The organism is Streptomyces sp. GDS52 (genome assembly GCF_052246875.1).
Lineage (GTDB): Bacteria > Actinomycetota > Actinomycetes > Streptomycetales > Streptomycetaceae > Streptomyces > Streptomyces cathayae.
On the sequence record NZ_CM125966.1, the window covers coordinates 4,312,275 to 4,369,385 of the forward strand.

General features: G+C 72.3%; 46 protein-coding genes (1 of these 46 cut by a window edge). 24 read left to right on the forward strand and 22 right to left on the reverse strand.

Translation table 11 applies throughout. The annotated features are described in order from the left end of the window. Together ACTWJ9_RS19790 and ACTWJ9_RS19795 are read right to left on the reverse strand one after the other, a co-directional pair. Positions 1-653, reverse strand: partial view of an acyltransferase family protein gene (locus tag ACTWJ9_RS19790; protein WP_279335571.1) — the 5' portion only. Its footprint begins 487 nt before the window's first position; 653 of the gene's 1,140 nt are visible here — the first part of the coding sequence; its start codon is at positions 651-653; its stop codon lies beyond the left edge, outside the window. Positions 654-815: 162 nt separating this feature from the next. Then, on the reverse strand, positions 816-1,844 hold the full coding sequence (locus ACTWJ9_RS19795; protein ID WP_279335572.1) for an SGNH/GDSL hydrolase family protein: 1,029 nt from the start codon (positions 1,842-1,844) through the stop codon (positions 816-818). 176 nt (positions 1,845-2,020) lie between these two features. On the opposite strand from ACTWJ9_RS19795, the gene ACTWJ9_RS19800 reads away from it, so the two are divergent. Then, positions 2,021-3,409, forward strand: coding sequence for a cystathionine beta-synthase (locus ACTWJ9_RS19800; RefSeq protein ID WP_384211979.1), 1,389 nt, complete (start codon positions 2,021-2,023; stop codon positions 3,407-3,409). Between the two features lie 434 nt (positions 3,410-3,843). Here ACTWJ9_RS19800 and ACTWJ9_RS19805 read toward each other — a convergent pair whose 3' ends face one another. Then, positions 3,844-4,272, reverse strand: coding sequence for a hypothetical protein (locus ACTWJ9_RS19805; protein ID WP_279338028.1), 429 nt, complete (start codon positions 4,270-4,272; stop codon positions 3,844-3,846). Between the two features lie 249 nt (positions 4,273-4,521). Here ACTWJ9_RS19805 and ACTWJ9_RS19810 point away from each other — a divergent pair, with 249 nt between their 5' ends. Beyond that, complete coding sequence (locus ACTWJ9_RS19810; protein ID WP_279335574.1) at positions 4,522-5,364, forward strand: MurR/RpiR family transcriptional regulator; 843 nt, start codon at positions 4,522-4,524, stop codon at positions 5,362-5,364. A gap of 142 nt (positions 5,365-5,506) precedes the next feature. Beyond that, the gene (locus tag ACTWJ9_RS19815) at positions 5,507-6,088 is read left to right on the forward strand and encodes a hypothetical protein (RefSeq protein ID WP_279335575.1); all 582 of its coding nucleotides are present in this window, start codon (positions 5,507-5,509) and stop codon (positions 6,086-6,088) included. Positions 6,089-6,125: 37 nt separating this feature from the next. Here ACTWJ9_RS19815 and ACTWJ9_RS19820 read toward each other — a convergent pair whose 3' ends face one another. After that, positions 6,126-7,616, reverse strand: coding sequence for a diaminopimelate decarboxylase (locus ACTWJ9_RS19820; RefSeq protein WP_443294516.1), 1,491 nt, complete (start codon positions 7,614-7,616; stop codon positions 6,126-6,128). Positions 7,617-7,741: 125 nt separating this feature from the next. Between ACTWJ9_RS19820 and hutU the strand changes: the two genes are divergently transcribed. From hutU to hutI, 4 genes are all read left to right on the forward strand, one after another. Then, positions 7,742-9,484 (forward strand): urocanate hydratase, encoded by a 1,743-nt coding sequence (hutU, locus tag ACTWJ9_RS19825; RefSeq protein ID WP_279335577.1) that lies wholly within the window; start codon positions 7,742-7,744, stop codon positions 9,482-9,484. 119 nt (positions 9,485-9,603) lie between these two features. Further along, positions 9,604-10,806 (forward strand): allantoate amidohydrolase, encoded by a 1,203-nt coding sequence (locus ACTWJ9_RS19830; RefSeq protein WP_443294517.1) that lies wholly within the window; start codon positions 9,604-9,606, stop codon positions 10,804-10,806. Next, positions 10,803-12,161, forward strand: a complete 1,359-nt coding sequence (locus ACTWJ9_RS19835) for a formimidoylglutamate deiminase (protein WP_443294518.1) — start codon at positions 10,803-10,805, stop codon at positions 12,159-12,161. Before ACTWJ9_RS19830 ends, ACTWJ9_RS19835 begins: the two co-directional genes overlap by 4 nt. Before the next feature lie 104 nt (positions 12,162-12,265). Continuing rightward, a complete protein-coding gene (hutI, locus tag ACTWJ9_RS19840; protein WP_279335580.1) occupies positions 12,266-13,435 on the forward strand; it encodes an imidazolonepropionase in 1,170 nt (389 codons plus the stop codon). 25 nt (positions 13,436-13,460) lie between these two features. Here the strand turns inward: hutI and ACTWJ9_RS19845 are convergent, their stop codons facing one another. Beyond that, entirely contained in the window at positions 13,461-15,047 is a 1,587-nt protein-coding gene (locus ACTWJ9_RS19845) for a ricin-type beta-trefoil lectin domain protein (RefSeq protein WP_443294519.1), read from the reverse strand. 207 nt (positions 15,048-15,254) lie between these two features. Beyond that, the gene (locus ACTWJ9_RS19850; protein ID WP_279335583.1) at positions 15,255-16,184 is read right to left on the reverse strand and encodes an RNA polymerase sigma factor SigF; all 930 of its coding nucleotides are present in this window, start codon (positions 16,182-16,184) and stop codon (positions 15,255-15,257) included. Positions 16,185-16,423: 239 nt separating this feature from the next. On the opposite strand from ACTWJ9_RS19850, the gene ACTWJ9_RS19855 reads away from it, so the two are divergent. Then, positions 16,424-16,801 (forward strand): STAS domain-containing protein, encoded by a 378-nt coding sequence (locus tag ACTWJ9_RS19855; RefSeq protein ID WP_279335584.1) that lies wholly within the window; start codon positions 16,424-16,426, stop codon positions 16,799-16,801. Between the two features lie 308 nt (positions 16,802-17,109). Beyond that, a complete protein-coding gene (locus ACTWJ9_RS19860; protein WP_279335585.1) occupies positions 17,110-17,685 on the forward strand; it encodes an ATP-binding protein in 576 nt (191 codons plus the stop codon). Positions 17,686-17,809: 124 nt separating this feature from the next. Here ACTWJ9_RS19860 and ACTWJ9_RS19865 read toward each other — a convergent pair whose 3' ends face one another. Next, entirely contained in the window at positions 17,810-19,306 is a 1,497-nt protein-coding gene (locus ACTWJ9_RS19865; RefSeq protein WP_279335586.1) for an oligopeptide:H+ symporter, read from the reverse strand. 512 nt (positions 19,307-19,818) lie between these two features. Between ACTWJ9_RS19865 and ACTWJ9_RS19870 the strand changes: the two genes are divergently transcribed. Together ACTWJ9_RS19870 and ACTWJ9_RS19875 are read left to right on the forward strand one after the other, a co-directional pair. After that, positions 19,819-20,496: a response regulator transcription factor gene (locus ACTWJ9_RS19870; protein ID WP_279335587.1), complete on the forward strand. Its 678-nt coding sequence runs from the start codon at positions 19,819-19,821 to the stop codon at positions 20,494-20,496. A gap of 38 nt (positions 20,497-20,534) precedes the next feature. Next, the gene (locus ACTWJ9_RS19875) at positions 20,535-21,806 is read left to right on the forward strand and encodes an ATP-binding protein (RefSeq protein ID WP_279335588.1); all 1,272 of its coding nucleotides are present in this window, start codon (positions 20,535-20,537) and stop codon (positions 21,804-21,806) included. A 59-nt stretch (positions 21,807-21,865) separates the two neighbouring features. On the opposite strand, the gene ACTWJ9_RS19880 is transcribed toward ACTWJ9_RS19875, so the two are convergent. Further along, positions 21,866-22,426: a GtrA family protein gene (locus tag ACTWJ9_RS19880; RefSeq protein WP_279335589.1), complete on the reverse strand. Its 561-nt coding sequence runs from the start codon at positions 22,424-22,426 to the stop codon at positions 21,866-21,868. Positions 22,427-22,641: 215 nt separating this feature from the next. Here ACTWJ9_RS19880 and ACTWJ9_RS19885 point away from each other — a divergent pair, with 215 nt between their 5' ends. From ACTWJ9_RS19885 to ACTWJ9_RS19895, 3 genes are read left to right on the forward strand one after another with little or no spacing between them, the layout of a single operon-like run. Beyond that, on the forward strand, positions 22,642-23,781 hold the full coding sequence (locus ACTWJ9_RS19885) for a 5-(carboxyamino)imidazole ribonucleotide synthase (RefSeq protein ID WP_279335590.1): 1,140 nt from the start codon (positions 22,642-22,644) through the stop codon (positions 23,779-23,781). Continuing rightward, positions 23,778-24,308 (forward strand): 5-(carboxyamino)imidazole ribonucleotide mutase, encoded by a 531-nt coding sequence (purE, locus tag ACTWJ9_RS19890; protein WP_279335591.1) that lies wholly within the window; start codon positions 23,778-23,780, stop codon positions 24,306-24,308. Before ACTWJ9_RS19885 ends, purE begins: the two co-directional genes overlap by 4 nt. A 5-nt stretch (positions 24,309-24,313) precedes the next feature. Next, the gene (locus ACTWJ9_RS19895; RefSeq protein WP_443294520.1) at positions 24,314-25,507 is read left to right on the forward strand and encodes a dipeptidase; all 1,194 of its coding nucleotides are present in this window, start codon (positions 24,314-24,316) and stop codon (positions 25,505-25,507) included. An 86-nt stretch (positions 25,508-25,593) separates the two neighbouring features. On the opposite strand, the gene ACTWJ9_RS19900 is transcribed toward ACTWJ9_RS19895, so the two are convergent. Then, positions 25,594-25,953, reverse strand: a complete 360-nt coding sequence (locus ACTWJ9_RS19900) for a VOC family protein (RefSeq protein WP_202280613.1) — start codon at positions 25,951-25,953, stop codon at positions 25,594-25,596. Between the two features lie 127 nt (positions 25,954-26,080). Here ACTWJ9_RS19900 and ACTWJ9_RS19905 point away from each other — a divergent pair, with 127 nt between their 5' ends. Then, a complete protein-coding gene (locus ACTWJ9_RS19905) occupies positions 26,081-26,596 on the forward strand; it encodes a CGNR zinc finger domain-containing protein (protein ID WP_387037148.1) in 516 nt (171 codons plus the stop codon). Between the two features lie 120 nt (positions 26,597-26,716). On the opposite strand, the gene ACTWJ9_RS19910 is transcribed toward ACTWJ9_RS19905, so the two are convergent. After that, a complete protein-coding gene (locus tag ACTWJ9_RS19910) occupies positions 26,717-28,060 on the reverse strand; it encodes a UDP-glucose dehydrogenase family protein (protein WP_279335595.1) in 1,344 nt (447 codons plus the stop codon). A 206-nt stretch (positions 28,061-28,266) separates the two neighbouring features. On the opposite strand from ACTWJ9_RS19910, the gene ACTWJ9_RS19915 reads away from it, so the two are divergent. Together ACTWJ9_RS19915 and ACTWJ9_RS19920 are read left to right on the forward strand one after the other, a co-directional pair. Beyond that, a complete protein-coding gene (locus ACTWJ9_RS19915) occupies positions 28,267-29,424 on the forward strand; it encodes an acyl-CoA dehydrogenase (RefSeq protein WP_279335596.1) in 1,158 nt (385 codons plus the stop codon). Positions 29,425-29,521: 97 nt separating this feature from the next. Then, positions 29,522-29,887, forward strand: a complete 366-nt coding sequence (locus ACTWJ9_RS19920) for a four-helix bundle copper-binding protein (protein WP_279335597.1) — start codon at positions 29,522-29,524, stop codon at positions 29,885-29,887. Between the two features lie 69 nt (positions 29,888-29,956). Here the strand turns inward: ACTWJ9_RS19920 and ACTWJ9_RS19925 are convergent, their stop codons facing one another. Next, complete coding sequence (locus ACTWJ9_RS19925; protein WP_443294521.1) at positions 29,957-31,240, reverse strand: LCP family protein; 1,284 nt, start codon at positions 31,238-31,240, stop codon at positions 29,957-29,959. Positions 31,241-31,357: 117 nt separating this feature from the next. On the opposite strand from ACTWJ9_RS19925, the gene ACTWJ9_RS19930 reads away from it, so the two are divergent. Further along, entirely contained in the window at positions 31,358-31,915 is a 558-nt protein-coding gene (locus ACTWJ9_RS19930) for an acyl-CoA thioesterase (RefSeq protein ID WP_279335599.1), read from the forward strand. Between the two features lie 234 nt (positions 31,916-32,149). Here ACTWJ9_RS19930 and ACTWJ9_RS19935 read toward each other — a convergent pair whose 3' ends face one another. After that, the gene (locus ACTWJ9_RS19935) at positions 32,150-33,652 is read right to left on the reverse strand and encodes an LCP family protein (protein ID WP_443295901.1); all 1,503 of its coding nucleotides are present in this window, start codon (positions 33,650-33,652) and stop codon (positions 32,150-32,152) included. A gap of 160 nt (positions 33,653-33,812) precedes the next feature. Between ACTWJ9_RS19935 and ACTWJ9_RS19940 the strand changes: the two genes are divergently transcribed. Beyond that, on the forward strand, positions 33,813-34,850 hold the full coding sequence (locus tag ACTWJ9_RS19940) for a glycosyltransferase family 2 protein (RefSeq protein WP_279335601.1): 1,038 nt from the start codon (positions 33,813-33,815) through the stop codon (positions 34,848-34,850). Between the two features lie 70 nt (positions 34,851-34,920). On the opposite strand, the gene ACTWJ9_RS19945 is transcribed toward ACTWJ9_RS19940, so the two are convergent. The 5 genes from ACTWJ9_RS19945 to ACTWJ9_RS19965 form a co-directional block, all read right to left on the reverse strand. After that, a complete protein-coding gene (locus tag ACTWJ9_RS19945; protein WP_387037159.1) occupies positions 34,921-36,552 on the reverse strand; it encodes an LCP family protein in 1,632 nt (543 codons plus the stop codon). Positions 36,553-36,705: 153 nt separating this feature from the next. Continuing rightward, complete coding sequence (locus ACTWJ9_RS19950; protein WP_443294522.1) at positions 36,706-38,430, reverse strand: LCP family protein; 1,725 nt, start codon at positions 38,428-38,430, stop codon at positions 36,706-36,708. Positions 38,431-38,696: 266 nt separating this feature from the next. Then, complete coding sequence (locus tag ACTWJ9_RS19955; protein WP_443294523.1) at positions 38,697-40,517, reverse strand: LCP family protein; 1,821 nt, start codon at positions 40,515-40,517, stop codon at positions 38,697-38,699. Positions 40,518-40,756: 239 nt separating this feature from the next. Further along, complete coding sequence (locus tag ACTWJ9_RS19960) at positions 40,757-42,022, reverse strand: LCP family protein (protein ID WP_443294524.1); 1,266 nt, start codon at positions 42,020-42,022, stop codon at positions 40,757-40,759. 225 nt (positions 42,023-42,247) lie between these two features. Next, positions 42,248-43,003 (reverse strand): TIGR03089 family protein, encoded by a 756-nt coding sequence (locus tag ACTWJ9_RS19965; protein WP_279335606.1) that lies wholly within the window; start codon positions 43,001-43,003, stop codon positions 42,248-42,250. 129 nt (positions 43,004-43,132) lie between these two features. On the opposite strand from ACTWJ9_RS19965, the gene ACTWJ9_RS19970 reads away from it, so the two are divergent. After that, positions 43,133-44,428 carry a peptidoglycan recognition protein family protein gene (locus ACTWJ9_RS19970; protein ID WP_443294525.1) on the forward strand — a complete coding sequence of 432 codons (1,296 nt, stop codon included), beginning with the start codon at positions 43,133-43,135 and terminating at the stop codon, positions 44,426-44,428. Positions 44,429-44,557: 129 nt separating this feature from the next. Next, positions 44,558-45,640: an NDP-sugar synthase gene (locus tag ACTWJ9_RS19975; RefSeq protein ID WP_279335608.1), complete on the forward strand. Its 1,083-nt coding sequence runs from the start codon at positions 44,558-44,560 to the stop codon at positions 45,638-45,640. A gap of 110 nt (positions 45,641-45,750) precedes the next feature. Here ACTWJ9_RS19975 and ACTWJ9_RS19980 read toward each other — a convergent pair whose 3' ends face one another. The 4 genes from ACTWJ9_RS19980 to ACTWJ9_RS19995 all read right to left on the reverse strand — a co-directional run bounded on the left by ACTWJ9_RS19980 (position 45,751) and on the right by ACTWJ9_RS19995 (position 49,919). Then, positions 45,751-46,752 carry a DNA-3-methyladenine glycosylase family protein gene (locus tag ACTWJ9_RS19980; RefSeq protein WP_443294526.1) on the reverse strand — a complete coding sequence of 334 codons (1,002 nt, stop codon included), beginning with the start codon at positions 46,750-46,752 and terminating at the stop codon, positions 45,751-45,753. A gap of 114 nt (positions 46,753-46,866) precedes the next feature. Then, the gene (locus ACTWJ9_RS19985) at positions 46,867-48,282 is read right to left on the reverse strand and encodes a coenzyme F420-0:L-glutamate ligase (protein WP_443294527.1); all 1,416 of its coding nucleotides are present in this window, start codon (positions 48,280-48,282) and stop codon (positions 46,867-46,869) included. Further along, entirely contained in the window at positions 48,279-49,292 is a 1,014-nt protein-coding gene (cofD, locus tag ACTWJ9_RS19990; RefSeq protein WP_443294528.1) for a 2-phospho-L-lactate transferase, read from the reverse strand. The genes ACTWJ9_RS19985 and cofD overlap by 4 nt, the downstream gene beginning before the upstream one ends. 42 nt (positions 49,293-49,334) lie before the next feature. Then, entirely contained in the window at positions 49,335-49,919 is a 585-nt protein-coding gene (locus tag ACTWJ9_RS19995) for a cysteine dioxygenase (protein ID WP_443294529.1), read from the reverse strand. Positions 49,920-50,664: 745 nt separating this feature from the next. Here ACTWJ9_RS19995 and ACTWJ9_RS20000 point away from each other — a divergent pair. From ACTWJ9_RS20000 to ACTWJ9_RS20010, 3 genes are all read left to right on the forward strand, one after another. Continuing rightward, the gene (locus ACTWJ9_RS20000; RefSeq protein WP_109380992.1) at positions 50,665-50,928 is read left to right on the forward strand and encodes a WhiB family transcriptional regulator; all 264 of its coding nucleotides are present in this window, start codon (positions 50,665-50,667) and stop codon (positions 50,926-50,928) included. A 270-nt stretch (positions 50,929-51,198) separates the two neighbouring features. Continuing rightward, complete coding sequence (locus ACTWJ9_RS20005) at positions 51,199-54,945, forward strand: glycosyltransferase (RefSeq protein ID WP_443294530.1); 3,747 nt, start codon at positions 51,199-51,201, stop codon at positions 54,943-54,945. Then, entirely contained in the window at positions 54,942-56,525 is a 1,584-nt protein-coding gene (locus tag ACTWJ9_RS20010; RefSeq protein WP_279335614.1) for a DUF5719 family protein, read from the forward strand. The genes ACTWJ9_RS20005 and ACTWJ9_RS20010 overlap by 4 nt, the downstream gene beginning before the upstream one ends. 35 nt (positions 56,526-56,560) lie before the next feature. Here ACTWJ9_RS20010 and ACTWJ9_RS20015 read toward each other — a convergent pair whose 3' ends face one another. Further along, positions 56,561-57,010, reverse strand: coding sequence for a metallopeptidase family protein (locus ACTWJ9_RS20015; protein WP_279335615.1), 450 nt, complete (start codon positions 57,008-57,010; stop codon positions 56,561-56,563). Positions 57,011-57,111: the final 101 nt, after the last annotated feature.

The window sequence follows — 57,111 nt, forward strand, 5'->3', positions numbered from 1 at the left end:
CCCGGGATGTCCCGGTGCCACAGCGCCGCCGCGGTGAGCGAGCCGAGGACTCCGGCCACGGCGACCGGCAGGCTCCACCGGCTCTCGAACCACTCCCGGAGCATGCCCTGGCCCAGCCGCCAGCCGAAGTAGAACAGCGGCAGGTACACCAGCGTCCGGCTGGCCGAGAACTGGAGCCCGAACTCCTCCACGTACCCGAGCCCGAGCGCCACGGCCGTGGTGACCAGCAGCGGATGGCGCAGCTGGACCACCAGCGGCAGCAGCAGCCGCCAGCAGAACAGCGACATCAGGAACCACAGCGTCCACGGCAGCTGGGCGATGTGCAGATCCAGGGGGCCGCCGAGCGCCTTCGTCTCCAGCGAGAACAGCAGGCTGAAGATCAGGGCGGGCAGCACGATGCTGCCCAGCAGGGTGCGCAGGTGGCGTGGGCCGAGCGGCCCCGCACTGCTGAAGACACCCGCCAGCACGACGAAGGCCGGGACCCGGAAGGCCCAGGCCGCGACATGGAAGGCGTGCAGCGAGTCGTGCCGGTCCATGATGCTGCCCACGGTGTGCAGGACCACGATCAGTGTGGCGGACACGAACCGGGCGTTGTCCCACCAGGGGGTACGGGTCCGGCTCTGGCCGGTGGATTCCGGAAGCGGCTTTTCCATCGCGGGGGCGTGCTCCTGACAGCAGTGTGGCAGTGGAGACACACCCTCGCGAAGGGTGAGGGTGATTCGGTTACGTACCGCCTCTCGAACAGTGAACTGTGCGTGTAGGAAAGGTGGCCCGTGTACAGGGAGGGCGGGGAGGACGGGGGCCGGGACTCCGCCTCACACGCCGGACGGGCTGGCGGGGGACGGTTCCGTCTCGCCGACCCGGCGCCTGCGCCTGCGCTTGAGCAGGGCCCAGGGGCCCCGGTAGCCGGCCGGCGTCACCGCCGCGACCTCCGTGCCCGCCTCGGACGCGGCCTCCGCCGCGGCTCGGGCGACCGGCAGGAAACCCTCGCGGCGGGAGGCGTCGGGGCGCTCCTGGTCCGCCGGCCACAGGCCGAGGGCCGCGCAGGCCGTCGGGAGGACCGCCATCGCCGCGGTGGCGTACCCCTCCGCGGAGGGGTGGTAGTTGTCGGGGCCGAAGAGCTCGCGGGGGTTCGCCGCGAACTCGGGACCCAGCAGATCGCCCAGTGACACCGTGCGCCCGCCCTGTTCGACCGTGCCGATCGTCTGGGCCGCCGCCAGCTGCCGGGAGGCCCGCCGGGCCAGCCAGCGCAGGGGCTGCCACACCGGCTCGATCGTGCCCAGGTCCGGACAGGTGCCGACGACGACCTCCGCTCCGGCCGTCCGCAGCCGGCGTACCGCCGAGGCCAGGTGGCGGACGGAGAGGGCGGGTGACAGACGGTGCGTGACGTCGTTCGCCCCGACCATGATCACGCAGATGTCGGGCGCCCGGGCCGGATCGGCCAGGGCCCGGCTCACCTGCCGGTCCAGGTCGTCGGAGCGGGCTCCGGGCACCGCCACCGTGCTCAGCCCCACGGGCCGTTCCGCGATCGCCGCGACACCCGACGCCAGCAGTGCGCCCGGGGTCTGCCCGGCCCGGTGCACCCCCTGGCCGGCGGCCGTGGAGTCGCCCAGCATCGTCAGCCGCAGCGCCGGTTCGCCGGGCACCGTGTAGGCGGCGCCGTACAGACCGTCCGCGTTCGGTACGTGAGGAGTCACGCCGTTGCCCACCCGCCACCGCGCCAGCCGGGCCTCGGCCAGCAGCAGCCCGACGGCGGCCGCACCGGCCAGCCCGACGCCCCCGCCGCCGTACGCCGCGCCCGCCGCGATCCGCCGGGCCGATCTCGCCCTCGACATGCGTGTCATGCCTCGCCGCCACCTCCTCGAAGCCGTACACCCAGTGCTTGCCCCGTACGGACCGTGTTCCAATCTCGACGGTGGGTGAACGACCCGGCCGGGTCGTGGCGGACAGTGATCCGGGAGCAGGCTCTAGGCTGGCAGCACCACGACAACCACACCTTTTGCAGTATCCGGAGACAACGGTGCGATTCCACGACTCGATGATCAGCCTCGTCGGCGACACCCCGCTCGTGAGGCTCAACAACGTCACCAAGGGCATCGGGGCGACCGTCCTGGCCAAGGTGGAGTACTTCAACCCCGGCGGATCGGTGAAGGACCGCATCGCCCTGCGCATGATCGAGGCGGCGGAGAAGAGCGGAGAGCTGCAGCCGGGCGGCACCATCGTCGAGCCGACCAGCGGCAACACCGGGGTCGGTCTTGCCATCGTGGCTCAGCAGAAGGGCTACAAGTGCATCTTCGTCTGCCCCGACAAGGTCTCCCTGGACAAGATCAACGTGCTGCGGGCGTACGGGGCGGAGGTGGTCGTCTGCCCGACCGCCGTCGACCCCGAGCACCCCGACTCCTACTACAACGTCTCCGACCGGCTGGTCCGTGAGACGCCGGGAGCCTGGAAGCCGGACCAGTACTCCAACCCCAACAACCCGCTCAGCCACTACGAGTCCACCGGACCGGAGCTGTGGGAGCAGACCGAGGGGAAGATCACCCACTTCGTGGCCGGAGTCGGCACCGGCGGCACCATCTCCGGGACCGGGCGCTACCTGAAGGAGGCCAGCGAGGGCCGCGTCAAGGTCATCGGCGCCGACCCCGAGGGCTCCGTCTACTCGGGCGGCTCCGGGCGGCCGTACCTGGTGGAGGGCGTGGGTGAGGACTTCTGGCCCACCGCCTACGACCGGACCGTCGCGGACGAGATCGTCCCCGTGTCCGACAAGGACTCCTTCCAGATGACCCGGCGCCTCGCCAAGGAGGAGGGCCTGCTCGTCGGCGGATCGTGCGGCATGGCCGTCGTGGCGGCGCTGCGGGTGGCCGAGCGGCTCAGCGAGGACGACGTCGTGGTGGTGCTGCTCCCGGACAGCGGGCGCGGTTACCTCAGCAAGATCTTCAACGACGAGTGGATGGCCGACTACGGCTTCCTCGAGGACGCCGGCCCGAGCGCCCGCGTCGGCGCCGTCCTCGACCACAAGGAGCACGGTCATATCCCGTCCCTCGTGCACATGCACCCCGACGAGACGGTCGGACAGGCCATCGAGGTGCTGCGCGAGTACGGCGTCTCGCAGATGCCGGTCGTCAAGCCGGGCGCCGGCCACCCGGACGTGATGGCCGCCGAGGTCGTCGGCTCGGTGGTGGAACGGGAGCTGCTGGACGCGCTGTTCAGCAAGCATGCCTCGCTCGAGGACCCGCTGGAGAAGCACATGTCCGCCCCGCTGCCGCAGGTCGGCTCCGGTGAGCCCGTCGCGGACCTGATGGCCGTGCTGGGCGAGGCGGACGCGGCGATCGTCCTGGTCGAGGGCAAGCCGACCGGTGTGATCAGCCGCCAGGACCTGCTGTCCTTCCTCGCCAAGGGCGGGAACTGACGGCCGGCCGGTGGCGGCCTTCGGCGAAGCGCCGGCGAAGCACCGGTGAACCGGCCGTGCACGCCGTGGAGCGCCGGTGAACCGGCCGTGCACGCCGTGGAGCGCCGGTGAACCGGCCGTGCACGCCGTGGAGCGCCGGGGAGCAGAGCCGTACGCGGTCTCCGCACGTGATCTTCGTGGACTTCGCGGAAGCGGTACGCGGGCGTCATGTGCGCGCAGCACGCGCTTAACACCGGTCCGGCAGAGTGAGGGGTGTCGGCGTCGAGGACCTCCGGAGCGGCTCCCGGACCTCCACGGACGCCAGGACGCGCGGCCTGGCCGGCCCGCGTCCCCGCGCGGGGACCACCGTCGTCCCGCCCCCCGGTGACGGGGGTGCGGTGGTCCCCGCGTCCAGTCCTTCCGCGGTCGTCCCCGGCGGCGGTCCGTCCGTCTGCTCAGTCCTCCCAGGCGTCGTCCGGCTCCTGCCGCCGGCGGTGGCCGCCGAACAGGCCGGGGTTGACGCGTGCGGCCTGGACGACGTTCACGCCGACGATGCCCAGCCAGGCGACCACCAGACCGGACAGGTGGCCCACGCCCCCGCCGATCGCGGACAGCGGCACCGCCAGGACCAGGGAGACGATCCCGAAGCCGAAGCGCTCGCCCCAGCTGTCCGTGGCCTTCGGTGCCCGGGAGTCCCGGGCCACCGTCATCTGCTGTTCGGCGAGCTGCCGGCGCACCCGGCGCTCCACCGCGCCGTCGATGCGCTGGTCGACCTTCTCCAGGAACGAGTCGACCAGCGCGGACTCGTACTCGTCGCCCAGTTCCCTGCGGGCCTGCAAGGTGGCGTTGAGTTCCTTCTTCAGCTCGGCGTCCCGCGCGTCCATTCCGCTCATGCGATCACGGTAGGCAGGCCGACGGCCCATGGCACTGGGGGTAGCCCCCGTTGCCGGCGGGGGGTCCGCAGGGGCCCGGCGCCCGCTTCGTGGCCCGTTCCCGGTCGTGTTCGCCCTCCGTTCGCCTGTATAACGGCATACAGGAATCGCGGTGTGTGAATAGGCGGAGGAACCGGCCGAGTAACAGACCGAGGGAAGACCGAGGGAAGACCGAGGGACAGGTCGAGGGGGAGCCACGTCATGAGCGTCACCGAGGGCCCGGGCGCGCGCCTGCAGGCGCTCTTCGAGGGGCACCGGCTGACGCCCACGCAGCGGCGCATCGCGCACAGCATGGTGCGGCGCGCCGCCGACGTCCCGTTCCTGTCCAGCGTGGAACTGGCCGAACTGGCCGGGGTCAGCCAGCCCTCCGTGACCCGGTTCGCCGTCGCCCTGGGCTTCGACGGCTACCCCGCGCTGCGGCGGCATCTGCGCGAGGTCGCGCCCACCGGGACCACGCCGGAGACCGGCCCGTACAACGAGTACCAGCAGGCCGTCGAGGCCGAGATCGAGAACCTGCGGCACCTCGCGGAGGTGCTGGCCGATCCGGAGCCCGTGCGGCGGGCGGGACGGATCCTCGCGGACAGCAGGCCGCTGCCCGTGCTCGGGCTGCGCGCGGCGGCGGCGCAGGCCCACGGCTTCGCCTACTTCGCCGCCAAGGTCCACCCCGACGTGCGGCTGCTCAACGAGGGCGGCAGCATGCTGCACGACCGCATCGACGCCGCTGCCGGGGCCGGTGCCGGAGCCCTGCTGTGCTTCGCGCTGCCCCGGCACCCCCGCGAGGTCGTCGACGCCCTCACACACGCCAGGGAGACGGGGCTGACCGTCGTCACCGTCGCCGACTCCGCCTTCGCGCCGGTCGCCAAGGTCTCCGACCTGCTGCTGCCCGCCGCCGTCGGCACCGGGCTCGCCTTCGACACGGCGTGCGCGCCGATGCTGCTGGGCCGGGTGCTGCTGGAGGCGATGTGCGACGACCTGCCCGACGCGCAGGCCCGGCTGGAGGAGTTCGACACGAAGGCGGCGGCCCGCGGCCTGTTCGTGGACTGACGGCGGGGGCGAGGCGGGCAGGGCGGGGGAGGAAGGGGGAGAGCAGGGGGCGGTGTCTCAGACTTCTCTCACGTCGGTTCACTACCCTGCGTCCCGGGACCCTACGGACGCTCCACTGACGTGGGACGGGAGGCTGGACGTGATGCGCGGAGGACAGGGGCTGGCCCGGGTGGCCGTCGTCGTACGGGCGGGGGCCGCCCCGCTGTGGTGGCTGGGCGTGTTCGCGGCGGGCATCGGGGTGCTGGTGCCGGGGCTGACCGGCCGCCGGATCGGTGTGCTGGCGGGGGCCGCGCTGTTCCTCGTGGCCATGGCCGTGGTGGCGTCCACGCGGCGGGGGCGGTACCGCGCGCTGGCCCGGCCGGCGGTCCGGGCGGGCAAGCACGACGCTCTCCAGGACCGTGCGGTCAGCGTGCGCAACTGGCGTCGCGGCCACCGCTGGTGGCTGCTGCTCGCCTTCCTCGCCGCTCTGGGCGGCTCGTTCGCGCTGCCCGCGGCGGGCGGTCTGCTGCTCGCCGGGTGCGGGGCCGGCCTGTGGTGGAAGGCGTCCTGGATCGGTCGCCTGGAGGAGGCCGACCAGAGTCTGCTGTGGGTCCGCGTCGACTGGCTGGGCGCGGGCGCGGGCAGCCCGGCCGGCAAGGCGGTCAAGGCGTACCGCACCACCGGTATCGCGGCGGGCGACGCGACCCCGGGCGGGGCCCGCCGCCGCGCCTCGGCCCTGTCCTGACCCGGGCCGGGGGCCGGGCGGTCGAGGGGCCGGACGGTCAGGAGATCAGGGCGTCCGCGTGGGCACCGCCCGATTCGGCCACGATCTCCTCGAGGCTCTGGGCCGGGCGCACGAGTGCGAACGTGACCCGGCCGGGACCGTCGGCGGTGAAGCCGTGGACGGCCGGGCGGGGGAGCGAGTTGTACGCGTAGTGGTGGGCGAAGAAGTACGCGCCCGTGTCCAGGGCCGCCGCGTAGTCGCCCTGCTCCAGCAGGGGCAGCGCCTGTCCCCGGGCGAGCAGGTCGCCCGCGAAGCAGGCCGGCCCCGCCACGTCCTGCACCACCGCGGGGCCCTCCTTCGGCGACCCCTCGGCGTCGTACGCGGCGATCCTGAGCGGCCACGCGGTCGGCGCGTACACCGTCCGGGTCGCCACCTGCACGCCCGCGTGCGTCACCGCGACCGGACGTCCGCCGGCGCTCTTGGCGTACTCCACCCGGGCGACGACCGTGCCGTGCTTGGCCAGCAGTGACCGCCCGAACTCGGTGACCAGCCCGTACCGCCCGTCGAACAGTCCGGGCACGGTCTCCTTCAGCAGCCGCGCGTACCGCGCGTACGTCGGGCTGGTCGCGTCGGAGGCGAAGTCCACCGGCAGGCCGCCGCCGATGTCGACGGTGTCGATCTGCCGCCGCCCCGCACGCCGGTTGATCTCCTCCGCCAGCGCGTACGCCTCCGCCACACCCCTCGCCATCAGGGGCAGCGCGATGCCCTGGGAGCCAGTGTGCGCGTGCAGCCGGGTCAGCCACGGCCGGTCCAGGCAGGCCCGCACGACCCACTCCCGCGCTCCCTCGTCGCGCAGCGCCACCCCGAACTTCGAGGTCGCCGTGGCGGTGGACAGCGCCTCGATGGCGCCACCCCCGACCTGCGGGTTCACCCGGAGGCCGAAGGAGGAGCGGGAGGGGGTGAGACCGGCCGGCCGCGCCGGGGTGTCGGCCAGCAGGGCGTCGATGCGCGCCAGCTCCTGCGGGTTGTCCGCGTTGACGGCGATGCCCAGCGACAGTGCCTCCCGCAGCTCGGCCGGTGTCTTGGCGGGCGAGTCCAGCACCGTCCGCTCCGGGGGCACCCCCGCCGCCCGCGCCAGTGCCAGCTCGCCGGGGCTCGCCACCTCCGCCCCGATGCCCTCCGTGTGCAGCAGCCGCAGCACCGGCACCAGCGGGGTCGCCTTCACGGCGAAGGCGTGCAGCACGGGTGTGCCGGGCGGTGTCACCGCCGCGAAGGCCGCCCGCAGCTCGGCCGCCGACTCCCGGATGCCGGTGACGTCGAGCAGGGCCACCAGGGGGCGGCCGGGGCCGAGCAGCCCCTGTTCCACCGCGGCCCGCACCGCCGCCTCCCGCCGGGCCGCCCGCCCGGCTCCCGCCCCGGTTCCGCCGTCCGGGCCGCCCTCGTCGCCCGGCCCGCCCTCGTCATGAGCCACCGCTTCCCTCGCCTCCTCGGCGTGCGCGGTCTTCTCGGTCTCCTCGGCGTGCTCGGCCTTCTCCATGCCAGTGCCCATATGCCCAGCCAAACACCGCCCGGCGGCCCGCGCCGACACCCCGGCCGTATTGACTAGCTCTATTCAGGCTGCGAATGTGTGAATATCTGCAGTAAGGGCGGGAGCACGTCACCAGGAGGCGGACCATGTCAGGACCCCGAGTCGTCCGAGCACCGCGCGGCACCGGACTGAGTACCCCGGGCTGGCCCCAGGAAGCCGCTCTGCGCATGCTGCAGAACAACCTCGACCCGGAGGTCGCCGAACACCCCGACCGGCTCGTCGTCTACGGCGGCACCGGGAAGGCGGCCCGCGACTGGCGCTCCTTCGACGCCATGGTCCGCACCCTCAGGACCCTGAAGCAGGACGAGACGATGCTCGTCCAGTCCGGCCGTCCCGTCGGCGTCATGCAGACCCACGAATGGGCCCCGCGCGTCCTCATCGCCAACTCGAACCTCGTCGGCGACTGGGCCAACTGGGAGGAGTTCCGCCGCCTGGAGGCCCTCGGTCTGACCATGTACGGGCAGATGACCGCCGGCTCCTGGATCTACATCGGCACCCAGGGCATCCTCCAGGGCACCTACGAGACGTTCGCCGCGGTCGCCGCCAAGAAGTTCGGCGGCACCCTCGCCGGGACCATCACCCTGACCGCCGGCCTCGGCGGCATGGGCGGCGCCCAGCCGCTCGCCGTCACCATGAACGACGGCGTCGCGATCTGCGTCGACTGCGACCCCCGGGCCATCGACCGCCGCATCGCGCACCGGTACCTGGACGTGCGGGCCGACTCCCTCGACCACGCCCTGCGGCTGGCCACCGAGGCCCGCGACGCCCGCCGGCCGCTCTCCATCGGCCTCCTCGGCAACGCCGCCGAGGTGCTCCCGCAGCTCCTCGCCCTGGGCGCCCCCGTCGACATCGTCACCGACCAGACCTCCGCCCACGACCCGCTGGCCTACCTGCCCGCCGGGATCGCCTTCGAGGACATGGCCGACGCCGCCGCCAAGGACCCGGCCGGCTTCACCGCCCGCGCCCGCCGGTCCATGGCCCGGCACGTCGAGGCGATGGTCGGCTTCATGGACGCCGGGGCCGAGGTCTTCGACTACGGCAACTCCATCCGGGGCGAGGCCGAACTCGCCGGATACGACCGGGCCTTCGCCTTTCCCGGCTTCGTCCCCGCCTACATCCGCCCGCTGTTCTGCGAGGGCAGGGGCCCCTTCCGCTGGGCCGCCCTGTCCGGCGACCCCGCCGACATCGCGAAGACCGACCGGGCCGTCCTCGAACTGTTCCCGGAGAACGAGTCCCTGGCCCGCTGGATCCGGCTGGCCGGTGAACGCGTCCACTTCCAGGGCCTGCCCGCGCGCATCTGCTGGCTCGGGTACGGCGAGCGGGACAAGGCCGGCGAGCGGTTCAACGAGATGGTCGCGAGCGGCGAGCTGTACGCCCCCGTGGTCATCGGCCGCGACCACCTCGACTGCGGCTCCGTCGCCTCCCCGTACCGCGAGACCGAGGCCATGCTCGACGGGTCCGACGCGATCGCCGACTGGCCCCTGCTCAACGCCATGGTGAACGTGGCGTCCGGGGCCTCCTGGGTCTCCGTCCACCACGGCGGCGGCGTCGGCATGGGCCGCTCCCTGCACGCCGGCCAGGTGACGGTCGCCGACGGCACCCGCCTGGCCGGCGAGAAGATCCGGCGCGTGCTGACCAACGACCCAGGGATGGGCGTCATCCGGCACGTGGACGCCGGGTACGACATCGCGGACTCGGTAGCGTCGGAACGAGGGGTGCGCGTGCCGATGCGCGAGGGTCACGAAGGCCGCGAGGGCCGCGAGAACCGCGAAGGCCGTGAGGGCCGTGAGGGCCGCGAAGGCTGTGAGAACGGGAGCGAGGGCGCGTGACCCACGACGAGAGCGGGACCCACGGCACCCCACCGACCTCACCGGCCCCAGCACCGAGCCCATCGGCCCCAGCGACGAGCCCGCCGACCTCACCGGCCCCACCCCCCACCTTCCAGGCGATGTGGCGCGATCTGCTCCCCCTCGGCCGTCACCCCGGCACCGGCGGCTACCGGCGGTACGCCTGGACCGGCGCCGACGCCGAATGCCGGGCCTGGTTCGCCACCCAGGCCGAACTGCGGGGGCTGCGCCACGAAGTGGACCGGAACGGGAACCAGTGGGCCTGGCTGGGCGACCCCGCCGACGGGGACGCCGTCGTCACCGGGTCCCACCTGGACTCCGTGCCGGACGGCGGTGCCTTCGACGGGCCCCTCGGAGTCGTCTCCGCCTTCGCCGCCCTCGACGAACTGCGCCGGAGAGGAACGTCGTTCAGCCGTCCCCTCGGCATCGTCAACTTCGGCGACGAGGAGGGCGCCCGCTTCGGGCTCGCCTGCGTCGGCTCGCGGCTCACCGCCGGCCGGCTCACCCGCGCGCAGGCGCACCGTCTCACCGACGGCGACGGGACCCCCCTGCCTCGGGCGATGGAGGCCGCCGGCCACGACCCCGACGCCATCGGCTTCGACCCCGAACGGCTCGCCCGCATCGGCGCCTTCGTCGAACTGCATGTCGAACAGGGCCGGGCCCTCGACCTGTCCGGCGACCGGGTCGGCATCGCCAGTGCCATCTGGCCGCACGGCCGCTGGCGGTTCGACTTCCGTGGCGAGGCCAACCACGCCGGCACCACCCGCCTCGCCGACCGCCGCGACCCCATGCTGCCGTACGCCGAGACCGTCCTCGCCGCCCGCCGCGAGGCCGAACTCGCCGGTGCCGTCGCCACCTTCGGCAAGATCGCCGTGGAACCGAACGGCGTCAACGCCATCCCCTCCCTGGTGCGCGGCTGGCTCGACTCCCGCGCCGTCGACCAGCCGGGCCTGGACGCCGTGGTCGCCGCGGTGGAGAAGGCGGCCCGCGAGCACGCCGCCGCCCACGGCGTGGAGCTGGACGTGGTCCGCGAGTCCCGCACACCCGTCGTCGAGTTCGACCACGCCCTGCGTGACGAACTCGCCCGCATCCTGGGCCGCGACCGCACGGCGCCCGTCCCCGTCCTCGGTACCGGTGCCGGACACGACGCCGGAATCCTCTCCGGAAGCATCCCGACCGCCATGCTGTTCGTGCGCAACCCCACAGGCGTCTCGCACTCCCCGGCCGAGCACGCCGACGAGGACGACTGCGTGGCCGGGGTGCTCGCCCTCGCCGACGTACTGGAAGGACTGACCGGCACGTGACCACCGCACGGACGTACTGGCTGGAGCACGCCTGGCTCGGCACCCCACGAGCCGGGGGGATCTCCATCGAGCCGGGTGTCGCCGTCGAGGTCGCGGACGGGCGCATCACCGCCGTCCGCCCGGGGACGCCCGCCCCGCCGCACGGCGCCGAGGCGCTGCGGGGCCTGACGCTCCCCGGCCTGGCCAACGCCCACAGCCATGCCTTCCACCGCGCGCTGCGCGGCACCGTCCAGGTGGGCTCGGGGACTTTCTGGACCTGGCGCGAGGTCATGTACTCGGTCGCCGACCGGCTCACCCCCGAGAACTACCACCGGCTCGCCCGCGCCGTGTACGCCGAGATGGCCCTCGCCGGCATCACCGCCGTCGGCGAGTTCCACTACGTCCACCACGCGCCCGGCGGCACCCGCTACGCCGACCCCAACGTCATGGGCGAGGCCCTCATCGCGGCCGCCGCCGAGGCCGGCATCCGCATCACCCTCCTCGACGCCGCCTATCTGTCCGCCGGCTTCGGCGAACCGCCGGGCACCCACCAGCTCCGCTTCTCCGACGGCACCGCGGAGGCCTGGGCCGCACGCTGTTCACTTCTCAAGGAACGGGATCACGCGCGGATCGGTGCCGCCGTCCACTCCGTACGGGCCGTGCCCGCCCGCCAGTTGGCGACCGTGGCACGCTGGGCCGAGGAGCGGCGGGCCCCGCTGCATGTGCACCTGTCGGAGCAGACCGCCGAGAACGAGGCCTGCCTGGAGGCGCACGGCCGCACCCCGGCCCGCCTCCTCGCCGACCACGGCGTGCTCGGACCGCGCACCACCGGCATCCACAACACACACCTCACCGACCAGGACATGACGCTGATCGGCGGCAGCGGCACCGGCACCTGCATGTGCCCCACCACCGAACGCGACCTCGCCGACGGCATCGGCCCCGCCGCCTCCCTCCAGCGCCGGGGCTCCCCGCTCTCCCTCGGCTCGGACAGCCACGCCGTCATCGACCTGCTGGAGGAGGCGCGCGCCCTGGAGCTCGACGAGCGCCTGCGCACCCGCACCCGCGGCCACTGGACGGCGAACGCCCTGCTGCGGGCGGCCACCGCCGACGGCCACGCCGCACTCGGCTGGGAGCGGGCGGGCACCATCGAGCCCGGAGCGCTCGCCGACCTGACCACCCTCACGCTGGAGTCGGTCAGAACCGCAGGGCCACCGCCCCGACTCGGCGCCGAGACGGCCGTATTCGCCGCGACGGCGGCCGACGTACGGCACACGATCGTGGCCGGACGGCACGTCGTACGCGACGGGGCGCACACCCTCGTCCCCGATGTGCCGCACGCCCTCGCGCAGGCGATCGCGGCACTGAGCGACTGACCAACGGGCGCCTGAACATCGGCCACCTGACCATCGAGAGCCCGGACAACGAGCGTCTGAGCACGCCTCCCGGCCCCGCCCCCGCCGCCACCCACGAGGACGTCATGAGCAGCACCGCCATCGTCAACATCGCCACGCTGGTCACCAACGATCCCTCCCTCGGTGACTCTCCCCTCGGCCTGGTCCGGGACGCGGCCGTCGTCATGGACGGCGACCGCATCGTGTGGACCGGTGGAACAAGCAAAGCACCCGCCACTGACAACCGGGTCGACGCCGAGGGCCGGGCGGTGATCCCGGGCTTCGTCGACTCGCACTCCCACCTGGTCTTCGCGGGCGACCGCACCGAGGAGTTCAACGCCCGGATGTCCGGCCGCCCCTACAGCGCGGGCGGTATCCGCACCACCGTCGCCGCCACCCGGGCCGCGAGCGAGGCGGAACTGGAGGCGAACCTGACCCGTCTGCTCACCGAGGCGCTCCGCCAGGGCACCACCACCCTCGAGACCAAGTCGGGCTACGGCCTCACCGCCGAGGACGAGGCCCGCGCCCTGCGGCTGGCCGCCCGCCACACCGACGAGGTCACCTACCTCGGCGCCCACATCGTCGCCCCCGAGTACGCCGACGACCCGGCCGGCTACGTCGCCCTGGTCACCGGCGCGATGCTGGACGCCTGCGCGCCGCACGCCCGCTGGATCGACGTCTTCTGCGAGAAGGGCGCCTTCGACGGCGACCAGGCGCGCGCGATCCTCACCGCGGGCCGGGCGAAGGGCCTGCACCCGCGCGTCCACGCCAACCAGCTCTCCCACGGTCCCGGCGTCCAGCTCGCCGTCGAACTCGACGCGGCCAGTGCCGACCACTGCACCCACCTCACCGATCCGGACGTCGACGCCCTGGCCGGCAGCCGCACGGTGGCGACCCTGCTGCCGGGCGCCGAGTTCTCCACCCGGGCCGAGTGGCCGGACGCCCGCCGGCTGATCGACGCGGGCGTCACCGTCGCGCTGTCCACGGACTGCAACCCGGGGTCGTCCTTCACGTCCTCGGTGCCGTTCTGTATCGCGCTCGCCGTGCGGGACATGGGGATGACACCCGACGAGGCCCTCTGGTCGGCCACCGCGGGCGGCGCCGCGGCCCTGCGGCGCACCGACATCGGCCGTCTCACCCCCGGGGCCCGCGCCGACCTCGTCCTCCTCGACGCCCCGAGCCATGTCCACCTGGCCTACCGCCCCGGCGTCCCGCTGGTCGGCGGGGTGTGGCGGCGCGGCGTCCGCGCGCTCTGATCCGGCCCGATCCGAACGAGAGGCTCTAAACCCCGGCCCGCCACCGCTGGTCCGCCCGCCCCGCCTCCCCGGCCAGGGACACCGAGCCGCCCCCGGCCGGTGTCACCGCGTGGTCCGGAGCGATGGCCGGGCGGATCACTCCCCGGGCGTCGACGGCGAAGCGCAGGTTCTGTCCGTTGCGCCCGTCCACCGAGTCGCACTCCCAGATGCCGACCCCCCGGCCCACCGCGCCCCGGCTGTCCAGGCAGTAGTCGGAGTCGGCGTAGGACTGCAGCACACCGCGCCCCGCGTCGACCCGCCACCGCTGGGAGCGGGAGGAGTCGCAGGGTGCGGTGACCACGTCCGTGCGGTTCTCCAGGTCACCGTCGATGTCCAGGCACAGGCCCGACGCCAGATTCACCACCTGCGCGTACCCGCCGCCCGGCGGAGGGTACGCGGGGGTGGCGGACGGCGTGGGAGGCGGTGTCGGGGACGGCGTGGGGTGCGGGGTGTCCGACGGGCGGGGCGTCCCGGTCTTCGAGGGGGACGGCGCGGGGGAGTGCGTCGCGGAGACGGTGGGGGGCGGTGAGGGGGTGGCGGTCACGGTCACCGGCGGCGGGACCGCCAGGGTGGGGCCCGGTCCTGAGGCGTGCTCGGCCGGTGTGCCGCCCGGTGACCACAGCAGGAGGAGCAGCGGCACCACGGCCACGCCGAGCGCCGCCGAGGCCAGCACCAGACGCCGGGACAGCGGCCCCGTCCCGCCCGCGGCACCGGGACCGCCCGCGGCACCCAGGCCGGCCGACGGCTCGGCGGGCCCCGGCCGGGGTGCGGTGTACGACGTGCCCGCCCACGGCAGCAGCCCCTCGGCCAGGGTGGTGCGCGGTGCTTCCCGCAGGGCGCGCTGTTCCTCGTACGCCGCGACGCAGTGCCCGCAGCGGGCCATGTGGGTGTTCAGGTCGGCGCTGTCGCGGGGGCCGTCGGGCCGTACCGCCTCCTCGATGAGCCGGCGGAAGTCGACGCACCGGGGATCGTCCGAGGCGGCCAGCCGGGACCGCAGACAGGCCCGGCCCAGTGACTGCAGCGCGGGCCGGGTGTCGTAGGCCACGTCCTGAGGGGCGAGGCCGAGAAACGTCGCCGTACGGTCCGCGGGTTCCTGTTCCACGATGCCGTACCAGATGAGGCCCTGCGCCCGGTACGGCAGTGTCCGGAAGGCGGCGAGCATGGACGGGACCGGGCCCTCGGGACCGGACGCACTCAGCACGAGGTGCAGTCCGGGGTCGAGCCCGCCGGCCCGCCCGTCGGTGGCCCAGGTCGCTGCCGTCCGGGCGGTCAGCAGCAGGAGCCGGTGGCGCAGGGGGCCGCCGGGATCGGTGCCCCGGGCGGTCTCGCGGGCGGCGTCCGTGAAGGCCTGCGCGGCGAGTTGACGCGCGCCGGAGTCGCCCGTGGTGCACCGGCGGGCGTAGGCGAGCACGGACGGGCCGTGCCGGGCGCGGAGTTCCTGAAGCGCCGCGTACGCGGCCGGGGTGTCGGCGCGCAGCGACTCGGTCAGCCGGATGTCGGACGCGCCCGCGTACGCACCCGGGTGTCCGTCACCGGCTCCGTCGCCGTGGACGGTTCTGTCCCCCCGATCCATGAGCTGCCTCCTGAAGGCATGTCCGGCGGACCCGTCGTCCTGACATACCGGCCGGTCTGGGCGTGCCCATAGTGGAGGAAGAAGGCCCGCGGGGAAAGGGGTGACCGCGGGTAACGCGTCGCGCCCCGCGCCCTGTCGGCGCCGGAGACCCCTCGCGGGTACCGGGCGCCGACAGGGCGCGGGGCGCGGGCTGTCGATCCCCGACCGTCACTCCTCCACGGTCAGCGCCTTGCGCAGCCGCGCCAGCGTGCGCGACAGCAGCCGGGAGACGTGCATCTGTGAAATACCCAGCTCCTCGCCGATCTCCGACTGGGTCATCCCGGCGACGAAGCGCAGCGAGAGGATCGTCCGGTCGCGCGGCGGCAGTTCGGCGATCAGCGGCTTCAACGACTCGACGTACTCGATGCCTTCGAGTCCGTGGTCCTCGTAACCGATCCGGTCCGCCAGCGCGCCCTCGATGTCGTTCTCCTCCGGCTGCGCGTCCAGCGAGGAGGCGGTGTAGGCGTTCGACGCCGCCATGCCCTCGACGACCTCGTCCTTGGAGATGCCCAGGCGCTCGGCCAGTTCGGCCACGGTCGGGGACCGGTCGAGCCGCTGGGCCAGCTCGTCGCCGGCCTTGGCCAGGTCGAGCCGGAGTTCCTGCAGCCGGCGCGGTACGCGCACGGACCACGAGGTGTCACGGAAGAAGCGCTTGATCTCGCCGATGATGGTCGGCATCGCGAAGGTGGGGAACTCCACACCGCGCGACAGCTCGAAGCGGTCGATGGCCTTGATCAGACCGATGGTGCCGACCTGGATGATGTCCTCCATCGGCTCGCTGCGCGAGCGGAACCGGGAGGCGGCGAACTTGACCAGGGCCAGGTTCAGTTCGACGAGCGTGTTGCGTACGTACGAATATTCGCGGGTGCCTTCCTCCAGCGACTCCAGCCGCTCGAAGAGGCTCTTGGACAACGCCCGCGCGTCGACCGGGTCCACCTCGTCATAAGGGGGGATCTCCGGGAGGCCGGCGAGGAGGCCGTCGTCCGGGGCGACACCCATGTCGTCCTGCTCGATGGGAGCCAGATGTTCCGGAGGGAGTGTCGACGTCGCTTTCTGGGTACGCGATGCGTCGAGCCGGGGTGACATGATGTCCTCCATCGTTCTCGGCATATGGCTGCCGATGCCGTTACGTGCACTGCGGTGTGCGGCGCCTCCAAAGCCGGCCGTGTCGGGTACGTGTCCTTACTAGCCCTACCCGTTTCCATGAACTCACCGCAAGTGAGTTCTGTTGCCATATGTCCGTTTGTGGCCGATTGTTCGGCTGTCGAAGTGCGGCGGCAGGGCGTAAAGTTCGACAACGTCAGCAGCAGTTACGACCGGTGGGAGAGAGAGTCGGCATGGACCGCGGGACGGTCGGCAGCGCACAGTCGGGCCGGCTTCTGGTGGAGGTTCGGGAAGAGGGCCTCAGTGCCGTCGTGACTCCGGCGGGTGAGTTGGATCACCACACCGCCGATCTGTTGCGTGAGCCGCTGGAGGAGTGCCTCGCCAAGGGGTTCAGTCGGCTTGTCGTCGACTGCTCCGGGCTGGATTTCTGCGACTCCACCGGGCTCAACGTGCTGCTCGGTGCCCGGTTGAAGGCGGACGCCGCGGGAGGCGGGGTGCACCTCGCGGGGATGCAGCCCGTGGTCGCACGCGTGTTCGAGATCACCGGGGCGGAAGCGGTGTTCACCCTTCACGACAGCCTCGAGGCGGCTCTCGCCGACGATTCCGGATGACCGCGCGGGCAGGCCGGCGCCACCCCGGGGCGGGTCCCGGGACCGGCGTTCTCCTCCCGGCGCGGTTTTCTCCGCGCCCCGCGACGGGTTCCTCCCCGCGTCACGCTCCGTGTCACCTGTCTGCCGTCGCGCCTTCCTCGTGCGAACACGGAAGTGTTCCCGGGGGCGCTCCGGGCAGGAGACAAGCTGAATGTGTCCGCCGTCATGGTCGCGGGGACACCGGGAACCGGACGATCCCGCACCGTACGACTGACTGAAGACGGATCATTTGAAACCATGAACTGGTGAATCGGTGAGGTGAAGCGCTGATGAGCACCACCCGGCCCCATCCGGCGGGCGACCGCGGTCCGGAGCCCAGCGGCGCTCCCGGGGGCGGCGTGCCGACGGCGAGCGGGTCCGAAGAGGTGGCCGTGCCGTCCGGATCGTCGTCCGGGCCGGCGGGACCGTCGTCCGGACCCACGGGTTCGCCGGGCGGGCGTCAGGTCCGTCGGCTGAGCTTCGACGACCAGAGCGGCGTCGTGCCCCTCGCCCGTGACTTCACCCGCCAGGCGCTGCACGCGTGGGGCTGGCTGCCCGCCGCCACCGCCGACCGGCGGGCCGCCGCCGAGGACGTCCTGCTCGTGGTGTCCGAACTGGTCACCAACGCCTGCCTGCACGCCGAGGGGCCCGACCAGCTGGGCATCGTCTGCGACAACAAGATGATCCGGCTCGAGGTCACCGACCGGGGCGCCGGCCAGCCGACCCCGCGCACCCCGCACCGGTCGGGCCGGCCCGGTGGCCACGGCATGTTCATCGTCCAGCGGCTCTGCCTCGACTGGGGGGTCGTACGCACCCCGGGCATCGCGGGCAAGACCGTGTGGGCGGAACTCGGGGCACCCGCCTGAGCGGACGGCGGCACTCCCGCCCCGCCCGCTGTACGAACGCCCGGAGGGCCCCGCGTCCACGGTATGTGGACGCGGGGCCCTCCGTCGCGAGACGGCGGCCGGTGAACCGGCCGGGCTCAGCAGGTCAGCGGACGTCGCCCATGAGCGACTTGACCTTGCTGCGGTACATCCACACCGCGACACCGGCGGCCACGGCGAGGGTGGCCTCCATCGCGACGACGCCCGACCCGTTCAGGTCGACGCCGGCGATGGAGAGCAGGCCGGTGGTGGCGTCACCGGCGGTGACGGCCAGGAACCACACGCCCATCATCTGCGAGGCGTACTTCACGGGCGCCATCTTCGTGGTGACCGACAGCCCGACCGGGGAGAGCAGCAGTTCACCGACGGTCTGGGTGAAGTAGATCGCCACCAGCCACATCGCCGCCGCCTTGTGACCGCCCTCGGCGATGGACAGCGGGGCGAGGAACAGGAAGAAGGACGCGCCGACCAGCACCAGACCGGAGCCGAACTTCACGATCGTGCTGGGCTCCTTGCCTCGCCGGTTCAGCGCCAGCCAGAACCAGGCGAAGACCGGGGCCATCGCCATGATCAGGACCGGGTTGACCGACTGGTACCAGGAGACCGGGAACTCCCAGCCGAAGACGCTGTTCTCGGCCGACGAGTCGGCGAAGATCGCCAGGGTCGAGCCGCCCTGGTCGTAGATCATCCAGAAGATGGCCGCGGCCACGAAGAACCAGATGTACGCGGACATCTTCGACTGCTCGGCCTGGTCCAGGTCCCGGTCACGCTTGATCCGGACCAGCACCAGCACCGGAATGATCACGCCGAGCAGCGTCAGCGGGACCAGGATCCAGTTCAGGGTGTAGTTGCCGGAGAAGCCGAGGACGGCGTAGGCGACGACGGCGACGCCGGCCCAGAGGGCGGCCTTGCGCAGCGTGGAGGACTTCTCCGCGGCGGACAGCGGCTTGGGCACGACGCTGGAGTGCGCGGCGAGGTGACGGCTGCCCAGCAGGAACTGGAGCACTCCGAGCCCCATGCCCACCGCGGCGAGCGCGAAGCCCAGGTGCCAGTTGACGCTCTCACCGACGGTGCCGATGATCAGCGGCGAGAAGAAGGCACCGAGGTTGATGCCCATGTAGAAGATGGTGAAGCCGCCGTCACGGCGCGGGTCGTCCGGACCGTCGTAGAGCTGGCCGACCATCGTGGAGATGTTGGCCTTCAGCAGACCGGAACCGAGGGCGACCAGTCCGAGGCCCGCGTAGAAGGTGCCGGCGGACGGCAGGGCCAGCGTCAGGTGGCCGAGCATGATGACCGCGCCGGCGACGGCGACGGTCTTGCGCGGGCCCAGGACCCGGTCGCCGAACCAGCCGCCCGGCATCGTGAGCAGGTACACCAGCGACAGGTACACCGAGTAGATGGCCGTCGCCGTGCCGGCGTTCAGGCCCATGCCGCCCGGGGCGACGAGGTACAGCGGGAGCAGAGCTCGCATGCCGTAGTAGGAGAACCGCTCCCACATCTCGGTCATGAAGAGAGTGGCCAGTCCGCGGGGGTGGCCGAAGAAGGTCTTCTCGGAACCGGGGGTGCCGGGTGAGACCGAGTCCTTCGTCAGGCTGGACGCCATGGTCGTTCCTTGCTGGTCGGGACGCGACGCGCGAGCGGGTACGCGCCCGGTGGGGGGCAGCCGGCACCGGCGGGCCGTGCCGTCCACCCCACGCCCCGGGGGAGTCCGCTCCGGATCACGCAGCGGGGGACGGCGACCACCGGGATCCACGCCTCTACGCGCGTCAATGTGCGTATCGGCCCGGCCATAGGTCATTGCTTACGAGGCCGGCGGGAAGCCGGCCGGCACGCAAAAGAGACCTTCAGCGGCAACTGCGCCAAAGGTCCCCGTGGTGCAACAGGCGTTGGTTCACCATACGGCAGGACAGTGCCCGATATGGAAGGACTTGAGACGGGGATCACAGGTTCGAGGGGAACCTTGATCACTCATTCGAAGGTTATTTTCCGGATCGCACCCCACAGTTCCAGGTCCCTTTCGCGGGTCCCCGAGGGGGGAGACGGGTGCGCGCGCGGTGCGGACCGGTCGTCGTGATCACGCCCCGGACCGTGTCGCGACGGGACTACCATCAGTGCATGACCCGTGTACTGCTCGCCGAGGACGACGCGTCCATCTCGGAGCCGCTGGCCCGCGCCCTGCGCCGGGAGGGCTACGAGGTGGAGGTGCGTGAGGACGGACCCAGCGCGCTCGACGCGGGCCTGCAGGGCGGCATCGACCTGGTGGTGCTGGACCTCGGGCTGCCCGGCATGGACGGCCTGGAGGTCGCCCGCCGGCTGCGTTCCGACGGCCACACGGTTCCCATCCTGATCCTGACCGCGCGCGCCGACGAGGTGGACACCGTCGTCGGTCTGGACGCCGGTGCCGACGACTACGTCACCAAGCCGTTCCGGCTCGCCGAACTGCTCGCCCGGGTACGGGCCCTGCTGCGGCGCGGTGCCACCGAGCCGCAGCCGCCGCCCGCGACCCACGGCGTGCGCATCGACGTCGAGTCGCACCGGGCGTGGATGGGCGAGGAGGAACTCCAGCTCACCGCGAAGGAGTTCGACCTGCTACGGGTCCTGGTCCGGGACGCGGGCCGGGTCGTCACCCGCGACCAGCTGATGCGCGAGGTCTGGGACACCACCTGGTGGTCGTCCACCAAGACCCTGGACATGCACATCTCCTGGCTGCGCAAGAAACTCGGTGACGACGCGGCCAACCCCCGCTACATCGCGACCGTCCGGGGCGTGGGTTTCCGCTTCGAGAAGAGCTGAACCCCGCCACCGCAGGGGGTTCTTTCAGGTAAGAGGTCATGCGCCGCCGACTGATCCAGTCCACGCTCGCCGTGGTGCTCGTGGTGATCGCCGTCTTCGGCGTGTCCCTGGTGATCGTGGAGACCCGCACCATCAGCGAGAGCGCCAGGGAGCGGGTCGAGTCCGAGGCCGTACGGCTGGCCAGCATCGTCGACAGCCGGCTGCTCGTCGAGGAGAAGGTCACCGCCGAGGTCCTGAGCGACCAGATCACCGAGGACCGCTACGCCGTCATCCGCATCCCCGGCAGGGCGCCCATCGAGGTGGGCGACAAGCCCGACGGCGACGTCATCAGCGCCACGGCCCCGGGCGAGGAGGGCGAGACGGTCACCGTCCAGGAGCCGCGCTCCTCGGTGACCCGGGAGGTCGGCCGTACGCTGCTGATCATCGGGCTGGTGGCGCTGCTGGCGGTGATCGCCGCGGTGCTGCTGGCGGTCCGCCAGGCCAACCGGCTCGCCTCCCCGCTGACCGACCTCGCGGAGACCGCCGAGCGCCTCGGCTCGGGCGACCCGCGCCCCCGCCACCGGCGGTACGGCGTCCCCGAGCTGGACCGGGTCGCGGACGTGCTGGACTCCTCCGCCGAGCGCATCGCCCGCATGCTGACCGCGGAACGGCGACTGGCCGCCGACGCCTCCCACCAGCTGCGCACCCCCCTCACCGCCCTGTCCATGCGCCTCGAGGAGATCACCCTCACCGACGACCCGGACACGGTGAAGGAGGAGGCGACCATCGCGCTGACGCAGGTGGAACGCCTCACGGACGTGGTGCAGCGGCTGCTGACCAACGCCCGCGACCCGCGCAACGGCTCCGCGGTCACCTTCGAACTCGACGAGGTGATCCAGCAGCAGCTCGCCGAGTGGCGTCCCGCCTACCGCGGTGTCGGCCGTGCCGTCGTCAGCTCCGGCAAGCGGAACCTGCGGGCGGTGGGCACACCGGGCGCGGTCGCCCAGGTGCTGGCCGCCCTGATCGAGAACTCGCTCATGCACGGCGGCGGCACGGTCGCCCTGCGCACCCGGGTCACCGGCAACCAGGTCGTCGTGGAGGTCACGGACGAGGGCCCCGGGGTGCCCGCGGAACTGGGTGCCCGCATCTTCGAACGGGCGATCAGCGGCCACAACTCCACCGGCATCGGCCTCGCGGTCGCCCGGGACCTCGCGGAGGCGGACGGCGGCCGGCTGGAGATGCTCCAGGCCAAGCCCCCGGTCTTCGGCCTGTTCCTGTCCCGTACCCCGCCGCGGAAGTCCCGGGACGAGGACCGCCGCACGGTCAGGTAGCGGACGGAACGGGCGGTCCGAGAAGGGGGGCGGGCGGACGAGGCCGGGGCCGTCGGCGCCTACGGCACGCGCTGCCGGGCGGGCGGCTTCGCCCCGCCCCTGGCGACGGGGCCCGCGCCCACTGCCGCCGCGCTCCCGGCGCCCGGCTCGCGGGCCGGCAGCGCGCGGAACACCCATGTGCGGTAGGACCAGAAGCGGAACAGGGTGGCGACACCGATGCCGAGGAACTTGAAGACGTTGCTCTGCAGCGGGCTGTCCCAGCCGAACCCGTACGTCGCCGTGTACAGCAGACCGTTCTCGATCACCAGACCGACCACGCTGAACAGCAGGAAGAGCGACATCTCCTTGGTGCGTCCGGACCTGTCGCGGTCCCGGTAGGTGAAGTAGCGGAAGCCCAGGTAGTTGAAGACGATCGCGACGACGGTCGCGATGATGCTCGCCCGTACCACCGGGAGGTCGGTCACCTGCCGGACCAGGTTGAACACGAGGAGATTGACCAGCAGCCCGGCCCCGCCGACCGCGCCGAACTTCACGACCTCACGGACGAGCCGATCGAGGCGGTGGCGCACGGTGCCGCGCGGGGCCGGGGCTGTCGAAGGCCCCGAGGAACCGCGTCCCATGGTCGTGCCGGCCCCCGTCCGTAGTGTGGCGTCAGAGTGGCGTCAACCACACCATGCTAACCACCCCTTCCCGTGATCTTCCTGCGGACGGCCCTCCCGGCCGCAGACCGTCCGGGAACGACCGGTGAAAGGCCGGGGAGCGCGGGCCGACCGACGGAGGGGGCCGGAAACCGTCGTGGAACCGGCCACCGTGGCTCGACCGATATCCTGGGGGTGTGACGTTCCCGGTAATCGGCATGGTCGGCGGGGGGCAGCTCGCTCGTATGACACACGAGGCGGGCATCCCGCTCGGCATCAGGTTCAAACTCCTCAGTGACACTCCGCAGGATTCCGCGGCGCAGGTCGTCGGCGATGTCGTCGTCGGCGACTACCGCGACCTGGACACGCTGCGCGCCTTCGCGCGCGGCTGCGACGTGATCACCTTCGACCACGAGCATGTGCCCACCGAGCACCTCAAGGCCCTGGAGGCCGACGGCATCCCCGTCCGCCCCGGCCCTGACGCGCTGGTGCACGCCCAGGACAAGGGCGTGATGCGCGCGAAGCTCGACGCGATGGGCGTGCCCTGCCCGCGGCACCGCATCGTCGCCGATGCCGAGGACGTCGCCGCGTTCGCGGCGGAGGGCGCGGGCTTCCCGGTCGTCCTCAAGACCGTCCGCGGCGGCTACGACGGCAAGGGCGTGTGGGTCGTCGACTCCGCCGAGGAGGCCGCCGAGCCCTTCAGGGCCGGCGTCCCGGTGCTGGCCGAGGAGAAGGTCGACTTCGTACGCGAGCTGGCCGCCAACGTGGTCCGCTCCCCGCACGGCCAGGCCGTCGCCTACCCGGTCGTCGAGTCCCGGCAGGTCGGCGGCGTCTGCGACACGGTGATCGCCCCCGCCCCCGGCCTCGACGAGGACCTCGCGCTGCGCGCCGAGGAGATGGCGCTGACGATAGCCAAGGAACTCGGCGTCGTCGGCCATCTCGCCGTGGAGCTGTTCCAGACCCGCGACGGGCGCGTCCTGGTCAACGAACTCGCGATGCGCCCGCACAACTCCGGCCACTGGTCCATGGACGGCGCGATCACCTCCCAGTTCGCCAACCACGTCCGCGCCGTCCTCGACCTCCCGCTCGGCGACCCGCGCCCGCGCGCCAGGTGGACGGTCATGGCCAACGTCCTCGGCGGCGACTACCCCGACATGTACTCCGCGTACCTGCACTGCATGGCCCGCGACCCCCAGCTGAAGATCCACATGTACGGCAAGGACGTGAAGCCCGGCCGCAAGGTCGGCCACGTCAACACCTACGGCGACGACCTGGACGACGTGCTGGAGCGCGCCCGTCACGCAGCCGACTACCTGAGAGGCACGATCACCGAATGAGCCCCAGCCCCGTGGTCGGCATCGTGATGGGTTCGGACTCGGACTGGCCGGTGATGGAGGCCGCGGCCAAGGCCCTCGCCGAGTTCGAGATCGACCACGAGGTCGACGTCGTCTCCGCGCACCGCATGCCCCGCGAGATGATCGCCTACGGCGAGCAGGCTGCGGACCGGGGACTGAAGGTGATCATCGCGGGTGCGGGCGGCGCGGCCCATCTGCCCGGCATGCTCGCCTCGGTCACCCCGCTGCCCGTGATCGGCGTCCCGGTGCCGCTGAAGCACCTCGACGGCATGGACAGCCTGCTCTCCATCGTGCAGATGCCGGCCGGCGTCCCGGTCGCCACCGTCTCGGTGGCCGGCGCCCGCAACGCGGGTCTGCTGGCGGTCCGCATGCTCGCCGCCCACGACGAGGAACTCCTCGGCCGGATGCGGGAGTTCCAGCAGGACCTCAACGACCAGGCCACGGAGAAGGGCAAGCGCCTGCGCGCCAAGGCCGAAGGCTCCGGCAACGGCTTCGGCTTCGGGAAGTGAGCCCCGTGACCACTCCCGACGGTGCCTCGCTCGACGCCGCCCGCGCCCTCCTCGCCGACTTCCCCGTCGTGGACGGGCACAACGACCTGCCCTGGGCACTGCGCGAACAGGTCCGCTACGACCTCGACGCCCGCGACATCGCCGACGACCAGTCCGCGCACCTGCACACCGACATCCCCCGGCTGCGCGCGGGCGGCGTGGGCGCCCAGTTCTGGTCGGTGTACGTCCGCGCGGACCTGCCCGACGCGGTGCCGGCCACCCTGGAACAGATCGACTGCGTACGGCAGTTGCTGGCCCGGTACCCGCAGGACCTGGCGCCCGCGCTGACCGCAGCCGACCTGGAGGCCGCGCGCGGACAGGGCCGTATCGCCTCGCTGATGGGAGCGGAGGGCGGCCACTCCATCGCCAACTCCCTCGGCACCCTGCGCGGGTTGTACGACCTCGGCGTGCGCTATCTGACCCTCACCCACAACGACAACGTGGACTGGGCGGACTCGGCGACGGACGAGCCCGGTGTGGGCGGCCTGTCGGCGTTCGGCCGTGAGGTGGTCCGCGAGATGAACCGGCTCGGCATGCTGGTCGACCTCTCGCACGTCGCCGCCACGACCATGAGGGACGCGCTGGACGCCACGTCCGCGCCGGTGATCTTCTCCCACTCCTCCGCCCGCGCGGTCTGCGACCACCCGCGCAACGTCCCGGACGACGTACTGGAGCGGCTGCCCGCCAACGGCGGTGTCGCGATGGTGACGTTCGTGCCGAAGTTCGTGCTCCAGGCGGCGGTCGACTGGACGGCCGAGGCCGACGAGAACATGCGCGCCCACGGTTTCCACCACCTGGAGACCACCGCGGAGGCGATGAAGGTGCACGCGGCCTTCGAGGAGCGCCGCCCGCGCCCGGTCGCCACCGTGGCCACGGTGGCCGACCACCTGGACCACATGCGTGAGGTGGCCGGCGTCGACCACCTCGGCATCGGCGGCGACTACGACGGCACCGCCTTCACCCCGGACGGCCTGAACGACGTCTCCGGCTACCCGAACCTGATCGCCGAACTGCACGACCGCGGCTGGTCCAGGTCCGACCTGGCCAAGCTGACCTGGCAGAACGCGGTACGGGTCCTGGGCGACGCCGAGGACACGGCCCGGGAGCTCCGGGCGACCCGTGGACCGTCCCACGCGACCATCGGGTCGCTCGACGGCTGAGCACGCCGGCGCACCGGCGCACCTGAACGGGGGCGGAGGGCGGGTACGTACCCGCCCTCCGCCCCCGTTTCCCGTCCCCGCCCGGTTCAGCAGGCGCACAGGCAGAACGGGTGCCCCGCCGGGTCCGCGTAGACCCGGAAGGTCCGCGAGCGGTCCTCCGTCTCCAGCGGCTTCGCGCCGAGCGCCAGTACCTCCTTCTCCGCGGCGTCCAGGTCCTCGACGGTCAGGTCCAGGTGGAACTGCTGCGAGTGGTCGGGCGCCGGCCAGCGGGGCGGTACGTGTCCGGGGGCCGCCTGGAACGCGAGGGTGGGTCCGCCGGGCACCCGGAGGTCCACCCAGTCGCCCTCGTCCACGATCGTGCCGCCCACCACCTCGGCGTAGAAACCGGCCAGCGCACGCGGATCGGGGCAGTCCAGGACGACGGCGCCCACCTTGGCAACGGACATGACTTCCTCCTCGAATCCCTCGGTTACCCGTACATGCGGGTAGCCGGTAACCGTTACTCCATGCTGGCGCACAAGGGGTAACGTCGCAAGGGGAAACGCACGGGAACGCGAAAGGTACCGTCCGGACATGAGTGAGAGATCGGCTGCGCCCGGTGGACTGGTCCTGGTCGAGGGCCTCGTCAACACGCTCGACCTGGAGACGGGCGCCGACGCGCTGGACACGGCGGACGGCCGCGCCCGCTTCGGGCTCGCGGAGGGCGACGCGGCGGGCGTCGAGGCGGCCCGCGGGCTGCGCGAGGCGCTGCGCGCGGTCCTGCTCGCCCACGCCGGCCATCCGCCGCACCGCGAGGTCGTCCCGCTCGGCGCGCTGCTCGCGCGCGCCCCGCTGGTGGTCACCGTCGACCCGGCGGACGGCTCCGCCGCCCTCGCCCCCGTCGACGAGGGGCCCCTGCTCTCCCGGGTCGCGGCGGCGGTGGCGGAAGCGGTCACGGCGGGCACCTGGACCAGGCTGAAGGCCTGCGAGGCCGCCGACTGCCACTGGGCGTACTACGACCGCAGTCCCGCCGGGCGCGGCCGCTGGTGCTCCATGCAGGTGTGCGGGGCCCGCGCCAAGATGCGCCGCTACCGCGCGAAGGGGGCCTGAAGGGGAGCCCGTGGGGCCGATGGGCCCCACGGGCCCCGCCCGGCCCACCCCGTGGTGCAGAATGCAGGGGACGCCGGTTCGGCCGACTGAGCCTCGGCCGAACCGGCGTCATCCGTTCCGTCAGGCGGTGGGGCGGCCCATCGCGCGGTAGCGCCAGCCGGCCCGGCGCCAGGCTTCGGCGTCCAGGGCGTTGCGCCCGTCGAGGACCAGCCGCTGGGCCGCGACCTCGCCCAGCACCGCCGGGTCCAGCTCGCGGAACTCCCGCCACTCCGTCAGGTGCAGCACCACGTCGGCACCGCGCACCGCCTCGAGCGCCGAGTCCGCGTATCCCAGGGTGGGGAAGAGGCGCCGGGCGTTGTCCATGCCCTTCGGGTCGTACACGGTGACCTGGCCGCCCTGGAGGTGTATCTGGCCGGCGACGTTCAGCGCCGGCGAGTCCCGTACGTCGTCCGAGTCCGGCTTGAAGGTGGCGCCCAGCACCGCGACCCGCTTGCCCAGGAACGCCCCGCCGCCCAGCTCCTGCAAAGCCAGCTCCACCATCCGGCCGCGCTGGCGCATGTTGATCGAGTCGATCTCCCGCAGGAAGGTCAGCGCCTGGTCCGCGCCCAGCTCACCGGCGCGCGCCATGAACGCCCGGATGTCCTTCGGCAGGCACCCACCGCCGAAACCGATGCCGGCCCGCAGGAACTTCGGGCCGATCCGGTCGTCGTACCCGATGGCCTCCGCCAGCCTGGCCACGTCGCCGCCGGTGGCCTCGCACAGCTCGGCCATGGCGTTGATGAACGAGATCTTGGTGGCCAGGAAGGAGTTCGCGGAGGTCTTCACCAGCTCCGCGGTCGGGAAGTCGGTCGCCACGAACGGGGTGCCCTCGCCGACCGGTGTGGCGTACACCTCCCGCAGCAGCTTCTCCGCCCGCTCGCTGCGCACGCCCGCCACGATCCGGTCCGGGTGCAGCGTGTCCTGGACGGCGAAGCCCTCGCGCAGGAACTCCGGGTTCCAGGCCAGCTCGGCGTCCGCGCCGGCCGGGGCGTGCTCGGCCAGGTAGGCGGCCAGCCGGTCGGCGGAGCCCACCGGCACGGTCGACTTGCCGACGACCAGCACCGGGCCGGTCAGGTGCGGGGCCAGCGAGGCGAACGCGGAGTCGACGTACGACATGTCACAGGCGTACTCGCCGTGCCGCTGCGGAGTGTTCACGCAGACGAAGTGGACGTCGCCGAACGCCCCGGCCTCGGCCCAGTCCATGGTGAACCGCAGCCTGCCGGTGGACCCCTCGATCCCCGCCACATGCCGGCGCAGCAGCTCCTCCAGCCCCGGCTCGTACATCGGGACCTCGCCCCGCCGGAGCATCTCGATCTTCTCCGGCACGACGTCGAGGCCCAGTACCTCGAACCCGAGCTCCGCCATGGCCGCGGCGTGTGTCGCACCGAGGTAACCGGTGCCGATCACGGTGATCCTGAGGGCCATGCGTGCTCCAAGGGGTATACGGCAGGTGGTGCGGGCCTGAGCATAACCGGGGGCGGTGAGCGCGCCGCAGCGGGCGATCCGGTCGTTGTCGGCAAACTCACGTACGTCCGTGCGGGCGGGAGTTCTACTATGGGAGTTACTTAACGGTAGTTAGCATCATCAGAGCGTCGCCTTCGTCGCCCTCGTCGTCTTTGGAGTGAGAGACCTTGGCCGGATCGGCTGATTTCGACCTGTACCGCCCGTCCGAGGAGCACGACATGCTCCGTGACGCCGTCCGCTCGCTGGCCGAGGCGAAGATCGCGCCGTACGCCGCCGCGGTGGACGAGGAGGCCCGTTTCCCGCAGGAGGCGCTCGACGCGCTCCGCGCCAACGACCTGCACGCCGTCCACGTGCCCGAGGAGTACGGCGGCGCGGGCGCCGACGCGCTCGCCACCGTCATCGTGATCGAGGAGGTGGCCCGCGTCTGCGCGTCCTCCTCGCTCATCCCCGCCGTGAACAAGCTCGGCTCCCTCCCGGTGATCCTCTCCGGTTCCGAGGCGCTGAAGAAGAAGTACCTGGCCCCGCTCGCCCAGGGCGACGGCATGTTCTCGTACTGCCTCTCCGAGCCGGACGCCGGCTCCGACGCGGCCGGAATGAAGACCAAGGCGGTCCGCGACGGCGACACCTACGTCCTGAGCGGCGTGAAGCGCTGGATCACCAACGCCGGTGAGTCCGAGTACTACACGGTCATGGCCGTCACCGACCCCACCCGGCGCTCCAAGGGCATCTCCGCCTTCGTCGTCGAGAAGTCCGACGAGGGCGTCTCCTTCGGCGCCCCGGAGAGGAAGCTCGGCATCAAGGGCTCGCCCACCCGCGAGGTCTACCTCGACAACGTCCGCATCCCCGCCGACCGGATGATCGGCGAGGAGGGCACCGGCTTCGCCACGGCGATGAAGACCCTCGACCACACCCGCATCACCATCGCCGCCCAGGCCCTCGGCATAGCCCAGGGCGCCCTCGACTACGCCAAGGGCTACGTCAAGGAGCGCAAGCAGTTCGGCAAGCCGATCGCCGACTTCCAGGGCGTGCAGTTCATGCTCGCCGACATGGCCATGAAGATCGAGGCCGCCCGCCAGCTCACCTACGCGGCGGCCGCCAAGTCCGAGCGCGGCGATGCGGACCTCACCTTCCAGGGCGCCGCCGCCAAGTGCTTCGCCTCCGACGTCGCCATGGAGGTCACCACGGACGCCGTCCAGCTCCTCGGCGGCTACGGCTACACCCGCGACTACCCGGTCGAGCGCATGATGCGCGACGCGAAGATCACGCAGATCTACGAGGGCACGAACCAGGTCCAGCGGATCGTGATGGCCCGCAACCTGCCGTGACGGCGGGGTGCGCCCCTCCTGTGGTGCTCATGGGGCGGCAGGCGTAGGACGGAAGGGCGGGGGTGCACTCCGGCCCTCGCCGCCCCCGGGAGGAATCATGACCCAGCAGTCTGCCGCCGCGACCCCGATGAGCAAGGAGATGCAGGACTGCGTCAACGCGTGCATGTCCTGCCACAGCATCTGCGAGGAGACCATGAGCTCCTGTCTGCAGATGACCGACCAGGCCCCCACGCGGATCATGCGGGCCCTCATGGACTGCTCCGAGATGACCCGCATGTGCGCCGACATGATGATGCGCCGCTCGCCGCTCGCCACCGAGATGTGCGCGATGTGCGCCAAGGCCTGTGACCTGAGCGCCGAGGCGTGCATGTCCATGCCGGACGACGAGCGGATGACGCGCTGCGCGGAGTCCTGCCGCCGTTGTGCCGAGTCCTGCCGCGCCATGGCGGGCGCCACGATGTGACACCGCCGTCCGACACGGCCGAGGGCACCGTTCGCCGGTGTCCTCGGCCGTGTCGGTCCGTCCTGAGGGTCAGTCGCCCTTGACGGTGACCTTCTCGTCGTTGTTCAGCTGGGTCACCAACTGCTTGACCTTCGCCTTGTCCCAGAGCAGGTTGCTGCCGGAGGAACCCGCGAGGGGCATGTTCATCGAGGTGCCGTCGCCGCCGCTGACGCCCTTCATCGCCCAGAACATGCCGGCCAGGTCGAACAGGCCCATCTCCTCGTCGACGATCAGGGAGTCCAGGCCCGCGCCCATGGTCGGGTACAGCCTGAACGGGTTCAGGACCGTGCTCGGCGTCGCCACCTGGCTCGAGAGGGCGGAGAGGAACTTCTGCTGGTTCTTCGTGCGGTCCAGGTCGGAGCCGGCCAGCGCGTACCGGGTGCGGACGAAGGCGAGGGCCTCCTCGCCGTTCAGGGTCTGCTTGCCCTTCTTGAAGTCGGCGCCGGACTTGGTGTCCTTGATGTCCTGCGGGATGTCCATCTCCACGCCGCCGACCGCGTCCACGATGTTCGCGAAGCCGGCGAAGCCGATCTCGACGTAGTGGTCGATGTGCAGACCCGTGTTGAACTCGACCGTGCGGACCAGGAGTTCGGGACCGTCCTCCGCGTACGCGGCGTTCAGCTTCACCTGCCGGCCCGTGCCCTGGAACGTCTTGCCGGACTCGGAGCCCTTGAAGGTGGGTATCTCCACGTTCGAGTCGCGGGGCAGCGAGATCAGGGTGGGACCGTTGCTGCCGGTGTGCAGGATCATCATCGAGTCCGTGCGCTTGCCCTCGGCGGACCCGGTGCGCAGCTTCTTCTTCTGCTCGTCGGTCAGCCCGGCCCGGCTGTCGGAGCCGACGATCAGGTAGTTGGTGCCCTCGCCCGCCTCCGGCCGGTCGATGACGATGGACAGGTCGACCTCGCGGTTCAGCTTGGAGTCGGCCCAGAAGTAGGTGCCGACGGTCGTCACGACCAGCAGCGTCGCGACCGTGATCGACGTCAGCTTGATGCGGCGGCGCCAGTCCGGCGCGGGACCGTGCGCGTAACGGCCGTCGTCGCCCGGTCCGCCGTAGCCGCCCCCGGCGGGGGACCCGTAGACCTGGCCGGTGTTGTAGTCGCTCGCATAGTCACTGTGACCGCCGTGCCCGCGGCCGTCCACGTACGACGGCTGCTGCGGCACTCCGCCGCCGTACGCCCCCTGGCCGGGCGGGACCGCCGGACCGCGACGGACCTGCCGCATGACGCGGGCGCTCTCGGGCCGCGCGTTCCCGCTTCCGCGTCCGTAGCGGGCGCCGCGGTCGTCCTGAGGCCATGCCTCGGGCCAGTTAGTCATGCGCAACAGTGTGCAGGTCCGGGCCGCGCGCCGTCATGGCCACCGGAAAATAGCAGCAGCACCGTTGCCAAGCTGACACAAACTTCCCGGATGCGGCCACGGCATAAGGTGGAGGTCATGACAGATCAGGCTCCAGCCGCACCCGTGGAGAGTCCCGACATCCCGGGCAAGCCCATCGCGGCGTCGCGGACGACCCTCAGCCACATCATGACCCACAACGACACCAACCTGCTGGGTACGGTGCACGGCGGCGTGATCATGAAACTGGTCGACGACGCGGCGGGCGCGGTCGCCGGCCGCCACTCCGGAGGGCCCGCCGTCACCGCCTCCATGGACGAGATGGCCTTCCTGGAGCCGGTCCGGGTCGGCGACCTGGTCCATGTGAAGGCACAGGTCAACTGGGCCGGCCGGACGTCCATGGAGATCGGCGTGCGGGTCCTGGCCGAGCGCTGGAACGAGTCCACCCCGGCCACTCAAGTCGGCTCCGCCTACCTCGTCTTCGCGGCCGTCGACGCCGACGGCAAGCCGCGCCGGGTGCCGCCGGTGATACCGGAGACCGAGCGGGACCGGCGCCGCGGCCAGGAGGCCCAGATCCGCCGCACCCACCGCCTGGCCCGCCGCCGCGCCATCATGGAACTGCGCGAGAAGCGGGCGGCGGACGGGATCGAGGACTGACCCGGCCGATCCGACTGATCCGGTTGACCCGGCCGATCCGGCCGAGCCCCCGTCCCGGCTGATCCGGCCGAGCTCCCCGTCCCGTGCGGAAGGGCCGTGCGCATCCCCGCCGCGCACCTGCGTCGCGGGCTTCCGTCACGCACCTGCGTCGCGGGCTTCCGTCACGCACCTGCGTCGCGGGCTTCCGTCACGCACCTGCGTCGCGGGCTTCCGTCACGCACCTGCGTCGCGGGCCTACGAGCACTCCACCTCGTCGCCCCGCACCACTCCGAACTCGTCCTTCCCGGGGTCCTCGGCCCGGACCTTGCGGACCTTCTCGAAGTCGCTGCCGGCGATCACCTTCAGGGTGGCGCCCTGGCCCTTCACCGCGCGCAGTTCACTGCCCGGCAGGGCGGCGGCGAGGGACTTCGCGGAGCGGTCCCAGCGGGGGTCGTGGGCGACGACGGTCCGCCGTACGGAGTGGTCCGCCGCGTTGGCGGGGGCGCGGGTGGTGTTGAAGCCGGTCGCCGCGAGGGCCGCGTCCACGCGGCGGCCGAGGCCCTGGATCCCGGTGCCGTTCTCGACCTGGACGCGGATCTGCCGGGGGTCCACCGGGACGCGCAGCGCCGCGTCGGGCGAGGAGTGCGTGGAGAGCGGCTTGTCCTCGCGCAGCGCCTCGAAGATGCGCTGCGACTTCTCGGGGTGCCACTTCAGGGCCGAGCCGAGGCCCTTGACCGTGATTCCCGTCCTCGCGAGCGGCACGGTGGTGAACTCGGAGGAGGAGGGCGAGAAGTTCCGCATCGCCCGCCCCAGGTCCAGCAGTTCGTCGGTGCCGAAGCCCTTGTCGGCGCGGACCGAACCGAGCACCGCGCGCGTCACGTCCCGGAACTTCATCGGGTTCAGCAGCATCCCGGAGGACGTGGCCCGGTCCACCAGCGCCGCCATGAAGCGCTGCTGGCGTTTCATCCGGCCGAGGTCGGAGGCGCCGTCGACATGCCGGGCGCGTACGTACCGCAGGGCCTCGCCGCCCCGCAGGGTGTGCCGGCCGGCGGGCAGGTCGAGGCCGGTGTGGCTGTCCTTCAGCGGTTCGGTGGTGCACAGTTCGACGCCGCCGACCACGTCGACGGTCTTCATGAAGCTGGTGAAATCGAGCTCCAGGTAGTGGTCGATCTTCACCCGGGTCATCTTCTCCACCGTGCGCACGGTCAGCTGCGGCCCGCCCTCCGCGTACGCCGCGTTCAGCTTGACGGGGTGCCCCTCGTGCTCCTCGCCGCTCACCCGGTCGGTGTGCGGGGGCGTCATGGCGTACGAGTCGCGCGGCAGGCTGACGACGCTGGCCCGCTCCCGGTCCTCCGAGATGTGCACGATCATGACGGTGTCGGTGCAGTTGCAGGGCGCCCCGCCGAGCCGGTACTTCCGCCGCTCCTCCGTGCCGATCTTCTCGCGGCCGTCCGTGCCGACGAGCAGGATGTTCATGCCGTGGCCGGCCTCGGGGCGGTTCTTCATGTCCCGGAACGGGTCGACCCGGTCGATTCCCGAGTCGAGGCTGGTGACCACCGCGTGCCCGATGCCGGCGGAGGCGAGCACCACGACCGACAGGGTGGTCACCGCCCGCATGCCCCAGCGAGGTCTCCGGCGTCCCGCCGGTCTCGGACCGCCCCGGCCGGGCGGTCGCGGGCGGCGCTGCGGCTCGGTGCGGGGACGGGGGCGCGGGCGCGGGCGGGGACGAGGGTGAGGAGACGGCGGCTGCGGGGGCAACAGGGAGACACCTCCGGACGGGGGCCGGACGAGGGCCGCGGCTCCGTACGGGGCCGTGCCCGGGATCTTGAGCACCGTAGGCCGATACGATCTGCGGCCCGGCGCAGCCGCACCCGGCGCGCGCACCGCTGTCCCCCGTTCGCGGTAACGTGAGGCCCCTATGAACGCCAATCCCGACGTGCGGCACCCCGCCGTTTCCGTGATCATGCCCGTCCTCAACGAGGAAAGGTATCTGCGTGGCGCCGTCCACGCGATCCTCGCCCAGGAGTACGCCGGCGAGATGGAGGTCGTGATCGCCCTCGGTCCGTCCACGGACCGCACGGACGAGATCGCCGCCGAACTCGTGGCCGAGGACCCGCGGGTGCGTACCGTGCCCAACCCGACCGGCCGCACCCCGGCCGCCCTCAACGCGGCGATCAAGGCCTCGCGCCATCCGATCGTGGTCCGCGTCGACGGGCACGGGATGCTCTCGCCGGGCTACATCACCACCGCGGTACGCCTCCTGGAGGAGACCGGCGCGCAGAACGTCGGCGGCATCATGCACGCCGAGGGGGAGAACGACTGGGAGCACGCGGTCGCCGCCGCGATGACCTCGCGGATAGGCGTCGGCAACGCGGCCTTCCACACCGGCGGCACGGCGGGTCCCGCCGAGACCGTCTACCTCGGGGTGTTCCGGCGCGAGGCGCTGGAGCGGCAGGGCGGCTACAACGTCGAGTTCATCCGCGCCCAGGACTGGGAGCTGAACTTCCGTATCCGCGAGGCCGGCGGGCTGATCTGGTTCTCGCCGGAGCTGAAGGTGTCGTACCGGCCGCGGCCGAGCGTGCGGGCGCTGGCCAAGCAGTACAAGGACTACGGCCGGTGGCGGCACGTCGTCGCCCGCTACCACTCCGGCTCCATCAACCTGCGGTATCTGGCCCCGCCGGCCGCGGTGTGCGCGATCGCGGCCGGAGCCGTGGTGGGCGCGGCGCTCACGCCGTGGGGCCTCGTGGTGCCCGGCGGGTACCTCGCGGCGATCGTGCTGGGTTCCGTACCCGCCGGCAAGGGGTTGCCGCTGAAGGCGCGGCTGCGGATACCGGTGGCGCTGGGCACCATGCACATGTCGTGGGGCTGGGGCTTCCTGACCAGCCCGCGCTCGCTCGCGAAGAAGGTCATCGCCTCCCGGCGGCCCGCGGTCCACGCGGACGCCCCGGCCGCCTGACCCGTCTGCCCCGCGGACACCACGGGCCCCCTTCCCGGACTCGGGAAGGAGGCCCGTGGTGTCCGCGGTGTCAGGACCAGGTGAAGGCCGGGTTGACCTTCATGCAGGCCGTGTCGTCCGCGCCGTTGAGGGCCTCGGCCGACTCGGGGGTGGTGTCGTCCTGTTCGGGGGCCTCGTACGTCGTCCCCTCACGCCAGTCGGCGCCCACGACGAGCGTGACTCCGGAGACGTCGGTGGACCGCTGCACCGAACTCGCCGGAATCCCCAGGGCCTCGGCGACGCGGTGCGCGTCGCCCTCCAGGTCGGCGCTCGGGTACCGCACCGTCGTCCGCTCCCTGCTGAGGGAGCCGGCGGTGCCGGCGAACGCACCGGTGAAGCCCGTCTCCCGCAGGATCCCGGTCACGGCGCTCGCGCGGCCGGACGCCGCGGCCAGGGCGTCGGTGCGGGTGCCGTTGACGACCTGGACCGCGATCTCGGCGTCGGGGGCGGCCGGTTCGGTGGACGTGGCCTCCTTCGCCGCTTCCGCGGCCCGCGCCGACTTCTGGTCCCTGCCGTCCAGCGCGATGTCCTCACGGACCAGCCGGAAGAGCTGCTCGGCGTCCTCGGTCGGCTCCACCCGGGCGCCCACGTACCGGTTCGGCATCGTGGTCATGGTGACGCGCTCCGGCTTCACCTTGCGCAGCTCGTCGCTGAGGTCGTAGAGCTTCTTGACGGTGTCGAGGCCGGGGTCGACGGTGAGCGCCCGGGTGGCCTCCTCGGCCAGCCTGCGCAGCTTGTTGGGGCTGCTCAGGGTGGCGTTCTCGCGCAGCTCGCGGACCAGTGAGTTCATGTACATGTGCTGGGCCTTGGCGCGGGCGAGGTCACTGCCGTCCTCGAAGCCGTAGCGCGTACGCAGCCACTGCAGGGCCTGCTCGCCCTTGACGGGGTGGGTGCCCTCGCTCAGCTTCAGCCCGGAGCCGTGGCCCTTGCTGTCGCGGGAGAGGATGTTGGCGTCCACGCACACCGGGACGCCGCCGACGGCGTCCGCCATGGAGACCACGCCGGCGAAGTCGACCATGACGAAGTGGTCGATGTGGATGCCGGTGAGCTCCTGCCAAGTGGCCACGGTGCAGCCCGGACCGCCGTGCCCGAGGCTCTGGTTGGTCATGACCCGCCCCTTGCTCGCCTCGTACACGGTCCCGTCCTCGGGGTCGGTGCACTTGGGGATCTGGACGAGGGTGTCGCGGGGCATGCTGATCACGGACATGTTGGTCCGGTCGGCGGACAGGTGCAGCAGCATCTGCACATCGGCCAGCGGTGTCGCGCCGAACGTCTCGCGGGCGCCGCCGAGTTTCTGGTTCTCCTCGCTGTCCCGGGCGTCGGAGCCGATCAGCAGGATGTTCAGCGGGGTCTGTCCGGCGGCGTTCGGCGTCGGCTGGGCGACCTTGTTGTCGCCCAGGTTCAGCGGGTTCTGCTTGATGTTGTCGTTCAGGTGCCGGTAGTAGACGTAGCCGGCCCCGGCCGAGCCGACGAGGAGCAACGCCAGGACCGCCGCGAACCACTTGAGCATCCGGCGCCGCGGGCGGTGGCCGCCGTCCGCACCGGACGCCGGTATGTCCCCGCCGTCGTTGTCGGACGCCTTGTCGGACGGGCCGTCGGCCGCGCCGCCGTCCGGTTCACGCCGGTCGTCGCGGAGTGTCCTCCGCGCGGCGCTCTGCGTCACTGCCGCCGTCCTCCCCACCCTGGAAACTCCTCGCGTCATGGAACAAGGCCCGTCCTGCGTTGTGTTAGACGCACGACGGGCCCTTCAGTTGCACGCGGAACGCAACCGATTCAACAACTTTTGGCCAGGGTTCCGCATGTGCTCGGCTGAATGTCAGCTCGCGCACTGCACCTTGTCGGCCGTGGACTTCTCCACGTCCAAAGCCCCTGCCGCGGAGCCGTCGAGCCGGGCCCCGGCGTCCGTGAAGTCCTCGCCGAGGGTCAGCGTCATCGCGGGCAGACCCTGGGAGTTGGTGGCGCTCTCGCCGGGTTTCATCCCGGATCCGGACAGGCCGAGGATGTCGGCGAGGCGGCGGGCCTGGTCGGCCTGGTCGGGCGCGTACTCGAGGGTGGTCCTCTTCAGCGTCTTCGGGGCGTTGCCGGCGTTCTCCGACTTGCTGACGCCCTCCTCGAGCTGGAGCCGGTTGAGCATCTGCTGGGCGCTGCCCGACGGGGCACCGCCGTTGAAGACCTGCACCCGGACCTCGGAGGCCTCCGCCTTGGGGCCCTTGAGGCGGGCGGCGACGGCGGTCTTCTTCTCCTTCTTCTGCCGCTTGACCTCGGTCAGCGACACGTCGTTCGCGATCGCCGCGAAGAGCGGGGGTGCCTTGGCCTCGTCGAGGACGACGGTCGCCTTCACCGTCTCCGCGGGGTTGTCCCGCACCGGCACCGTGGTGAAGGAGATGTTCTTCGTCGGTACCTTCTTCAGCTCCAGGGCGACGTCCTTGAGCGTGCTCACCTTGCCGATACCGGTGTCCACGGTCAGCGCCTCGGTGGCGGCCTCGGCCAGCTTCAGCAGCCTGGTGGGGCTGGTGAGGGTGTCGCCGGAGGACATCTTGCGCATCAGCGAGGCCAGGAAGTGCTGCTGCACCTTGATCCGGTCGAGGTCGCCCTCGTTGCCGAAGCTGTGCCGGGTACGGACGAAGGCGAGGGCGTCCTCGCCCGCCACCGTCGACTCGCCCGCCGGCAGCCTCAGCTTCGACTGCCTGTCGTCGACCGCGTGCTGCAGGCACACCTTGACGCCGTCGACCGCCGTGGTGAGGGTCTTGACCGCGTTGAAGTCGGCCATCATGAAATGGTCGACGGGGATGCCGGTGGCCTCCTCCACGGTGCGCATCGTGCAGCCCGGGTCCCGGCCGCCCTCGCCCAGGCTGCGGTTGAACCGGGCGCCCTGCAGCCCCGGGATCACCTTCCGGGTCCCGTCCTCCAGCGTGGTGGGGCAGTCGGGGATGTCGACGATGAGGTCGCGCGGGATGCTCAGAGCGGTGGCGTTGGTGCGGTCCTGGGAGACGTGCAGCAGGATCGTGGTGTCGGCGTGCCCGACGCTGTTCTTGTCGCCGTATCCCTCGTTGCCCGCGCCGGTGCGCTTGTCGGTGCCGAGGACCAGGATGCTGAAGGCCTCGTCCTTGCTGAAGTCGCCCGAGCCCGCGTCACCGACGTCGGTCGTGTGGACGTTGCCCTCGAGGTGCTTCAGATAGACGTAGCCGGCCGTTCCGGTGGCGAGCACCACGAACGCCATCGCCCCGCCCGCCCACAGCAGGGCCTTCCTCGTCCTCGGCCTGCGCTGGGGCGGCCGGTTGCCGCGCCGTCCGGGCGGCACCTCGGGGGCATCGCGCCGCCGCGGCGGCGGGACCTCACGGCCGGGAGCCCGGACACGGCCGGACACTGCGGCGTCGGCGCCGGCGTTGACGGGGTGGTGGCCGCTGCGGCGGGGGCCCGGGAGGGGTGACTGCGGTGCGGAGGAGCCCAGCCGCAGTTCGTACTCACCGGTGGCCGGGTTGATTATCCATTGGTCTGCGGGGTCGACATCGTCCGCCCGCCCACGGCTCTGCGCGTCCACGCTCGTCCGAATCCTCCGTCCGGGCCACGCGGCGCCCTCCCCTCCAGAGGGTGTCCGCGCGTACTGGTCACCACCGTGCGCGACGCCAGGACGGTCCGCGCAGCCGGGGCACTGGAGCGTTCACATTAGCCGCCCGCCTGAGCGAGAAGTGGCTTCAGTGACGAATTCCTCGTCCCCGGAACGGGGCAAACCGCCCTATTGGGTGGGGAAATGGCGCCGTCGGCGGCTGCCTGCCGGGCAGGGCCTCCGGTGCCCTGCCCGGCAGGTCACTTGGCGCACTCGACCTTGTCCGCCGTGGACTTCGCAATGTCGTCCGGTGCCTTGGAAGGAGGCGTCAGGGAGACGCCCGCACCCTTGAAGTCCTCGCCGAGGGTCAGCGTCATCGTGGGCAGGCCCTGGGAGTTGGTGGCGCTCTCGCCGGGTTTCATCCCGGATCCGGACAGGCCGAGGATGTCGGCGAGGCGGCGGGCCTGGTCGGCCTGGTCGGGTGCGTACTCGAGGGTGGTCTTCTTCAGCGTCTTCGGGGCGTTGCCGGCGTTCTCCGACTTGCCGACCCCCTCCTTGAGCTGGAGCCAGGTGAGGGTGTCCTGGGCGCTGCCCGACGGGGCGCCTCCGTTGAAGACCTGTACCCGGACCTCGGAGGCCTCCGCCTTGGGGCCCTCGAGGCGGGCGGCGACGGCGGCCTTCTCCTTCTTCTTCTGCTGCTTGACCTCGGTGAACGACACGTCGTTCGCGATCGCCGCAAACACCTGCGGCGCCTTGGCCTGGTCCAGGACGACGGTCGCCTTCACCGCTTCCGCGGGGTTGTCGACCACCGGCACCGTGGTGAAGGTCAGATTCTTGATGTTGAGCTTGCCCAGCTCCAGACCGAGGTCCTTCAGCTTGTTGATGTTGTCCAGCTGGGCGTCGACGGTGAGCGCCTCGGTGCCCGCCTCCGCCAGCTTGAGCATCTTCGAGGGGCTGGTGAGGGTGTCGTTGGACTTCAGCTTCCTCATCAGCGCGCTGAGGAACTGCTGTTGCAGCCCGATCCGGCTCAGGTCGCCGCCGGTGCCGACGGAGTGCCGGGTGCGCACGTACGCCAGCGCCTCCTCACCCTCGATGGTGTGTGTGCCCTTGTCCAGCTTCAGGTGGGAGTCCGGGTCGTCAATGTCCTTCGCCACGCAGACCTCCACACCTTCGACCGCAGTGGTGAGGGTCTTGACCGCGTTGAAGTCGGCCACCATGAAGTTGTCCGGCGTGATCCCGGTCAGTTCGGTGACGGTCCGCATGGTGCAGCTGGGCGTGCGGTCGTTCTGGCCGAGGCTGGTGTTGAAACGGGCACCGGAGGAGCCCGGGATGACTTTCTGGGTCCCGTCCTCCAGCGTGGTGGGGCAGTCGGGGATGTCGACGATGAGGTCGCGCGGGATGCTGAGCGCGGTGGCGTTGGTGCGGTCCTGGGAGACGTGCAGCAGCAGCGTGGTGTCGGCGTGTCCGGCGCTGCCCTTGTCGCCGTATCCCTCGTTGCCCGCGCCGGTGCGCTTGTCGGTGCCGATCAGCAGGATGTTGATGGCCTTGTCCTTCTGGAAGCCACCGGTGCTCGCGCCGTCGTCGGGGATGGCGTCGATGTTGTCGTTGAGGTGCTCCAGGTACAGGTAGCCGCCCACGCCGGTGGCGAGCACCACGAACGCCATCACCCCGCCCGTCCAGAGCAGGACCTTCTTCGCCTTCGACTTCTTCTTCACCGGGCGGCGTCCGCGCCGGCCCGGCGGCGGCTCCTCCGGCGCGCCCCGGCGCCTGCGCGGCGGCGGGGCCTCACTTTCAGCCGCCTCGGGTTCGGTCGCCCCGCGTTCGGCCGCCCTGCGGCCGGGAGGCCGTTCCGGCGCGCGTCCGGGAGCGGCCGCGCGCCCGGGAGCGTCGCCGCGGCCACGCGGTGCGCCCGCGCCCTTGCCGCCGCCCACGCCGGCGGGGCGCGGTCTACGGGGAGAGGGGATCGAGGGTTGCGGTGCGGAATCGTTCAACCGCAGTTCGTAATCACCGGTGTCCGGGTTGAGCACCCACTGGTCTGCGGGGTCCATGTCGTTGCCCCGCTCACGGCCTTGCGCGTCCACGGTCGTTTGAGTCCTCCGTCGGTGCCACGCGGCGCCCTTCCCCTCCTGGGCGCCCGGTCGGTCACGCAGTGCGCGACTGCAGGACGAACCTCGGGTGCGCGCGCACCGGAGCGCTCACACTAACGGCACCGAATGACTTCCGGCGACGCCGGTGGCACATTCCATGTCCCTACAACTGGGCAATTCGCGCATATCCCTTGACATGACTTCACAATCTTGGAGTCGACTGTGCGCCGGCTTTACGCGCAACCGTCCTCGGCCGCCGTGTTTCCGGAGAATGTGGGCGTGGGGGAAGGGGGTCCGGACGACTCCGCGGATTCCCCCTGAGTGACCTTTCCGTCACCGTCCGTGCCGTCGTCGTCCGAATTCCCGGACGGTGCGCCGGATTCGGTTCCGGTGCCGGGGCCCTGTGCGACCGTCACCGAAGCGTCCCTGCGCAGCCGCTCGAACAGCGCCTCCGCCTCGGGCTGGGAGAGTTGGTCCCGATTGGCGTCGGCGGCATACGGCTCCCGTGGGACGGTGAGGAATTGCACACGTTCCGTCGGGATCTCGCGCAGCCCGCGGACGAGTTCGTACAAACCGCGCAGACTGGCCAGTTCCGGGTCGGTCGTCAGTGCCGAAGTGGCCGCGTCCAGAACGGGGTACAGCTTCACCGGATTCAGCAGAACGTCATTCCCCTGCACCTTGTTGACGAGCGCCCCGAGAAACCGCTGCTGGCGTTCCATACGGTGTGTGTCGCTACCGTCACCGAGCGACTTGCGGGCGCGGACATAACCGAGGGCCTGTTCCCCGTTCAGCGTCACCCGGCCCGCGGGCAGTCTCAGTTTCGCCGCCTTGTCGTCGATGGGTTCGCGCAGGCACACCTCGACGCCGTCGACCGCCTCGACCATCTCCTTGAAGCCGTGGAAGTCCACGACGATGTGATGGTCCACGCGAATGCCGGTGAGTTTCTCGACGGTGCGGATGGCGCAGGCCGAACCGCCCCGCTGGAAGGCCTGGTTGAACATCGTGAACACGGGCCCGGCGCGGGTGCCGTCCTCGCGCGGGCAGCCCGGCACGGCCACCATCAGGTCACGGGGCAGGGACACGGCGGTGGCGCTGCGCCGGCCCGCCGACAGATGCAGCAGGATCGCGGTGTCGGACCGCTCCGTCCCCGAGTCCCGGCCGTAGCGGCGGTTGTCGCCCCCGGAGCGCGAGTCCGAGCCGATCAGCAGGAGGTTCCGGGCCTCCTTGACCAGCGGGGTGGGCCGTTCCTCCTCGAACCGCGCGAGTTCGGCCGCGGCCGCCTCGTCCGGCGTGATGTTGCCGTCGAGCTTCACGTACACCGCCCACCCGGCCCCGGCGGCCAGGACGAGCAGCACGGCGAGACCGAGCCCGGTGCCCCGCACCCACCGTCGCCGCCTGCGCCGCGCCTGCCCCGTCCCGCTCGCCGAGGCTCCCGCCCCCGGCCCGAGGGTGCGCCCGCCCCCCGCGCCCGCGGGGGACGTGCCTGCGGTGTCGCTCATGACCGGTCCACCCCCTCACTGCGTACGGCGTGCGGTGGAGGCCGTACGTGCCGTGCGTGCCGCTGCTACGACGATGACCCGGATGCGGGACGGAGGCGGGCACTGCTGAGCCGTACGGGGGATGGGGCGCGGCGAACGGGGTACGGCCCGGCGGGCCCGGTTCGGACGAGTCCGTCCGCGCCGGGCGGGACCGGGCCGGGCCGTGGCGAAGCCGCCGGAGGGGCTCTAGCGGGAGATGACCGCGACCCGTTCGCTCTCGACGCGCTTGTCCAGGGCCTCGTCCCCGAGCCGGTCCAGGTTGCGGCACAGCACCACCGAACCGCCGGTCGCCAACGGCCCGTACAGGCCCGCGTGCAGGCCCTCCCAGGTGTCGTACGGCAGACCCGACAGGATGCGCGAGCCCGGTCCGGTCAGCCCGAGGTCCGTCGCCTCCGCGCGGGCCCGTTCCACCACCTCGGCCCCGGTGAACTCCCGGCCTGCCACGATCAGCGCCGGAGCCTCGGGGTCGACCGGCGCGTACGGCGCGAACCGGTCGCCCTGCCCGGGCACCTCCACGGCGTAGTCGGCGAAGCCCTCCGGGGGCTGCGGGAAGCGTCCCCCGAGCGGTCTGAGCGCCAGCGCGATCCGCGCGCCCGAGCAGGCCCGCGCGGCCTCCAGCGAGTCCGGCCCGCTCACCACGACGTCGGCCGCCGCCGGGTCGCCGGACACGTCCGCGACCGCGCCCACCGACGCGCACGCCAGCAGCCACACGGCCGTCTGCCAGTGCGCGGGCAGCAGAAGCGACACGCGGTCGCCCGGCTCGGCGGACAGTTCGTCCTGGAGCAGGTTCGCGGTCTTGGCCACCCAGTTGGCGAAGGTGGCCACGGACAATTCGACGCGTTCGCCCGTGGCGTCGTCGTAGAAGGTCACCAGGGGGCGGCCCGGGTCCGCGGCGAGCGCGGAACCCAGCAGGTCGGCGGGGGTGCGGTCGGTGGCGTTCATCCGCGCAAGCGTACGCGGACGCGGCTGTGCGCACCGGGCGGTGGGGACACCGGTTCGGTGGCACGGGCCCCGACAGCCCGTCAATTCCCCGATGGACAGATTTGTATGACTATGTCCAGGATCGGGGGCATGCGTAGAATTCCTGCTTCCGTCATCGGTGTCACCTGCGCGACCGCTCTCGTGCTCCCCCTCGCGCCGTCCGCCGTCGCGGCGAGCGCGGGACCGGGGCAGCCGGCCCGGGCGGTCCCCCGTGCGGCGGTGACGGCCGAGTCCGGTACCACGGGCAGCACCGAGTCGCTGCCCCTGCAACCCCTCGATCCCGACCGTGCCTCCGGCGCTGCAACGTTCGGCCTGACCCCCCGGTCCGTACGGAACTTCTCCCTCCTCGGCGTCGTCTGGGACGACCCCGCCGCCGAACTCCACGGCCAGGTCCAGGTCCGCACCCGCGGGGCCCGCACCGGCTCCTGGTCCGACTGGCGGGACGTCGAGGCCCGCAACGCCGACCACGCGGCCGACCCCGGCACCTCCGGCACCGGGGAACGCGCCTCGGGCCGGGTCCGCGGCGCCACCGCACCGCTGTGGGTGGGCGACTCGGACGGCGTGGAGATCAGGGTCCTGGCGGAGTCCGGAGGTCCGGGGCACACCGGTACGGCTGCCGAGGGTCCCGAGAGCACCGTGCTGCCGCTGCCGTCCGGGATGCGCCTCGAACTCATCGACCCCGGTGAGGGCAGCGCGTCCGCGGCCGGCACCGCGGACGGCCCGGCGGACGGCACGGGCGTGCGGCGGAAGGGCGCGGTCACGCGGCAGCGGGCGAATCCGTACACCGCCCCGCGCCCCGACATCGTCACGCGGGCCGACTGGGGGGCGGACGAGAGCCTGCGGGAGAAGGGGTTCGTCTACACGGACGAGGTCGGTGCGGCCTTCGTGCACCACACCGCCTCCGGCAACGACTACACGTGCGAGGAGGTGCCTTCACTCATCCGCGGTATCTACCGCTACCACACGGAGAGCATGGGCTGGCGGGACCTCGGCTACAACTTCCTCGTCGACAAGTGCGGGAAGGTCTACGAGGGCCGCGCCGGGGGAGTGGCGGAGCCGGTCCTGGGCGCCCACACCCTGGGGTTCAACTCCCACAGCATGGGGGTGGCGGTTCTCGGCACGTACAGTTCCACGGATCCGTCGGACGCGGCGGTGAAGGGCGTCGCCCGGCTCGCCGCGTGGAAGCTCGGGCTGTACGGCGTGGATCCGGGCGCGGAGACATATCTGACGTCCGAGGGTGGCAATCTCTACACAAAAGGCACGAGGGTACGACTGAACGTGATCTCCGGTCACCGGGACGGGTTCAACACCGTGTGCCCAGGGGGGAAGCTCTACGACCAGCTCGGCACCGCCCGCTCCACGGCGGCCGGTTACCAGGGCCGCTGAACCGCGCGGAGCTGCCGGGCCGGTTCCCCCTGCCGGGGACACACCGTCGAAAGCGCTGTGGAACGGTCTGCATAAACTGGCCGGCCGAAAGACAGTTCGGCCGGTCCCGGCAGGAAGCAGAGACGACAGGTGACAGAAGCGATCCTCCTGGTCGGCGGCAAGGGCACGCGGTTGCGCCCGCTCACGGTGCACACACCGAAGCCCATGGTCCGGGCCGCCGGGGTGCCCTTCCTCACGCACCAGCTGGCGAGAGCGAGAGCGGCGGGCGTCGAGCACATCGTCCTGGCCACGTCCTATCTGGCCGAGGTCTTCGAACCGTACTTCGGCGACGGGTCGTCGCTGGGGCTCCACATCGAGTACGTGACGGAGGCGGAGCCGCTCGGCACGGGCGGCGCGATCCGCAACGTCGCCTCCCGGCTGCACTCCGGCCCGGACGAACCGGTGCTGATCTTCAACGGCGACATCCTCACGGGCCTGGACATCCGGGCGCTGGTGCGCACCCACGAGACGACGGGCGCGGACGTCTCGCTGCACCTGACGAAGGTGACCGACCCGCGGGCGTACGGACTGGTCCCCACGGACGACACGGGCAGGGTCCTGGCGTTCCTGGAGAAGCCGCAGACGCCCGAGGAGATCGTCACCGACCAGATCAACGCGGGGGCGTACGTGTTCCGCCGCTCGGTCATCGACACGATCCCGACGGGCCGGCCGGTGTCGGTGGAGCGGGAGACGTTCCCGGACCTGCTGTCGGCGGGGGCGCACCTCCAGGGCTTGGTCGACTCCACGTACTGGCTGGACCTCGGCACCCCGGCCGCCTTCGTCCGCGGCTCCGCGGACCTGGTGCTGGGCCGTGCCCCGTCCCCGGCGGTCCCGGGGCGCTGCGGCGACCGGCTGGTCCTGCCGACGGCGAGGGTGGCCCCGGACGCCAAGCTGGCGGGCGGGACGGTGGTGGGCGAGGGCGCGTTCGTGGCGGAGGGCGCGCGCGTCTTCGGCAGCACGATCCTGCCGGGTGCGGTCATCGAACCCGGCGCGGTCGTCACCGACTCGCTGATCGGCACCCGCGCGCGGGTGGGGGAGCGGTCGGTCCTCACCGGGACGGTCATAGGCGACGGCGCGGTCATCGGCGCCCGCAACGAACTCCGGGACGGGGCGCGGGTGTGGTGCGACGCCCGGATCCCGGCGGGGGCGGTGCGGTTCTCCTCGGACGAGTAGCCGGACGGAGACCGGGCACGTACCGGTACGGCTGAGGGCTCGGGCGGTTGACGGCTCGGGCGGTCGAAGGCGCGGACGGCTGGGGGATCGGGCGGCCGGGGGCTCGGGCCTCAGAGCCGTCCGATGTCCCAGTGCGGCCTCTTCGGAGCCCGCCGGGCCGGCGTTCTCCCGCTCAGCAGGATCAGCCGGGCCGCCCGGTGCCGCTGCCCGGCGTACGGCTCCAGCAGTTCGAGCATCACCGTGTCGTCCGCGTCCCGGTCCCCGGCGAGGGCCCACCCCACGATGCCCGGCAGGTGCAGGTCCCCCACGGTCACCTCGTCCGCCGCGCCGTGACTGCGCTGCACCGTCTCCGCGGACGTCCACGGACCGATACCCGACACCAGCTCCAGCCGTGCCCGCGCCGCCGCCGGAGTCATCCCGGCCGCCTCCTCCAGCCGCGCGGCGACGCGCACCGCCCGCAGGACCGTGGACGCCCGCTTGGTGTCGACGCCGGCCCGGTGCCACTCCCAGGAGGGGATCAGCGCCCAGGTCCGGGGCGACGGCATCACCGCCATCCGGTCGGGCGCGGGCCCGGGCGCCGGCTCCCCGTACTTCCGTACCAGCAGCCGCCACGCCCGGTACGCCTCGTCCGTGGTGACCTTCTGCTCCAGGACCGACGGGATCAACGACTCCAGCACCAGCCCGGTCCGCAGCAGCCGCAGTCCCGGACGCCGGTGCCGGGTGAGCGCCAGCACCTTGTGCCGGGGGACGAACGCCGCCGGGTCGTCCGCGGCCCCGAGCAGGTCCGGCAGCCGCTCCAGGAGCCAGTCGGCGCCGGGACCCCAGGCCTCGCCCCGCACCTCGCCGCCGTGCCGCGTCACCCGCAGCGTCCCCGGCCCGGCGGGCGTCAGGCTCGCCCGCCAGACGGAGCCGTCCGGCAGCGCGCGGAACGTCGGGTCCCCGGGCCCGCGCCGCAGCGGCGCCAGGACCAGACTGAGGTCCAGCGGCCCGTCCGGCACCCAGGTCCGCACCAGGGCCGGGACCGGTGCCTGGCGCGGCACCCTCGTGGGTACGGCGGTCCGTCCGCCTCGCACGGTCGTGCGAGCGGGCCGGGGAGCGAAACGTCCTGCCACAGAGAGGGTTCCGGGGAGTGGGGAGATACGGATGAAGAAGATGAAGAAGGGGAGAGCGCGGGTAGCCCTACCGGAGTGGGGCTCCTACGAGGGTAGGCGCCCCGCGCGTCCGGCTCACCGCACCTCGATGAACGCGCCGGCGTCCCGCTCCGGCCGTGGCCGGGGGTCCTCGGCGGGGTGGCCGACCGCGACCGCGCCCATCGGGTCCCAGTCCGCGGGCAGGTCCAGGACCTCGCGGACCACGTCCCGGCAGAACATCGTCGACGACACCCAGGCCGAGCCCAGCCGCTCACCGGCCAGGGCGACCAGGAAGTTCTGCACCCCGGCGCCCGTCGCGACCACGAACATCTCCCGCTCGGCGGCGTCCCGCCGCGCGTCCCCGTAGGTGTGCGAGCCGTCCATGACCAGGCAGGGCACGACCAGACAGGGCGCGTTGCGCAGGACGTCGCCGCGGCGGACGCGCCGGGCGATGGACTCCTCCGTCTTTCCGTCCCGGCGCAGGTCCGCGATCCAGGCGTCCCGCATGGCGTCCAGCAGACGGACACGGGACCCGGGGGACTCCAGCAGGACGAAACGCCACGGTGTGGTGTGGTGCGGCGCCGGGGCCGTCACGGCCGCGGCCACCGCGCGGCGCACCGATCCCGGGTCGACGGGCTCGTCGGTGAAGGCCCGTACCGTGCGGCGCCGGGTCACCGCCTGCCGGACCGCCTCCGACGTGCCGAGCCGGAACATGTCGTCGCGGGAGTCGCGGACCAGGGCCCGTGCGCCGTCGCCGTGGTCGTCGTCGGCCGTGACCAGGCCGGGCAGCCCGCGGACGACGGCCACCGGCAGGCCGGCGGCCTTGCCCTTGACCAGGTCGCCCGCCGCGGCGAGTTCGTCGGCGGTGGCGACGACGGTGGCGCCGAGCGGATTGCCGTGCGCGTCCGTGCCGCCGCGCAGGTCGTCCAGCACGTGAACGCCCGCGGCGCCGATCGCGACGTCCGTCAGACCCGCGCGCCAGGGGCGTCCGAAGGTGTCGGTGACCAGCACGCCGACCGTGACCCCCAGGGCGTCGCGCAGGCCCGCGCGGATCGCCCGCGCGGACCCGTCCGGGTCCTCGGGCAGCAACAGCACCGTGCCGGCCGGGGTGTTGGACGCGTCGACCCCGGCCGCGGCCATGACCAGGCCCTGCCGGTTCTCCACGATGCGCAGGGCGCCGCGCCGGGCCACCACCCGTACCGTCTCCGCGTCGATCGCGGCCTCCCGGTCGGAGGCCTCCAGTATCCGGCCCTCCGCCTTGGAGACGATCTTGGAGGTGACGAGCAGCACGTCACCGTCGGCCAGCCCCGGCTCCGCGGCCGCGATCAGTTTGGCCAGGTCGTCCCCCCGCCGGACCTCGGGCAGGCCCGCGACGGCCCACACCCGGTACCCCGCGGACGCCGCGCCGCCCGCGTGCGGGTCGTCGGGCACGCGGGTGCCGTCCACGGTGTCGTTCACGTCGTTCACGTCGTGTATGTCGTTCATGTGGTCCATGTCGTTCACGTCGCTCAAACCGACCGCACCTCCTCCGCCAGTGCCAGTGCCTCCCGCGCCATCCGCGTGGTCGCGTCGACGTCGGTCATCATCAGCGGCACCGCCCGGCACCGGATCCCGGCCTCCTCGACACGCTCCACACAGGCCGCGTCGACCGTGTCGACCAGCCAGCCGTCCAGCAGGCCCGAACCGTAGTGCTCGGCCACCGCCGGCGCGGTGGACTCGACGCCGACCGCCGCGAGCACCTTGTCGGCCATGCCGCGCACGGGCGCGTTCCCGACGATCGGCGACAGGCCGACCACCGGCACGCCCGCGTCGGCGATCGCCTCACGGATGCCGGGGACGGCGAGGATCGTGCCGATGGAGACGACCGGGTTGGACGGCGGGAAGAGGATCACGTCCGCCCCGGCGATCGCCTCCAGTACGCCCGGCGCCGGCTTGGCCTGCTCCGCGCCGACCGGCACGACCGCCTCGGCCGGGACCGACGCCCGCAGCCGTACCCAGTACTCCTGGAAGTGGATCGCCCTGCGCTCGCCGGGTCCCGCGGTCTGGGCCGCGGCCCCCGCCGTGGTTCCCGCCGGGTCGTCGGCGGGCAGGGTGACGGCGACATGGGTCTCGACGCGGTCGTCGGTCATCGGGATCAGCCGGACACCCGGCTGCCAGCGGTCGCAGAGCGCCTCGGTCACCGCGCTCAGCGGATATCCGGCGGCGAGCATCTGCGTCCGCACGATGTGGGTGGCGAAGTCCCGGTCACCGAGCCCGAACCACCCCGGGCCGACGCCGTACGCCGCGAGCTCCTCCTTGAGACGGAAGCTCTCGTCGGTCCGCCCCCAGCCCCGCTCCTCGTCGATGCCGCCGCCGAGCGTGTACATCACCGTGTCGAGGTCCGGGCAGACCTTCAGCCCGAAGAGGTGGATGTCGTCCCCGGTGTTGCCGATGACCGTGATGTCCGCGTCCGGCGCGGCCCGCTTCAGACCGCGTAGGAAACGGGCACCGCCGATGCCGCCTGCCAGAACCACAATGCGCATGGGAAACAGTGTGTCAGCCACCGGGCCGGCCGTGGCACCGTGTCAGACGGTCAGGGTCCCGGACACCGGCCGTGCCTCGCAGTGCGGGGCGAGGGGGCGTACCGGCATCTCGGTCAGGCCCGGGTAGTACACGTGCAGGCTGACCGCCGACTCCAGTGTGTCGTTGACGACCTCGTGCACATAGCCGGGTGGGAAGACCCTCCCCCACTCTCGGCTTCTCCCCCGAGTTCTCGGCTCCGCTCGAACAGGGGGGACCCCCATGAGCGGGGGGACCCCCCTCGCACCCGCCGTCAGCGTGCGCGTGCCGCGCTCGGTGCGTTCGGTGAGGGTGCCGTCCAGGACGGTCATGACTCCGGAGGAGGGGCCGTGGCTGTGCGGTCCGCTGCCCTGGCCGGGAACCCAGGACAGCAGCCACACCTCGTAGCCCGGCCCCGTGCGCAGCCGGTGGTACCAGCGCGTCGTGGCGTCGTACCGCACCAGGTGCTCCCACGAGGAGCGGTCGGCGGCGAGGGAACGGGCCAGCCCGACGAACTCGGCGACGGTCGCCGGGTGCTCGCGCGGGGTCTGCAGCAGGTGGGGGACTTCGAGGATGTCGCCGGCGATCTGGAGGTCGCTGTCGCTGTTCATGGGATGCGGTGTTCCTCGGCGGAGAAGCGGTCGGGGAGCGGGGGGAGGCGGGGGACCACAGCGTGTGCTGTCGCGTGCGTCCGGGTCGCGGACGGCGGCGAGGAGTGCCCCGGTGGGAGCTCAGGAAAGCTGAGGAAAGAAGTCTCGAGTCGAGGGTGACTCGAAGGGTCGGAGCGCGTTGGGCTCAACAACCGGAACAGTGACAGCTACAGCGAGCGCGGGCAGCACCGAGGGACCCGGCGGAGCGGGTCGAGGCGAGTGCCGAATTCGCGAGCATGCCCACAAGGACAGCGGTTCACACCTCCAGTGTCAACTCGACGCCCGGATTGTGGGACACGGTTCACTCCATCCGGTTCACCTGCGGGGCGAAAGGTTTGCTCATGTGATTCCGGGGACACAAGGTGCGCACGGCCGGGCACGCAAGTGCCGTCGCGTTCCTGTGATCCGAATGTGATCCGGCTCGCTGCGGCGCCGGTGCGACAACGGGGTCGATCGACCGGGCGTCCTTCCTGGTGGACGGTCCGCGCGGGGTGGGAAGCTCTGTCGAGGTCGTCGGTGTGTCAAGGTTTATGGCGATTTGAACACTTTCGGCTTGGGCTTGGTTCCGCAGAGTGAATAAGGGTGCCAATAGCAGATCTCGGCTTGACTCGCCCGAAGCAGCACACTTGTAATTTCACTCGTGTCGTTTGGCCAGGACAGGTAACGGCAGCGACACGGGGATGCGAAAGACAGACGAGGGGCGCACATGACGGAGCTGGTGCAGCAACTGCTGGTCGATGACGCGGACGAGGAACTCGGCTGGCAGGAGCGCGCGCTGTGCGCCCAGACCGACCCCGAGTCGTTCTTTCCCGAGAAGGGCGGTTCCACCCGAGAGGCCAAGAAGGTCTGTCTTGCCTGTGAGGTCCGCTCCGAGTGCCTCGAATACGCCCTCGCCAACGACGAGCGCTTCGGTATCTGGGGCGGCCTGTCCGAGCGGGAGCGGCGTCGACTGAAGAAGGCGGTGGTCTGAGGGCACCGCCGGTGGACGGTGTGTCACATCCGGTGTGCCGCACCCAGGGCGTCACATTCATATGCACGTCATGCTCGTGCATGTGTCAGATGTTCTCTATATGTTCATATGAGGCGTGTGTCGAGTGCGGCCCGTCGCGGGTGGGTTGTCCACAGGCGGCGGGCCGCCTTGCCGCCCAGCCGATAGTGTGGGCGCTCGTCCGAGACGTCACGCCGCCCCCACCGGGCACGGGCGTCCCCCACAGTCCACCGAACCGGGGCCCGTACCTCGATGTCCGTGCACAGTCACCCGGCAGCCCGTCAAGACGTAGCTGCCGCTCCAGAGTTCCCGCGTCATGTGGTGACCGCGGTCCTCGTCTCCCACGACGGAGCCCGCTGGCTGCCCGACGCGCTCGCCGGGCTACTCGGCCAGGAACGTCCCGTCCAGTTCGCCATGGGTGCCGACACCGGCAGCGGTGACGACTCCGCCCGACTGGTCACCGAAGCCCTCGGCGACGACCACGTCCTGCACCTCGCCCGGCGCACCGGCTTCGGCCAGGCCGTCGAGGAGTGCGACCGGGCCGCGCCGCACCTCACCCCGGACGACCTGCCCTATCTGAAGCGGCCGAGCGGCTGGGACCCGGTCACGCGCAGCTGGCACGACGACGCCTACGACCTGCCCGACCTCCCGCACGGCGAGCCGGTGCAGTGGCTGTGGCTGCTGCACGACGACTGCGCCCCCGAACCCGACGCGCTGGCCCGGCTGCTGAGCGTCGTGGACAACGAGTACGAGCTCGGCCGTGACGACGTCGCGGTCGTCGGCCCCAAGCTGCGCGGCTGGTACGACCGCCGGCAACTGCTGGAGGTCGGCGTCTCCATCGCCAACTCCGGCCGCCGCTGGACCGGCCTGGACCGCCGAGAACAGGACCAGGGCCAGCACGACCAGGTCCGGTCCGTGCTCTCGGTGTCCACCGCCGGCATGCTGGTCCGCCGTGACGTCTTCGAAGAACTCGGCGGCTTCGACCGGCACCTGCCCCTGATGCGTGACGACGTCGACCTGTGCTGGCGCGCCCACACGGCGGGGTACCGGGTGCTGATAGCCCCCGACGCGGTCGTGCGGCACGCCGAGGCGGCCTCCCGGGAGCGCCGCGCCGTCGACTGCGTGGGCCGCACCGCCGCCTCCCCGCACAAGGTGGACAAGGCGGGTGCCGTCTACACCCTGCTTGTCAACACCCGGACCGCGACCCTGCCCTGGGTGCTGCTGCGGGTCGTCCTCGGCACCCTGCTGCGGACCCTCGCCTACCTCGTCGGCAAGGCCCCCGGACAGGCCGTCGACGAGATCCGCGGTCTCGTGGGCACCCTGCTGCGCCCCGAGCGCATCCTCGCCGGACGGCGCCACCGCGGCAGCCCGCAGGTCGACAAGGGCGAACTGCGGCCGCTGTTCCCGCCCCCCGGCGCGACCGTCCGCGTGACCGTCGAGCAGGCCGCGAGCAGTCTCGTCGGCCGCTCCGACCCCGAAGCCACCTCCGGCGCCGGACGGCACGGCGGCGCTGTCGAGTCCGGGCCCGGCGGGGACGACGCCGACTTCCTGCAGGTCGAGCAGTTCGCCCGGCTCAAGCGGATCGCCCGCAAGCCCGGCCCGGTGCTCTTCCTGGCCCTGCTGTTCCTCTCCCTCGCGGCCTGCCGCGAACTCCTCGGCGGCGGCGCGCTCGCGGGCGGCGCCCTGCTCCCCGTCCCCGCCGACTCCGCCGACCTCTGGGCGCGGTACACCGACACCTGGCACGCGGTGGGCGCCGGCGGCACCGGGTCCGCGCCGCCCTACCTCGCCGTCGTGGCGGCCCTGGGCACCCTGCTGCTCGGCTCCCCCGGGGTTGCCGTAACGGTCCTGCTCGTCGGCTCGGTGCCCCTGGCCGGCTTCAGCGCGTACTTCGCCTCCCGCCCGCTCGTCGAGTCCCGGTTGCTGCGCGCGTGGGCCGCCGTCGCCTACGCCTTCCTGCCCGCCGTCGCCGGTGCCCTGGCCGGCGGCCGGATCGGCACCGCCGTCCTCGCCGTGCTGCTGCCGCTGATCGCCCGCGCGGGCGTCGCCGCGAGCGGACTCACGAACCCCTCGGACGTCCGCGGCAGTTGGCGCGCGACCTGGGCGTACGCGCTGCTGCTCACCGTCACCACCGCGTTCACCCCGATCGTGTGGCCCATCGCCCTGATCCTCGGCATCGGCGTCCTTGCCCTGCGCAGGTCCGACCTCCCGGCGTACGGGCTCCGCTTCCTCGCCCAGCTCGGCACGCCGCTGGTGGTGCTGGCCCCCTGGTCGCTGTCGCTGCTCCCGTTCGGCTTCTTCCAGGAAGCGGGCCTGGAGTACGGCCCCTCCGCCGCCTCCGTCCTCGACCTGCTCGGCGCGAGCCCCGGCGGGCCCGGCGCGGCCGGCGGGGCGGTGCTCATCGGCATCGTGCTCGCGGCCCTCGCCGCCCTGCTCCGCTCCGAGCGGACCCTCGCCGTCCGCGCCGCCTGGACGGCCGCCCTGGTGGGGCTCGTCTTCGCGGTCCTGTCCAACGGCTCCGCCTGGGCGGGACCCGCGACCCTCGTCTACGGCATCGCCCTGCTGGCCGCCGCCGCCCTCGGTGCCGACGGTGCCCGAGCACGGGTCGCCGAGCAGAGCTTCGGCTGGCGTCAGCCGGTCGCCGCCCTGATCGCCCTCGCCTGCGCGGTCGGCCCGCTGCTGGCCGCCGCCGGCTGGGTGATCCGCGGCGCCGACGGACCGCTGCAGCGCCGCGACCCCGTGCAGGTGCCCGCGTTCGTCGCCGAGGAGAGCGGCACCCGCGACCAGGCCCGCACCCTCGTCCTCGCCAGCGACTCCGCCGCCCGCGTCGACTACGTGCTGGTCCGCGGCTCCGGCGCCCGGATGGGCGACGCCGAGATCGCCGCCTCGGACAGCGGGAACAGCGGGCTGGACAAGGTCGTCGCCAACCTCGTCGCCGGTTCGGGCGCCGACCAGGCCGACCAGCTCGACGGATTCGCGGTGCGCTACGTCCTCGTCCACCCGGGCGCGCCCCGCGACGTGACCCGCGTCCTGGACGCCACTCCCGGCCTGACCCGGCTCAGCCAGCAGGCGGGCGGCGCGCTGTGGCGCGTCGACCAGGACGTGGCCCGCGCGAGCATCGTCCCCGGCAAGGGGAGTGAGGGCGAGTCGCAGCCCGTGGCCGCGGGACCCGTCGAGATCCACACGAAGATCCAGAACGGCTCCGAGGGGCGCGTCCTGCGCCTGGCCGACTCCGCGGCCGAGGGCTGGACCGCCACCCTCGACGGCAAGCCGCTGACCTCCACCACGGTCGACGGCTGGGCCCAGGGCTTCACACTGCCCGCCACCGGCGGACAACTGGACGTCACCTACGACGACCCGATCACCCACACCGCATGGATGTGGGCACAGGGGCTGCTCGCCGTCGTCCTCGTCGTCCTCGCCCTGCCCGGCCGGCGCCGCGACATCGACGACGATCTGCCCGAGGAACCGGCCGTCACCGCCGAGGAGCTCGCCGGTGACGGCCGCCGCGCCCGCCGTCTGCGCGCCCAGGCCGAGGCGGAGGCGCAGGCCGCCGCCGAGGAGGCGGGCACGCACGGGGAAGCGGGTGAGGACACGGGCGCGGAGGACGACGGGTTCGACACCCCGCCGGAGCCGGCCCCCGGGGCCGTCCCGCACCAGCGGTCCTACGACGAGTGGGACGCGTCGAGCTACCCGGCCCCCGAGCACGACGGCGTCTATCCCGCCGAGCAGTACCAGGAGCAACAGCAACAGCAACAGCAGTACGTGACGGACGAGTACGGCCGGACGTACCCCGCGGACCAGTACCAGGGCGGCCAGTACGACCCGTACGCCTACGACGGCACGCCCCAGCAGCAGCCGCCGTACGACCCCGCGACGTACGGACAGGGCTACGAGGGCTACGACCAGACCTACGCGCAGGGCTACGACACGTCGTACGACCCCGAGCAGCCGCACCGTCCTCAGCCGGGCAGTGAGCGTTCCGACGGGAGCCAGCAGTGAACCGCACCACCCTGTCCCTGATCGCGGGAGCCACCGCACTCGCCGCCGTCACCGGCTTCGCGGTGCTGTCCGCGCCGGACCCCACGGCCGCGGACGACGGCGTCGAGGCCGCTGCCGCGCACCTGCCCGTGGAACGCACCAGCCTGCTGTGCCCGACGCCCAGCACCTCCGACCTCGCCGAGACGACGTACACGTCCTTCACGCCCGTCACGAAGGGCGCGGAGAGCGAGGGCAGGGCCGCACTCCGGTCGGCCGCCGAAGGCCGGTCCGCGGCGGAGGACGCGAAGGACGGCGACGGCGACGATCCTGCCGAGGACGGCGAGGAAGCCGCCGACGGTGAGAAGGCCGCCGACGGTGAGAAGGCCGCCGACGGCGAGAAGGCCGAGAAGCCGGTTCTCGAGCCCAAGGAGCCCGGTAAACCGGTCGTCGCGGACGTCTCCGGAGGCGAGGAGCCGGCGCTCGTCGGCACCGCCGAGGGCCGCCTCGCCCCGGGGTGGACCGTGCAGCAGACGACCGAGGTCGCCGCGGGCCTCGGCCGGGGCCTGCAGGGCGTCAACTGCGCCGCCCCCGACACGGAGTTCTGGTTCCCCGGCGCGAGCACCGCGACCGAGCGCACCGACTACGTCCACCTCACCAACCCCGACGACTCCGCGGCCGTCGTGGACATCGAGGTCTACGGCAAGGACGGCGTCCTCGAGACGGAGGCGGGAGAGGGCATCACGGTCCGGCCGCACTCCGCCGAGCCGGTGCTGCTGTCCACGCTCACCGACGAGGAGCAGACGGATGTGACCGTGCACGTCGTCGTCCGCAGCGGGCGGATCGGCGCGGCCGTGCAGGCCCTGGACAACACGCTCGGCGGTGACTGGCTGACCGCGTCGGCCGACCCCGCGGGCAGCCTGGTCCTGCCCGGCATCCCCGAGGACGCCACCGCCGTGCGCCTGGTCGCCTTCACCCCCGGAGGCGTGGACGCCGACCTGAAGGTGCGGCTCGCCTCGCCCTCCGGGCTGATCACACCGGCCGGCAACGAGACGGTGCATGTGAAGGGCGGCATGACGACCGCCGTCGACCTCGGTGACGTCACGCGCGGCGAGGCGGGCTCCCTGGTCCTCACCCCGACGGGCCGCTCGGTGCCGGTCGTGGCGGCGGTCCGGGTACTGCGCGGCAAGGGCGACAACCAGGAGTCGGCCTTCGTCCCGGCAGCCCGCCCGGTCGGCCTGCGCGCCACCAGCGTCGGCAACACGGCCGAGGGCAGCACCCTCGCCGTGACCGCGCCCGAGGGCACCGCCAAGATCAAGGTCACCGCGTCCGCGGGCAGCGAGGGCGGCACCCCGGCGTCCGAGACGTACACGATCAAGGCCGGCACCACTCAGCACATCGAGGCCCCGGTCCCGGACGGCGTCAAGGGCACGTACGCCCTGACGATCGAACCCGAGTCGGACGGCACCCCCGTGTACGCGTCCCGGACTTTTTCCGTCACCGACGACGGCCTCCCGGCCTTCACCGTCCAGACCCTTCCCGACGACCGGGGCCTGGTGGCGGTACCGAAGGCGGAGGAGAACCTGTCGGTCCTGCAGAGGTAGGGGCCCTTCGGCGGAGCGGATGCCGGAGCCGCCGCTCAGTCCTCCCCGTACCGGGGATCGACGGTCTCCGGCGTCAGCCCCAGCAGTTCGGCGACCTGCTCCACGACGACCTCGTGGACCAGCGCCGCCCGCTCGTCGCGTCCCTTGGTGCGGATCTCCACCGGCCGGCGGTAGACCACGACCCGCGCGGGGTGCCCCTCCCGGCCCGGCACGGTGCCGCCCAGCGGCACCGCCTCGTCGCTCCACTGAAGTCCGGGCCCGTCCAGCCGCGGCACCTCCAGGACGAGGAAATCGATGTCGGTCAGCTGAGGCCAACGCCGCTCCAGCCGCTCCACGGAGTCCTGCACGAGATCGGCGAAGGTCTCCGCGCGGCTGGCGGCGAGCGGCACCTGGGGCGGTGCGATCGGCCCGCGCATGCCCCGGCCGTGGCGATCACGGCGGCGGGGCCCGCGGTCGGCGGCACGGGGAGTCACAGGGGTGTCCATCAGGGTGAAGGGTAGTCTCCGCCGGTCCGACGTGCCCGGCCCCCACACGGCCTCGGGCCCGCGACACCCGCATGGCGCCGGGGCGCGGTGCCGGTCCGCCC

What these genes read in the sequence shown, in the direction of transcription:
- ACTWJ9_RS19960 (WP_443294524.1), bottom strand. Translation starts at nt 42,022, where the DNA reads ATGAGCGACACCGCAGGCACGTCCCCCGCGGGCGCGGGGGGCGGGCGC.
- purE (WP_279335591.1), top strand. Translation starts at nt 23,778, where the DNA reads ATGAGCCCCAGCCCCGTGGTCGGCATCGTGATGGGTTCGGACTCGGAC.
- ACTWJ9_RS20015 (WP_279335615.1), bottom strand. Translation starts at nt 57,010, where the DNA reads ATGGACACCCCTGTGACTCCCCGTGCCGCCGACCGCGGGCCCCGCCGC.
- ACTWJ9_RS19870 (WP_279335587.1), top strand. Translation starts at nt 19,819, where the DNA reads ATGACCCGTGTACTGCTCGCCGAGGACGACGCGTCCATCTCGGAGCCG.
- hutU (WP_279335577.1), top strand. Translation starts at nt 7,742, where the DNA reads ATGTCAGGACCCCGAGTCGTCCGAGCACCGCGCGGCACCGGACTGAGT.
- ACTWJ9_RS19920 (WP_279335597.1), top strand. Translation starts at nt 29,522, where the DNA reads ATGACCCAGCAGTCTGCCGCCGCGACCCCGATGAGCAAGGAGATGCAG.
- ACTWJ9_RS19900 (WP_202280613.1), bottom strand. Translation starts at nt 25,953, where the DNA reads ATGTCCGTTGCCAAGGTGGGCGCCGTCGTCCTGGACTGCCCCGATCCG.
- ACTWJ9_RS19810 (WP_279335574.1), top strand. Translation starts at nt 4,522, where the DNA reads ATGAGCGTCACCGAGGGCCCGGGCGCGCGCCTGCAGGCGCTCTTCGAG.
- ACTWJ9_RS19815 (WP_279335575.1), top strand. Translation starts at nt 5,507, where the DNA reads ATGCGCGGAGGACAGGGGCTGGCCCGGGTGGCCGTCGTCGTACGGGCG.
- ACTWJ9_RS19805 (WP_279338028.1), bottom strand. Translation starts at nt 4,272, where the DNA reads ATGGACGCGCGGGACGCCGAGCTGAAGAAGGAACTCAACGCCACCTTG.
- ACTWJ9_RS19970 (WP_443294525.1), top strand. Translation starts at nt 43,133, where the DNA reads ATGCGTAGAATTCCTGCTTCCGTCATCGGTGTCACCTGCGCGACCGCT.
- ACTWJ9_RS19910 (WP_279335595.1), bottom strand. Translation starts at nt 28,060, where the DNA reads ATGGCCCTCAGGATCACCGTGATCGGCACCGGTTACCTCGGTGCGACA.
- ACTWJ9_RS19830 (WP_443294517.1), top strand. Translation starts at nt 9,604, where the DNA reads ATGTGGCGCGATCTGCTCCCCCTCGGCCGTCACCCCGGCACCGGCGGC.
- ACTWJ9_RS19820 (WP_443294516.1), bottom strand. Translation starts at nt 7,616, where the DNA reads ATGGGCACTGGCATGGAGAAGGCCGAGCACGCCGAGGAGACCGAGAAG.
- ACTWJ9_RS19905 (WP_387037148.1), top strand. Translation starts at nt 26,081, where the DNA reads ATGAGTGAGAGATCGGCTGCGCCCGGTGGACTGGTCCTGGTCGAGGGC.
- ACTWJ9_RS20000 (WP_109380992.1), top strand. Translation starts at nt 50,665, where the DNA reads ATGACGGAGCTGGTGCAGCAACTGCTGGTCGATGACGCGGACGAGGAA.
- ACTWJ9_RS19925 (WP_443294521.1), bottom strand. Translation starts at nt 31,240, where the DNA reads ATGACTAACTGGCCCGAGGCATGGCCTCAGGACGACCGCGGCGCCCGC.
- hutI (WP_279335580.1), top strand. Translation starts at nt 12,266, where the DNA reads ATGAGCAGCACCGCCATCGTCAACATCGCCACGCTGGTCACCAACGAT.
- ACTWJ9_RS19865 (WP_279335586.1), bottom strand. Translation starts at nt 19,306, where the DNA reads ATGGCGTCCAGCCTGACGAAGGACTCGGTCTCACCCGGCACCCCCGGT.
- ACTWJ9_RS20005 (WP_443294530.1), top strand. Translation starts at nt 51,199, where the DNA reads ATGTCCGTGCACAGTCACCCGGCAGCCCGTCAAGACGTAGCTGCCGCT.
- cofD (WP_443294528.1), bottom strand. Translation starts at nt 49,292, where the DNA reads ATGCGCATTGTGGTTCTGGCAGGCGGCATCGGCGGTGCCCGTTTCCTA.
- ACTWJ9_RS19850 (WP_279335583.1), bottom strand. Translation starts at nt 16,184, where the DNA reads ATGGAGGACATCATGTCACCCCGGCTCGACGCATCGCGTACCCAGAAA.
- ACTWJ9_RS19965 (WP_279335606.1), bottom strand. Translation starts at nt 43,003, where the DNA reads ATGAACGCCACCGACCGCACCCCCGCCGACCTGCTGGGTTCCGCGCTC.
- ACTWJ9_RS19940 (WP_279335601.1), top strand. Translation starts at nt 33,813, where the DNA reads ATGAACGCCAATCCCGACGTGCGGCACCCCGCCGTTTCCGTGATCATG.
- ACTWJ9_RS19930 (WP_279335599.1), top strand. Translation starts at nt 31,358, where the DNA reads ATGACAGATCAGGCTCCAGCCGCACCCGTGGAGAGTCCCGACATCCCG.
- ACTWJ9_RS19880 (WP_279335589.1), bottom strand. Translation starts at nt 22,426, where the DNA reads ATGGGACGCGGTTCCTCGGGGCCTTCGACAGCCCCGGCCCCGCGCGGC.
- ACTWJ9_RS19875 (WP_279335588.1), top strand. Translation starts at nt 20,535, where the DNA reads ATGCGCCGCCGACTGATCCAGTCCACGCTCGCCGTGGTGCTCGTGGTG.
- ACTWJ9_RS19860 (WP_279335585.1), top strand. Translation starts at nt 17,110, where the DNA reads ATGAGCACCACCCGGCCCCATCCGGCGGGCGACCGCGGTCCGGAGCCC.
- ACTWJ9_RS19795 (WP_279335572.1), bottom strand. Translation starts at nt 1,844, where the DNA reads ATGACACGCATGTCGAGGGCGAGATCGGCCCGGCGGATCGCGGCGGGC.
- ACTWJ9_RS19855 (WP_279335584.1), top strand. Translation starts at nt 16,424, where the DNA reads ATGGACCGCGGGACGGTCGGCAGCGCACAGTCGGGCCGGCTTCTGGTG.
- ACTWJ9_RS19995 (WP_443294529.1), bottom strand. Translation starts at nt 49,919, where the DNA reads ATGAACAGCGACAGCGACCTCCAGATCGCCGGCGACATCCTCGAAGTC.
- ACTWJ9_RS19845 (WP_443294519.1), bottom strand. Translation starts at nt 15,047, where the DNA reads ATGGATCGGGGGGACAGAACCGTCCACGGCGACGGAGCCGGTGACGGA.